This is a genomic window from Phyllobacterium sp. T2-21 (assembly GCF_055378485.1).
The window spans coordinates 113672-171342 of sequence record NZ_AP027915.1 but is presented as its reverse complement, the minus strand read 5'-3'; the positions used below and the strand labels follow the sequence as shown (position 1 = coordinate 171342).

General features: G+C 59.2%; 49 protein-coding genes and 1 riboswitch (1 of these 50 cut by a window edge). Of the genes, 33 read left to right on the top strand and 16 right to left on the bottom strand.

What is annotated here, in order from left to right; translation table 11 throughout:
- Positions 1-87 precede the first annotated feature (87 nt).
- Positions 88-777 (top strand): nitroreductase family protein, encoded by a 690-nt coding sequence (locus ACZ5FP_RS22925; RefSeq protein WP_464664772.1) that lies wholly within the window; start codon positions 88-90, stop codon positions 775-777.
- 16 nt (positions 778-793) lie between these two features.
- Here the strand turns inward: ACZ5FP_RS22925 and ACZ5FP_RS22920 are convergent, their stop codons facing one another.
- Complete coding sequence (locus tag ACZ5FP_RS22920; protein WP_223614676.1) at positions 794-1060, bottom strand: HigA family addiction module antitoxin; 267 nt, start codon at positions 1058-1060, stop codon at positions 794-796.
- A 259-nt stretch (positions 1061-1319) separates the two neighbouring features.
- Here ACZ5FP_RS22920 and ACZ5FP_RS22915 point away from each other — a divergent pair, with 259 nt between their 5' ends.
- From ACZ5FP_RS22915 to ACZ5FP_RS22885, 7 genes are all read left to right on the top strand, one after another.
- Entirely contained in the window at positions 1320-2042 is a 723-nt protein-coding gene (locus ACZ5FP_RS22915; protein ID WP_464664771.1) for a FadR/GntR family transcriptional regulator, read from the top strand.
- A 108-nt stretch (positions 2043-2150) separates the two neighbouring features.
- The gene (locus ACZ5FP_RS22910; protein ID WP_464664770.1) at positions 2151-3656 is read left to right on the top strand and encodes an ABC transporter substrate-binding protein; all 1506 of its coding nucleotides are present in this window, start codon (positions 2151-2153) and stop codon (positions 3654-3656) included.
- A gap of 72 nt (positions 3657-3728) precedes the next feature.
- The gene (locus ACZ5FP_RS22905) at positions 3729-4676 is read left to right on the top strand and encodes an ABC transporter permease (RefSeq protein ID WP_464664769.1); all 948 of its coding nucleotides are present in this window, start codon (positions 3729-3731) and stop codon (positions 4674-4676) included.
- Positions 4677-4678: 2 nt separating this feature from the next.
- Entirely contained in the window at positions 4679-5548 is an 870-nt protein-coding gene (locus ACZ5FP_RS22900) for an ABC transporter permease (RefSeq protein ID WP_464664849.1), read from the top strand.
- 19 nt (positions 5549-5567) lie between these two features.
- On the top strand, positions 5568-7349 hold the full coding sequence (locus tag ACZ5FP_RS22895) for a gamma-glutamyltransferase family protein (protein ID WP_464664768.1): 1782 nt from the start codon (positions 5568-5570) through the stop codon (positions 7347-7349).
- Positions 7350-7353: 4 nt separating this feature from the next.
- The gene (locus ACZ5FP_RS22890; protein WP_464664767.1) at positions 7354-9210 is read left to right on the top strand and encodes an ABC transporter ATP-binding protein; all 1857 of its coding nucleotides are present in this window, start codon (positions 7354-7356) and stop codon (positions 9208-9210) included.
- Between the two features lie 529 nt (positions 9211-9739).
- Positions 9740-10639, top strand: coding sequence for a recombinase family protein (locus ACZ5FP_RS22885; protein ID WP_464664766.1), 900 nt, complete (start codon positions 9740-9742; stop codon positions 10637-10639).
- A gap of 97 nt (positions 10640-10736) precedes the next feature.
- Here the strand turns inward: ACZ5FP_RS22885 and ACZ5FP_RS22880 are convergent, their stop codons facing one another.
- On the bottom strand, positions 10737-11441 hold the full coding sequence (locus tag ACZ5FP_RS22880) for a L,D-transpeptidase (RefSeq protein ID WP_223614934.1): 705 nt from the start codon (positions 11439-11441) through the stop codon (positions 10737-10739).
- Positions 11442-11762: 321 nt separating this feature from the next.
- Complete coding sequence (locus ACZ5FP_RS22875) at positions 11763-13130, bottom strand: dicarboxylate/amino acid:cation symporter (protein WP_464664765.1); 1368 nt, start codon at positions 13128-13130, stop codon at positions 11763-11765.
- A gap of 314 nt (positions 13131-13444) precedes the next feature.
- Between ACZ5FP_RS22875 and ACZ5FP_RS22870 the strand changes: the two genes are divergently transcribed.
- Both ACZ5FP_RS22870 and ACZ5FP_RS22865 read left to right on the top strand, forming a co-directional pair.
- Positions 13445-14428, top strand: a complete 984-nt coding sequence (locus ACZ5FP_RS22870) for a helix-turn-helix transcriptional regulator (RefSeq protein ID WP_464664764.1) — start codon at positions 13445-13447, stop codon at positions 14426-14428.
- Entirely contained in the window at positions 14425-15753 is a 1329-nt protein-coding gene (locus tag ACZ5FP_RS22865) for a Hint domain-containing protein (RefSeq protein WP_464664763.1), read from the top strand. Before ACZ5FP_RS22870 ends, ACZ5FP_RS22865 begins: the two co-directional genes overlap by 4 nt.
- A 46-nt stretch (positions 15754-15799) precedes the next feature.
- On the opposite strand, the gene ACZ5FP_RS22860 is transcribed toward ACZ5FP_RS22865, so the two are convergent.
- The 6 genes from ACZ5FP_RS22860 to ACZ5FP_RS22835 all read right to left on the bottom strand — a co-directional run bounded on the left by ACZ5FP_RS22860 (position 15800) and on the right by ACZ5FP_RS22835 (position 21666).
- Positions 15800-16573, bottom strand: a complete 774-nt coding sequence (locus tag ACZ5FP_RS22860) for a phosphodiesterase (protein WP_464664762.1) — start codon at positions 16571-16573, stop codon at positions 15800-15802.
- 17 nt (positions 16574-16590) lie between these two features.
- Positions 16591-17637, bottom strand: a complete 1047-nt coding sequence (locus tag ACZ5FP_RS22855) for a LacI family DNA-binding transcriptional regulator (RefSeq protein WP_464664761.1) — start codon at positions 17635-17637, stop codon at positions 16591-16593.
- Positions 17638-17647: 10 nt separating this feature from the next.
- Positions 17648-18457, bottom strand: coding sequence for an ABC transporter permease (locus tag ACZ5FP_RS22850; protein WP_374042667.1), 810 nt, complete (start codon positions 18455-18457; stop codon positions 17648-17650).
- The gene (locus ACZ5FP_RS22845) at positions 18457-19278 is read right to left on the bottom strand and encodes an ABC transporter permease (protein WP_130272636.1); all 822 of its coding nucleotides are present in this window, start codon (positions 19276-19278) and stop codon (positions 18457-18459) included. Before ACZ5FP_RS22845 ends, ACZ5FP_RS22850 begins: the two co-directional genes overlap by 1 nt.
- A 65-nt stretch (positions 19279-19343) precedes the next feature.
- Positions 19344-20480, bottom strand: a complete 1137-nt coding sequence (locus ACZ5FP_RS22840; protein ID WP_464664760.1) for an ABC transporter substrate-binding protein — start codon at positions 20478-20480, stop codon at positions 19344-19346.
- Positions 20481-20556: 76 nt separating this feature from the next.
- A complete protein-coding gene (locus ACZ5FP_RS22835) occupies positions 20557-21666 on the bottom strand; it encodes an ABC transporter ATP-binding protein (protein WP_464664759.1) in 1110 nt (369 codons plus the stop codon).
- 234 nt (positions 21667-21900) lie between these two features.
- On the opposite strand from ACZ5FP_RS22835, the gene ACZ5FP_RS22830 reads away from it, so the two are divergent.
- A complete protein-coding gene (locus ACZ5FP_RS22830) occupies positions 21901-22875 on the top strand; it encodes an ABC transporter substrate-binding protein (RefSeq protein WP_464664758.1) in 975 nt (324 codons plus the stop codon).
- A 114-nt stretch (positions 22876-22989) separates the two neighbouring features.
- Positions 22990-24633, top strand: a complete 1644-nt coding sequence (locus ACZ5FP_RS22825) for an ABC transporter permease (RefSeq protein ID WP_464664848.1) — start codon at positions 22990-22992, stop codon at positions 24631-24633.
- Between the two features lies 1 nt (position 24634).
- On the opposite strand, the gene ACZ5FP_RS22820 is transcribed toward ACZ5FP_RS22825, so the two are convergent.
- Together ACZ5FP_RS22820 and ACZ5FP_RS22815 are read right to left on the bottom strand one after the other, a co-directional pair.
- Complete coding sequence (locus ACZ5FP_RS22820) at positions 24635-25672, bottom strand: ABC transporter ATP-binding protein (protein WP_464664757.1); 1038 nt, start codon at positions 25670-25672, stop codon at positions 24635-24637.
- Positions 25673-25780: 108 nt separating this feature from the next.
- Positions 25781-26686, bottom strand: a complete 906-nt coding sequence (locus ACZ5FP_RS22815) for a LysR family transcriptional regulator (RefSeq protein WP_464664756.1) — start codon at positions 26684-26686, stop codon at positions 25781-25783.
- Positions 26687-26799: 113 nt separating this feature from the next.
- Between ACZ5FP_RS22815 and ACZ5FP_RS22810 the strand changes: the two genes are divergently transcribed.
- The 7 genes from ACZ5FP_RS22810 (at position 26800) to ACZ5FP_RS22780 (ending at position 34775) form a co-directional block, all read left to right on the top strand.
- Positions 26800-27630 carry an SDR family NAD(P)-dependent oxidoreductase gene (locus ACZ5FP_RS22810; protein WP_464664755.1) on the top strand — a complete coding sequence of 277 codons (831 nt, stop codon included), beginning with the start codon at positions 26800-26802 and terminating at the stop codon, positions 27628-27630.
- A 240-nt stretch (positions 27631-27870) separates the two neighbouring features.
- Positions 27871-28887 carry a LacI family DNA-binding transcriptional regulator gene (locus tag ACZ5FP_RS22805; protein ID WP_464664847.1) on the top strand — a complete coding sequence of 339 codons (1017 nt, stop codon included), beginning with the start codon at positions 27871-27873 and terminating at the stop codon, positions 28885-28887.
- Positions 28888-28944: 57 nt separating this feature from the next.
- On the top strand, positions 28945-30000 hold the full coding sequence (locus ACZ5FP_RS22800) for a sugar phosphate isomerase/epimerase family protein (RefSeq protein WP_464664754.1): 1056 nt from the start codon (positions 28945-28947) through the stop codon (positions 29998-30000).
- Positions 30001-30018: 18 nt separating this feature from the next.
- A complete protein-coding gene (locus ACZ5FP_RS22795) occupies positions 30019-31191 on the top strand; it encodes a Gfo/Idh/MocA family protein (RefSeq protein WP_223614655.1) in 1173 nt (390 codons plus the stop codon).
- The gene (locus ACZ5FP_RS22790) at positions 31191-32741 is read left to right on the top strand and encodes a sugar ABC transporter ATP-binding protein (RefSeq protein WP_464664753.1); all 1551 of its coding nucleotides are present in this window, start codon (positions 31191-31193) and stop codon (positions 32739-32741) included. The genes ACZ5FP_RS22795 and ACZ5FP_RS22790 overlap by 1 nt, the downstream gene beginning before the upstream one ends.
- On the top strand, positions 32738-33748 hold the full coding sequence (locus ACZ5FP_RS22785; protein ID WP_288192149.1) for an ABC transporter permease: 1011 nt from the start codon (positions 32738-32740) through the stop codon (positions 33746-33748). Before ACZ5FP_RS22790 ends, ACZ5FP_RS22785 begins: the two co-directional genes overlap by 4 nt.
- An 82-nt stretch (positions 33749-33830) precedes the next feature.
- A complete protein-coding gene (locus tag ACZ5FP_RS22780; RefSeq protein ID WP_346306407.1) occupies positions 33831-34775 on the top strand; it encodes a substrate-binding domain-containing protein in 945 nt (314 codons plus the stop codon).
- Positions 34776-34795: 20 nt separating this feature from the next.
- Here the strand turns inward: ACZ5FP_RS22780 and ACZ5FP_RS22775 are convergent, their stop codons facing one another.
- Positions 34796-35065 (bottom strand): hypothetical protein, encoded by a 270-nt coding sequence (locus tag ACZ5FP_RS22775; protein WP_464664752.1) that lies wholly within the window; start codon positions 35063-35065, stop codon positions 34796-34798.
- A 188-nt stretch (positions 35066-35253) separates the two neighbouring features.
- On the opposite strand from ACZ5FP_RS22775, the gene hemP reads away from it, so the two are divergent.
- The 8 genes from hemP (at position 35254) to metH (ending at position 47722) form a co-directional block, all read left to right on the top strand.
- A complete protein-coding gene (gene hemP / locus ACZ5FP_RS22770) occupies positions 35254-35394 on the top strand; it encodes a hemin uptake protein HemP (RefSeq protein WP_223614931.1) in 141 nt (46 codons plus the stop codon).
- 24 nt (positions 35395-35418) lie between these two features.
- Positions 35419-36477, top strand: a complete 1059-nt coding sequence (locus tag ACZ5FP_RS22765; protein ID WP_464664751.1) for a hemin-degrading factor — start codon at positions 35419-35421, stop codon at positions 36475-36477.
- A gap of 4 nt (positions 36478-36481) precedes the next feature.
- Positions 36482-37399, top strand: a complete 918-nt coding sequence (locus ACZ5FP_RS22760) for a heme/hemin ABC transporter substrate-binding protein (RefSeq protein ID WP_464664750.1) — start codon at positions 36482-36484, stop codon at positions 37397-37399.
- Positions 37396-38517 carry a FecCD family ABC transporter permease gene (locus tag ACZ5FP_RS22755; RefSeq protein ID WP_464664749.1) on the top strand — a complete coding sequence of 374 codons (1122 nt, stop codon included), beginning with the start codon at positions 37396-37398 and terminating at the stop codon, positions 38515-38517. The genes ACZ5FP_RS22760 and ACZ5FP_RS22755 overlap by 4 nt, the downstream gene beginning before the upstream one ends.
- 2 nt (positions 38518-38519) lie before the next feature.
- Positions 38520-39311, top strand: coding sequence for a heme ABC transporter ATP-binding protein (locus tag ACZ5FP_RS22750; protein ID WP_464664748.1), 792 nt, complete (start codon positions 38520-38522; stop codon positions 39309-39311).
- A gap of 50 nt (positions 39312-39361) precedes the next feature.
- Positions 39362-39572: riboswitch (cobalamin riboswitch) on the top strand.
- 108 nt (positions 39573-39680) lie between these two features.
- Complete coding sequence (locus ACZ5FP_RS22745; RefSeq protein ID WP_464664747.1) at positions 39681-42560, top strand: ribonucleoside-diphosphate reductase subunit alpha; 2880 nt, start codon at positions 39681-39683, stop codon at positions 42558-42560.
- A gap of 53 nt (positions 42561-42613) precedes the next feature.
- Positions 42614-43753, top strand: coding sequence for a ribonucleotide-diphosphate reductase subunit beta (locus tag ACZ5FP_RS22740; RefSeq protein WP_130272649.1), 1140 nt, complete (start codon positions 42614-42616; stop codon positions 43751-43753).
- Positions 43754-43945: 192 nt separating this feature from the next.
- Positions 43946-47722, top strand: a complete 3777-nt coding sequence (metH, locus tag ACZ5FP_RS22735) for a methionine synthase (protein WP_464664746.1) — start codon at positions 43946-43948, stop codon at positions 47720-47722.
- Here metH and ACZ5FP_RS22730 read toward each other — a convergent pair.
- Positions 47707-48534 carry an AraC family transcriptional regulator gene (locus ACZ5FP_RS22730; RefSeq protein WP_464664745.1) on the bottom strand — a complete coding sequence of 276 codons (828 nt, stop codon included), beginning with the start codon at positions 48532-48534 and terminating at the stop codon, positions 47707-47709. The two genes, metH and ACZ5FP_RS22730, sit on opposite strands and share 16 nt — an antisense overlap.
- A gap of 131 nt (positions 48535-48665) precedes the next feature.
- On the opposite strand from ACZ5FP_RS22730, the gene ACZ5FP_RS22725 reads away from it, so the two are divergent.
- From ACZ5FP_RS22725 to ACZ5FP_RS22705, 5 genes are all read left to right on the top strand, one after another.
- Positions 48666-49892 carry an MFS transporter gene (locus ACZ5FP_RS22725; RefSeq protein ID WP_346306194.1) on the top strand — a complete coding sequence of 409 codons (1227 nt, stop codon included), beginning with the start codon at positions 48666-48668 and terminating at the stop codon, positions 49890-49892.
- Between the two features lie 227 nt (positions 49893-50119).
- Entirely contained in the window at positions 50120-51001 is an 882-nt protein-coding gene (locus tag ACZ5FP_RS22720; protein ID WP_464664744.1) for a helix-turn-helix domain-containing protein, read from the top strand.
- Positions 51002-51171: 170 nt separating this feature from the next.
- Positions 51172-53361 carry a TonB-dependent siderophore receptor gene (locus tag ACZ5FP_RS22715; RefSeq protein ID WP_464664743.1) on the top strand — a complete coding sequence of 730 codons (2190 nt, stop codon included), beginning with the start codon at positions 51172-51174 and terminating at the stop codon, positions 53359-53361.
- Between the two features lie 222 nt (positions 53362-53583).
- Positions 53584-54510, top strand: coding sequence for an ABC transporter ATP-binding protein (locus ACZ5FP_RS22710; RefSeq protein WP_346306191.1), 927 nt, complete (start codon positions 53584-53586; stop codon positions 54508-54510).
- Positions 54507-55268, top strand: a complete 762-nt coding sequence (locus ACZ5FP_RS22705; RefSeq protein ID WP_223614639.1) for an ABC transporter permease — start codon at positions 54507-54509, stop codon at positions 55266-55268. The genes ACZ5FP_RS22710 and ACZ5FP_RS22705 overlap by 4 nt, the downstream gene beginning before the upstream one ends.
- Before the next feature lie 2 nt (positions 55269-55270).
- Here the strand turns inward: ACZ5FP_RS22705 and ACZ5FP_RS22700 are convergent, their stop codons facing one another.
- Positions 55271-55465, bottom strand: coding sequence for a hypothetical protein (locus ACZ5FP_RS22700; protein ID WP_464664742.1), 195 nt, complete (start codon positions 55463-55465; stop codon positions 55271-55273).
- A 76-nt stretch (positions 55466-55541) separates the two neighbouring features.
- Positions 55542-55964, bottom strand: a complete 423-nt coding sequence (locus ACZ5FP_RS22695; RefSeq protein ID WP_464664741.1) for a hypothetical protein — start codon at positions 55962-55964, stop codon at positions 55542-55544.
- Between the two features lie 350 nt (positions 55965-56314).
- Here ACZ5FP_RS22695 and ACZ5FP_RS22690 point away from each other — a divergent pair, with 350 nt between their 5' ends.
- Positions 56315-57022, top strand: coding sequence for a DUF3053 family protein (locus ACZ5FP_RS22690; protein ID WP_463012737.1), 708 nt, complete (start codon positions 56315-56317; stop codon positions 57020-57022).
- Here the strand turns inward: ACZ5FP_RS22690 and ACZ5FP_RS22685 are convergent.
- Positions 57019-57671 carry the 3' portion of a D-TA family PLP-dependent enzyme gene (locus tag ACZ5FP_RS22685; protein ID WP_464664740.1) on the bottom strand. Its footprint extends 406 nt past the window's final position, so only the last 653 of its 1059 coding nucleotides appear in the window; its start codon lies off the right edge, out of view; its stop codon occupies positions 57019-57021. The genes ACZ5FP_RS22690 and ACZ5FP_RS22685 overlap by 4 nt on opposite strands.

Genomic DNA, 57671 nt, shown 5'->3' with positions numbered 1-57671 from the left:
AATAAAGGCCAGCCTCCTACACGAAGAGGGATTGCTTCGCGAGAATTGTCTGACAATATAAGCGGACAATATGCGAGGATTTTTACCATGAGCGAAGCCAAGCCCACGGCCTACCAACCCATTCCCCTGCCGGACTATCAGGAATTGCCCGTCGACCTCATGCGCCGCAATGCGCTTGATTTCTACGAGGAAATTCGCCGCCGTCATACCGTGCGGGATTTCGATACAAGGCCAGTGCCCCGGGATATCATCGAAAGCTGCCTGCTTGCGGCGGGAACGGCACCCAATGGTGCCAATCATCAGCCATGGCATTTTGCGGTCATCGGCAATCCCGACATCAAGCGGCAGATTCGCGTTGCTGCGGAAGAAGAGGAGCAGGCCTTCTATGCCGGCCGCGCCGGTGAAGAATGGCTCGAAGCCCTGGCACCGTTGGGAACCGACAGCAGCAAACCCTTTCTCGAAGACGCTCCCTGGCTTATCTGCATATTTGGCGAGCGAAAGAGCCGCTCTGCCGACGGGGTATTGCGCAAAAATTATTACGTGCCGGAATCGGTCAACATCGCAACCGGCTTTCTCATCGCAGCACTGCACAAAGCCGGGTTGGCCATGCTGACCCACACACCCAACCCCATGGGATTCCTGAACGAGATTTGCGGTCGTCCCGCACAGGACAAACCCTATATCATGATGGTTGTAGGTTACCCCAGCCCCGGCGCCACCATTCCGGCGCATGCGACGGAAAAACGGCGGCTGGAGGATATCGCAACTTTTCTATGATCCCATTCGGATCGGGCTAGGACGCCTTCTGCTGGCGATGCCATTTTGACTGCAGAATGAACCAGAGATCCGGCATGATGCCGAGCGAACGCTCGATGCGCACGGCGATGTCGAGCGTGATGGGGTGTTGGCCGGCGATGATCGCGTCGATGGTTTCCACGGGAATGTCCGCGGCCCGGGCGAATCTCTCGCGTGAAAGCCCATGCGATCCGATACAGGCCGCCAGATGCTCGCCGGGATGGACGGCCCAGTGCGGATTCCATTGATCAGTTGTGGCGCGCATTTTCGTCACCGATTCCGTTTCGCTTCGGTGAAGAATTCCTACCAGTGCCTCATGTCAGACCGATGTAAAAAACATGGCTTCAAAGTGGCAAGTTGTGAACAAAAGTTTCAGCCGCAACACGTCTGATTCCAAGGGGTTAGCCCTTACGTACATGCCCACAATTTGAGCAGAAACATAAATGCTCAAAATACCATCTTGACGTCATCGGAAAAATACCGTCGACTGAACCAATATCACAATTGGTCCGGACCAATACCGTATGGCAAGCAACCAGTCCCAGGAAAACTCGAACTACGCGCTTGACCGGTTGCGCCGGCTTCTCGCATCCGACGAATTCGGAAAAGACGGCAAATTGCCAACCGAACGCGCGCTGTCGGAATCACTCGGCGTCAGCCGCCGCTCGGTCCGGCGGGCACTGGAAGTGCTGGAGGCTGAAGGCCGGATATGGCGCAGGCAGGGTCATGGCACATTTGCCGGGCGCGAACCTGATAGCTGGGGCGAGCATGTCGACACCATCATCGCCGGCACGAACTTCATGGAAATCATGGAGGTCCGCTTGAGGATAGAACCGCAGCTGGCACAGCTCGCGGCCATGCGGGCCAAGAAAACCGACATCGACCGCATGCGTGAACTGGCGCTGAAATCGCGCGAAAGCCAGGATGCCGACTCGCATGAGCTGTGGGATGGATCGCTGCATCGGCAAATTGCCCAGAGTGCCGGCAACCAGTTTTTTCTGACCATCTTCGATGTGGTCAACCGGGTGCGCCAGGATGAAGCCTGGCAGATCATCCGTGAGCGCGCGCGCAGCGGCAACAACGCCGCGGTGACATCCTTTGACCACCACTCAGCCATCATCGATGCGATCGAATCCCGCGACCCGCTGAGGGCGGGCGAAGCCATGCGCCAGCACTTGCTGATGCTGCAGGAATGGCTGATCCGCCTGACATCGCTGGACGGATTTGAAACGAAACAGCCCGGATAAGTGCCGCAAGCACAGACCACCATCGCGATAAGGACCGGAAGATAACCGGCCATCAACACGGAACAAACAAGCGGATTTGACCGCTCTGATGAAAAGAGGAGAACTTCAATGCAAAAGACCAGACTTCTTGCAAGCCTGCTAGCCGGTATTCTCATTGCTGTGCCTGCGGGTGCCAGCGAATTGCGTATCGGCCTTCAGGACGATGCCGATGTCCTCGACCCGGCACAGTCGCGCACCTTCGTCGGCCGTATCGTCTATACGGCCCTGTGCGACAAGCTGGTCGATGTCAGCCCGACACTCGAGATCGTGCCGCAGCTGGCGACGGACTGGAAATGGTCGGATGACGGTTCCGAATTGACCATGAACCTGCGCAAGGACGTGGTTTTCCACGACGAGACGCCGTTCAATGCCGCTGCTGTCGTCGCCAATATCCAGCGCTCGCAGACATTGCCGGAATCCCGCCGCAAGAGCGAATTGTCTTCCGTGAAGAATGTTGAGGCAACGGGCGACTATCAGGTCAAATTCACCCTCAAAAGCCCTGATGCATCCCTGCTTGCCCAGCTGTCGGATCGCAGCGGCATGATGGTTTCGCCAAAAGCCGCGGCGGAACTGGGGGCAAACCTCGGCAGCAAACCGGTCTGTTCCGGTCCCTTCAAGTTTGTCGAGCGCGTGCAGCAGGACCGCATCGTGCTCGAAAAATTTCCGCACTACTGGAATGCGGCCAACGTCTTTATCGACAAAGTGACGTTCCTGCCGATCCCGGACTCGACCGTACGTCTCGCCAATCTGCAGTCCGGCGATCTCGATATGCTGGAACGGCTCGCCGCCACGGACGCTGCGGCGGTGAAAGCGGACTCGAAACTCACCTATGCCGATGCGATCGGTGTCGGATATCTGGCCATGATCGCCAATGTGGGCAATGGGCCGCTCGCCGACAATCCGTTCGGCAAGGACAAGCGGCTGCGGCAGGCCTTCTCGCTCGCCATTGACCGCGAAGCTGTCAATCAGGTTGTTTATGAAGGCACGTCGGTTGCCGGCAACCAGCCCTTCCCGCCCAACAGCCCCTGGTATGACAAGGACATTCCTGTACCGGCCCGGGATGTCGAAAAGGCCAAGGCCCTGATGAAAGAGGCTGGGTTTGCAACGCTCGACATAGAATTTGCAACCCCGAACAATCCGGTGACCATGCAGAGAATGCAGGTCATCCAATCGATGGTTGCGGAGGCCGGGTTTAACGTCAAACTGAAGGCAACGGAGTTCGCAACGCTCCAGTCGGAACTACCAGCCGGAAAATTCCAGTTTGGCCATGCCGATTGGTCCGGACGTGTTGATCCCGATGGCAATCTGCGCGAGTTTGTCACCTGCAAGGGTGCCATCAATGATGCCAAGTACTGCAATCCTGAAGTGGACACCCTTCTCAACGCGGCCCGCAGTTCCACGGATAACGCCGCGCGCAAGCAGAAATACGATGCGGCGGCGCGGATTCTCAATGACGATCTGCCCATCATCTATCTTGGTCATCAGGCATGGATCTGGGCTCTCAAGAAGAACGTCACAGGCTTTGTCCCCTCCCCTGATGGCATGATCCGCCTGCAGGGCGTCAAGAAGAGCTAACGAAACGGCTTGAAGCGAAGCTGCAATGTTCTGCAGCTTCGCCGCCAGGCGATGCGTCAGGATTTTCAGCCCATGTATACCTACATCGGAAAGCGGCTTCTGCTGGCCATACCGACACTGATCATCATATCGATCTTTGCATTTTCGCTGCAAAAGCTGCTGCCGGGCGACCCGATCCTGGCCATGGCCGGTGAAGAACGCGATCCGCAGGTGCTTGAACTCCTGCGCGCCAAATACCGCCTGAACGACCCAGTCATCGTCCAGTATTTCTATTGGGTCGGCTCCGCCCTCAGGGGCGATTTCGGCATATCCCTGCGGACCAACCAGCCTGTTCTTTCCCTGATTGCCGAAAAGCTGCCGGTGACCATCCAACTGGCCGTCATGGCCATGACGTTCGCCTTGGCCATCGGCGTGCCCATCGGAATAATAGCGGCGGTCAGGAAGAATACTGCCGTCGACTACATCGCCAATGTCGTCGCGCTCTCCGGCCTGTCCGTACCCAATTTCTGGATGGGCATCATGCTCATCCTGCTCGTGTCGGTGAAACTGGGCTGGCTTCCCGCATCGGGTTACGAACCGTTCTTCAAGGACCCGCTGCGGTCGCTGCAGACAATGATCATGCCGGCCTTCGTTCTCGGGCTGGCACTGGCAGCAACTCTCATGCGCCACACCCGGTCGTCCATGCTGACGGTCCTGAGTGCCGATTACATCCGCACGGCCCGGGCCAAGGGCGTTTCCGAACGATCCGTTATCCTGAGGCACACCTTCCGCAATGCGCTTCTTCCCATCATCACCATGACCGCGCTTCTCTTTGGTGAGCTGCTGGCGGGCGCCGTGCTGACGGAACAGATCTTTACCATTCCCGGTTTCGGCAAACTGATCGTCGATGCGGTTTTCAACCGGGATTACGCGGTTGTCCAGGGCGTTGTCCTGTGTACCGGGGCTGGCTTCATCCTGATGAATCTCGTCGCCGACGTGCTTTCCATCCTGCTCAACCCGAGAATGAGGGCCACGCTATGACGATGCAGCAGGCAATACCGGCAGCGCCCCAGCAAAGCCGTTCAGGCAACCGTGCATGGAAGAAACTGAAGGCGAACAGGAGCGCCCTCGCCGGGCTTCTGATTATCAGCGTTTTCCTGGTCCTCGCCGTCACGGCGCCACTCTTGCCCATAGCGGATCCCGTCGCCACCAGCTGGTCGGCCATCCGCAAGGCTCCCTCCGCCGCACACTGGCTGGGAACCGACGATATCGGCCGGGACATTCTTTCGCGCATGATCTGGGGCGCCCGCGCCTCGCTGATGGCCGGTGTATTCTCCGTGGGCATCGCCGTTGCAGTCGGTGTGCCGCTCGGGCTGATATCCGGTTATTTCGGCGGCTGGATCGACATCATCATTTCGCGCATCACCGAGGCATTCCTTGCCATGCCGTTCCTCATCACGGCCATTGCGCTGGCCGCCTTTCTCGGACCAAGCCTTGGCAATGCGATGATCGCCATCGGATTTTCCGCCATGCCGCTTTTTGTCCGGCTGACCCGCGGACAGGTGCTGACCGTGAAAACCGAAGACTATGTGGAAGGGGCGCGCTCCGTTGGGCTCGGGTACTACCGGATCATCACCCGCTACATCCTGCCAAACGTATTCTCGCCGCTGCTCGTACAGGCGAGCCTGACCATCGCGACCGCCATCATTGCCGAGGCCAGCCTGTCCTTCCTCGGACTTGGGCAGCAGCCCCCCGCGCCCAGCTGGGGTTCGATGCTCAATGTCGCCAAGAACTTCCTCTCCCAGGCACCCTGGATGGCCATGTGGCCGGGTGCCGCTATCTTTCTCGTTGTTATCGGTTTCAATCTTCTTGGCGACGGCCTGCGCGACGCCCTCGATCCGCGCGAAGCATAATATCTGAAAGGACAATGCAATGACCCGTTTCACCACCCGGCCCGAGATTCTTGGAACCTTTGGCGTTGTGACATCGACCCACTGGATCGCCACCGCCGTTGGTATGAGCATTCTGGAAAAGGGGGGCAACGCGTTTGATGCAGCCGTGGCGACAGGCATGGTTCTGCAGGTGGTGGAGCCGCATCTGAACGGCGCAGGCGGTGACATGCCGGCAGTCTTCTACTCAAAGAAGAAGAACAAGGTCGAAGTCATCTGCGCACAGGGACCGGCGCCGGCAGGCGCGACAATCGACCATTACAAGCGTGAAGGTCTGGACCTGATCCCCGGCGATGGCCTGCTGGCCACCGTCATACCCGGCGCATTCGATGGCTGGATGCTGATGCTGCGCGACTATGGCACGATGTCGGTACGGGACGTGCTGGAACCGGCGATCTACTACGCCGAGAATGGTCATCCGGTTCTGCCGCGTGTCGCCGCGACCATCAGCGGTTTGGGCGAATTCTTCCGCAAGGAGTGGCCGACCTCCTTCGCCACATGGCTGCCGGGCGGCACGGCACCGGCGCCGCACGCCAATTTCAGGAACCCCGTTCTTGCAGCAACCTGGAAACGCATCATTGCCGAAGCGGAAAGTAGGAAGGAGCGCGAAAGCCAGATCGAGGCAGCGCGCGATGCGTTTTATCGCGGCTTCGTTGCCGAGCATATTGCAGACTATCTGCACAGCGCCGAAGTCATGGATGCCAGCGGCAGTCGCCACAGGGGAGTCCTGACCGCTGACGATATGGCGAACTGGCACGCAACGATCGAAGCACCGCAAACCTACGATTACCACGGCTGGACCGTTGCCAAGACAGGCCCATGGGGCCAGGGACCCGCCCTGCTGCAATCGCTTGCGCTGCTGAAAGGCTTTGACATTGCGGCCATGGACCCAAATGGCGCGGAGTTCGTCCACACGGTGGTCGAGGTGATGAAACTCGCCTATGCGGACCGGGAGGTCTACTACGGCGATCCAAAGCATGCCGACGTGCCGATAGACCATCTCCTGTCTGATGCCTATACGGATGAGCGCCGCAAGCTGATCACGGGAGAAGCCTCCCGCACGCTTCAACCCGGCAGGATACCCGGCTTTGACGCGCAGTATGACCTGACCATGCATATGTTGAAAGGCATGGGCGGCGGCGTTGTCTATGAGCCGACCATGGCGCACCTGTCGGAAAAGCGCGGGGATACGGTCCATATCGACGTGATCGACCGCGAGGGCAATCTGGTCTCCGTCACGCCGTCCGGCGGCTGGCTGCAATCCTCGCCCATCATTCCCGGTCTCGGCTTCTGTCTCAACTCGCGCGCGCAGATGTTCTGGCTGCGGGAGGGCCTGCCGACATCGCTTGCGCCCGGCAAGCGGCCCCGCACGACGCTTACCCCCACCATCGCCCTTTTCGAAGGACGGCCGGCCATGGCCTTCGGCACCCCCGGCGGCGACCAGCAGGACCAATGGCAGCTGCCGTTCTTCCTGCGCCACATCCATCACGGCCTCAACCTGCAGGAAGCAATCGACCAGCCGCTGTTCCACACGGCGCATTTCCCAAGCTCCTTCTATCCGCGCACGAGCGAGCTTGGAAACATCACCATCGAGACCAGTATCGGAACGGATGCGTTGAACGCACTCAAGCAGAAGGGCCACCTGATCACCCCCGCAGACCCATGGACCGTGGGCCGCCTGACCGCGGCGAAACGCGAAGCGGACGGGCTGTTGCGTGCCGCTGCCACCCCGCGCCTGATGCAGGCCTATGCGGCGGGACGCTGACAGGATGACGGTGAACCCTGTGACGGCTCCTTCAACCAATCACTCTTCCGAAGAGACAGCCAAACCGGTGCTGTCTGTCGAAGGGCTCACCACATCCTTCCTCGTCGACGGCGGCTGGAGAAGCGTGGTGCGCGACGTGTCCTTCGAGGTCATGCCGGGCGAGACCGTCGCCATTGTCGGTGAATCCGGTTCCGGAAAAAGCGTTACATCGCTCTCCGTCATGCGTCTGCTGGCAAAAGCAACCAGCCGCATCGAGGGCAATATCGTTCTCAACGGCAAGAATCTTCTTTCACGCTCCGACCGGCAGATGCGCGATATCCGCGGCAACGATGTTGCGATGATCTTTCAGGAGCCGATGACCAGCCTCAATCCGATTTTCACCATCGGGCGGCAGATCTCGGAAGCCTTGACCTGTCACCGCGCGATGACACCGGCGGAGGCGTGGGCCGAAACGATACGCCTGCTGGAAAAGGTCCGCATTCCCAATGCCGCAGCGCGCTTCGACGAGTATCCGCACCAGTTCTCCGGCGGGATGCGCCAGCGGGTTATGATTGCGATGGCGCTTGCAAGCCGCCCCAAGCTCCTCATTGCCGACGAACCGACGACGGCTCTCGATGTGACGATCCAGGGACAGATCCTCGATCTGATCAAGGTGCTGCAGGAAGAGGAAGGCATGGCGGTCCTCTTCATCACCCATGACATGGGTGTGGTCGCTGAAATCTCGGATCGCACCATTGTGATGTATCGCGGCGAAGCGGTCGAGAGCGGCCTCACCGCCGATATCTTCCATCGCGGCAAGCATCCCTATACGCGGGCGCTGCTTTCAGCCGTGCCTCGCCTCGGTTCAATGAAAGGGCAGCACTGGCCACTGCGCTTCCCTATTGTCGACATTCAAACCGGCGAGACCACCGTTCCGGCCCCGGTGGCCGATACGGTCGACAGGCGCAAAACGCCGATCCTTGAAGTCAGGAACCTGACCACCCGTTTCGATATCCGTTCAGGCTTGTTCTCGCGCAAGACCGGCGCGGTTCACGCGGTCGAGAACGTGTCATTTGACCTGTTCCAGGGCGAGACACTGTCCCTTGTCGGTGAATCCGGTTGCGGGAAGTCGACCACCGGCCGGTCCATCACCCGTCTGGTGCAGCCCAACAGCGGCGAGGTGATCCTCGACGGTACCAATGTCCTCAGCCTTGACCAGATCGCCCTGCGCACCGTGCGCAAGAGCATCCAGATGATCTTTCAGGATCCCTTCGCCAGCCTCAACCCGCGCATGAGCATCGGTGCGACCATCGCAGAGCCATTCATCGTCCATCGGCTGGGAACCCAGAAACAGGCCCGCGAGAAAGCCGTGGATCTGCTTGAGCGCGTTGGCCTGTCCGCCGACATGTTCTCCCGCTATCCGCACGAATTTTCCGGCGGGCAGCGCCAGCGCATCGCCATTGCCCGGGCACTTTCGCTCGACCCCAAAGTCATCGTTGCGGACGAGTCCGTTTCCGCGCTCGACGTGTCGATCAAGGCGCAGGTGGTCAATCTGCTCCTCGACCTGCAGCAGGATTTCAACCTGTCATTCCTGTTTATTTCGCATGACATGGCGGTCGTCGAACGGGTGAGCCACCGCGTGGCCGTCATGTATCTCGGCGAGATTGTCGAGATCGGGCCGCGCGCGGCGGTTTTCGATAATCCTCAACACGCCTATACGAAGACACTGATGAATGCCGTCCCCGTGCCTGATCCGGCGCGGCGGGCCATCAAACGCAACACCGTAATCAGTGAGTTGAAAAGTCCAGTGCGCCCGGTCGGCTACAAAGTACCGCAGCGTGACTATGTGGAAGTGACGAAAGGCCATTTTGTTCAGCAGTGAGCGGATGCCTTGCCTCGCTGCCGCTGGTCGTCTTGCTGTACTCACGTCAAAATCGGTGCAACGACCCAAACTGGCTCATCTATCTTTCAAGAAGGCCTCTGCAGGGACTCGATTTCAGTATCGGGCCAACCTTGTCGAAAAACTGTTTGAAGACGCGTCAAACCATGAGAATATGGGGGTCAAAGCGAGAGCTGTCATGCTCCGGAATGCGCATGATACTATAGATGCGATTTGAACGAATATCATTGTATTTATTGAATAATATTATCAAAAACGCAGGCAAAGCAGATTTAATTTCTGCATGATGGACTAGCACGGCGCTCCCGGCAGCCTGTCCATCAGGAATTATAGCAGATCCGGACTGTACGTGGATAAGTTATTTGCCTTTTCCACCCCCTCCCCTTCCATGGATGGTATGCCCCGGCGCCCATCATGAGGGCCTTCCGGCACTCCCATTTGCGGATGGGATTACCGCCCAATCCCCACGTCTGGCATTGCAAGTTGCAGGACGATTGCTAGGATCGCGGCCATGACCGCAGCATCCAGACCCATCTTGATTGGCTACGCCCGCGTCTCGACGGAAGAACAGGCCAATGATGCCCAGCTTTTGGAACTGAGGGCCGCGGGCTGCGGCACCATCTTCGAAGAGCATGGCTCGGGTGCATCGCGCGCCCGTCCCGTCCTCGCCCGCCTCCTGCGGGAGATCAACCGCGGTGACGTGCTGGTCGTGGTACGCCTCGACCGGCTGGCCCGGTCCGTCAGTCATCTCCTGACCGTCATCGAACAGCTGGAGGAAAAGGGTGCGCATTTCCGGTCGCTGCATGACCCCATCGATACCTCGACGCCGCAAGGCATGTTTTCCCTGCAGGTTCTCGGCGCCGTGGCCCAGCTGGAACGCGCCCTGATTTCCGAACGTACCAAGGCGGGGATCAATGCCGCCCGTGCGCGGGGCAGGCTTCCCGGCAATCCCGGCCTGCGTGAGAAGCAGCCCGAGGCATTGGCAAAGCTCTCCGCGGCGCGCAGGCGTGGCCATCTGGCGGACCTGACGGCTGGGATGTCATCCTGGCTGCCCATCGTGCGGCGCATGCGTCCCGAATACCCCTGGGACGAGGTGGCTCGCAGCCTGCGCCATCAGACCGGACAAATCTGGAATGCCGACCGCTTGCGCCGCTCGGTACGACTGCTGGTCAATGAGGGGCTTGCGGATGCGCGCCTGATAGCCCCCTCCCCTCGCCGCACGCCGGAGGATCGGCTGATGATGCTGGTGACCGGCATTGCCAATGCCAACCCGGATTTGACCTTGCGCGACATCGCCGGTCAGCTTGAAGCCATGCACGAGCGGACGCCGCGCGGCGCAGCCCGCTGGGCGGCATCATCGGTCAAGAACCTCATGGACAGAGCACGCAAGCTCGGGCTCATCCGCGTCTGAACCCCACGCGCACGGGCATGCCCATGAAAGCAATCAGGCCGGAGACGATAGGTCCCGGCCCGATATCCAACCCTGCAATGATTCCTGGAGCACTTCCCTACCCCACGACAACCGTGGCTTTGCCAGGCACGCGACTATAGAGATCGATAATATCCTGATTGATGAGACGCACGCAGCCGGATGACATGGACTTTCCGATCGACCACCATTCCGGCGACCCATGGATGCGATAGCCTGTATCGACACCATCCTTGTAGATATAGAGCGCGCGCGCGCCCAACGGATTCTGCGGTCCGGGTTCCATGCCGTTTTCGAATTTCACCAGTTCAGGCTTGCGCTGGATCATCTCGCGCGGCGGCGTCCACCGCGGCCATTCCTTCTTGTACTGGATGTTGGCGCGGCCGCTCCACAGGAACCCGGCCTTGCCGATGCCAACACCATAGCGGATGGCATCACCACCCGGCTGCACCAGATAGAGGAAACGCTCCTGCAAGCGCACGACGATTGTCCCCGGCTGTTCGCCTGTCGGATCAACGACGATCTGCCGCCGGAACTCGGCTGGAACCTTCTGATAGGGAATCGCCGGGAGCGAATATGGCCCCTCCTGCACGGCGGCGTACATAACGTCGGGAACCGTGATGGATTTATCCACGCTGATCTGCGGCCGAATACTGCCGGTCGACATGGTGTCAACGCTCATGTCGGGAAGCTCGAATGTCTGCGAGCATCCGGATACGCCGAGAACTGCGAGGGAGCCTGCGCCCAGCAAGAGATGGCGCCGGGAGATGGCGGGAGTGTGCAGACTATGGTTGACTGCCTGATTACGCTTGGACAACTCGGTACTCGCTTACAACTGTGGCAATTGCGTAAAACTCTATGGAAGTGTGGTTTACAAAGAGTGAATCGCCCGCGATGTATTTTAACCATACGGCGCGCGTGTAGGGATTCAACGGGTTGACAGCTGTCAACTGATTCCAGAATCACCCTGCAACTGGCATGGTCGGTGCGCGTTCATAACCATGCGCTGTCCAACCGTTACCGCCGAATCGGGAGGCAGTTGACAGCTGTCAACGCCAAAAAAAGCGCGGCATCGCTGCCGCGCTTTATCAAATTGCAGATATCCTCAGACTGCAGCGGGCACGGCAGCCGGATCAATGACGTCAATCGTCGTCGTGCTGTCATAACGGTCCTGATCGAGAATTCCCTGTCGCTTGGCGACGATCGTCGGAATCAGTGCCTGCCCCGCAACATTCACCGCCGTGCGGCCCATATCCAAAATCGGATCGACCGCCAGCAAAAGCCCGACACCCTGCAAAGGCAAACCAAGCGTGGAGAGCGTCAATGTCAGCATGACAATCGCGCCGGTCAGCCCGGCGGTCGCCGCGGAACCGATCACCGATACAAAGGCGATCAGAAGATATTCCTGAACACCCAGCGGTACGTTGTAGAATTGCGCGACGAAGATCGCGGCGACGGCCGGATAGATGGCGGCGCAGCCATCCATTTTCGTCGTCGCTCCCAGCGGCACGGCAAACGCCGCATATTCCCGCGGCACCCCGAGATTGCCTTCCGTCACGGCTTCGGTGACCGGCAGGGTTCCGATCGATGAGCGGGAGACAAAACCAAGCTGGATCGCCGGCCAGGCTCCCGCGAAAAACCGCGCCGGATTGAGACCATTGGCCAGAAGCACGATCGGATAGACCACAAAAAGCACCAGTCCAAGACCGATGTAGACCGCAGCGGAAAACCAGCCCAACTGTGCCAGCGTTTCCCAGCCATACTGCGCCACCGCCGTGCCGAGAAGCCCGATCGTTCCGATTGGCGTCAAGCGGATTACCCACCAGAGAATCTTCCGCACCACAGCCAGCAGCGCGCGATTGAAATCAAGGAATGGCTCCGCCACCGATCCGACGCGCAGCGCCGCGACCCCAACCACAATGGAGATGATGACGATCTGCAGCACGTTGAACGACAGATACGTGCTCGCCGAACCGCCGGTTACTTTGGTCGACGCCTGCAAACCGAGCATGTTGGCAGGAACGAGCCCTTTCAGGAAATCGAGCCACGAGCCGGTCGACGACGGAACGGATGCGGCAGAGGCAAGGACGCTGGAATTGATTCCGGGCTGGATAACAAGTCCAAGCGCAATACCGATCACCACCGACACCAGCGCCGTAATGGCGAACCACAGCAGCGTTTGCCAGACAAGAGCGGCTGCATTGTTGAGGGCGCGCAGGTTGCTGATGCTCGCCACGATCGCGGTGAAAATCAGCGCCGGAACCAGTGCCCGCAGGAGTTGCACGAAGATTGATCCGACGGTCTGCAGCGTTACGCTGAGCCAATTCGGATTGCCGGCCGCATCGGGGCCAAGATTACGGGCGACGAGGCCGAGCAGGAGCCCGACGATCATCGCGGCAATAACCTGAAAACCAAATGAACGGTAAAAGGGCTTTGGACCGGCCGGTATAGGACCAGAAGATGGCTTGCTCATTTCAACTATCTCGCTAAGGGGAACACAAGGAATTGGGTCGCCTCGGCGACTCCTGCAAAGGGCGCCAACCTATCACCAATCAACGCCCCCGCAGAACAATCAGTTCCTGAATTCAGGTGCTCTTCAACTGTTTCTTTCCAGAAACAGTGCGATTCGTGGCAAATAATTCCCTTGTACTAAAGTTGCATTTACGCGACAGCGATCCCTAGCTAACAATACAACCTCAAATTACGTATAAAATATATTCTATTTAAAATTGTATTTTGTCTGGCGCATCGATTTCAATCACCATCTGTTTTTCAAGGATTGAAGCAATGATCGATACAATTCGGAATGACAATCCTGCTCGCGACCGCCTGTCCCATCCTCCGGCACAAATGCCCGCCACGGGAACACCGGTTGCCGAGAGACCCGCAATATTTCCTCGTTTACCCCTGGACGAGATCTACCGCCTCAATGAGACACAGGTCCTGAAAGGTTCGGCCTCCCATCCGATGGAAATCGTTTCGGACGGAAAGGCAGACCACCTCCTTTATGTCTTTGTGCTCAGCGGTGTGATCGAATGCGGCAACACCAGATCGCGCCTCGCATCGCTCATCCCGGACGGCTGCACCGGAGCTATCATCAACGACCCTGCCGCTTCGCTCAAAATGACCAAGGGGTGTCGTTGGCTCGCATTCCAGATTCCACTTTCCCTGTTGCGCAATCAGTTTGGCCTGTGGTCGGGACAATTCTGCTTTCATGAGCCCCGGTTTGCGGCTGTCGCCGATTTCCGCAGGCACGCCGTGTCCAGCCTGTACCGCACACTCAATCTTCTGCTTTTCAGGAAAGGGGAGGGGGAGACGCCGCCGCTGGTCATGAGCTACGAGCAATTGCTGATCGCGCAGCTCTACGCGTCAGCGCCGCACAATCTTTGCCATGGCGATCCTTCCACACGGCAGCCATGCCCAAGACAGCTTCGCCGTGCCGAAGAATTCATCCGCAACAATCTCTACGTTCCGGTAACGGTCGATCATATCGCGGGTGCCGCAGGGTGCAGTACACGGACACTGCAGCGAATATTCCGGCATTTCCGTGACGCAACGCCAATCCAAATTCTGTCGCATTACCGCATCGCAGAGGCGCATGACCTGATCAAGATGGGCAAGGCCAGAACCGTCACCGATGTCGCGAGCAGTCTGCAGTTTTCAAACCCGGCGCGCTTCGCCGCCACCTATCGCGAAATTTACGGACAGAAGCCGTCCATCGACCTCCGCGCTTATCTCCGCGCCGGAGCGGAAGGAGCCACGCCCGTTTGATTTTCATCACCAATCCATTTTCAGAAGGAAACAGAAGCATGGCCAAAACATCCGTCAAAGACCCGCCCGCCGGACTGGAGAAACGAGGCGATGGCCACTATCTCGTCACTGGCAGGGAGGTCACCCTGGACAGCAAATCGGTCGACCTCAGCGTACTCAACATTGCAAGAATTGACCTCGTCAATGGCGCCCATCTGACGGTGAACCCTGCGGGACTTGATATAAAAGCGCTCGGGCACATCACCTATGGAGTAGGAAAGGATTGTACACTCACCCTCAGTGCGCCGCCTGCCGCCGTTAACATTGCAAATTCGACGACCATCGATTTTGGCAACTCAGACGGCACTGGCACATTCGAATACCAGCCCGGCAATCTCGGTATCAACGTGGCCAGCCCCATCAAGATCATCAATCTTCACGGAGGCGACAAGATCAAAGTGGATGGCGCAACCTCCGCCGAACTGAAGGATGACACACTTCTCTTCAAGACTGGAAAGACCACCGAGCCTGAGCCTGCTGAAAAACCCGGTCTTTTGACTGGCCTTCTAAATCCCATTGCAACGACAATCAAAGGCGCCACCAACACAGTCAAAGATGTGCTCAGTACGGGCGCAAAGTTCACAATCGATCCCGCTGCCAAATTCGACTTTGCCCGGGTGGATAATGACGGTCAGATCACTATCACAACACCCTGTTTTGTCGCGGGAACGCTGATCTCCACACCGGCAGGGGAGATAGCCGTCGAGAGGCTCCGGATCGGCAATCTGGTCTATACGATGAACGGCGAAGCCGTACCCATCATCTGGATCGGAAGCCGCAGGATCGATCCCATAACCATCGACAAGCTGCGCGATCATGCACCTATCCGCATCCGTCCGGGCGCGCTTAATCACGGCGCACCGAACCGCGACCTCCATGTGTCGCCGGATCATTGCCTGTTTCTGAATGGGTCACTTGTCCCGGCAAAGCTCCTCATCAACGGCACGTCCATCACGCAGAACGCAACGCTCGAACCATTCATTTATTACCATATTGAATTGGAGCAGCATGGCGTGCTCATCGCGGAAGGTGCCTATGCGGAAAGCTACCTCGATCTTGGCAACAGGGTCACGTTCCTGGAACCCGGAACCCTCATGTTCACATCACCGGAACGTGCGGTAAATTCGTCTCACTGCCATCCTCCGGTCTATTGCGGCCCGATCCTCGACTGGATCAGAGAAGAACTCGACCAGCGCGCGCAAGCATTGGGCTACTGCTTCGGCAAGAAACCGGAACCTGCCGAAAATATATCCAATATATTTCCTTTTTACAAACGAATACAATAACATAGGAGAAATCCTCCTACGCGGCGGGCAACCGTTCGGCGAGCCCCTAGCGATAGGCAGCCGTGCGATCGAGAAAATCGTGGAAATGGGCGATCACGGTATCCTGGTCGATAAACACGACGGCATAGGCCGGCGGTTCGAGCGTCGTCATGATCCTGTCGGGTGAAAAATCCAGTGCCGTCTGGTGGTTGGTGCCGCGTATGACGCTCACGGGAATGCCGCGCCAGCTGCCCGCCACCGGCCTGTGCGCATGGCCGACAAAAATATGCCTGACATTGCCATGCTCGCGCAGCATGGCATGAAGCGCTTCCGATTCGACAAGTCCGAGCCCATCGAGGAGCGGCAGGAAAATAGGGAAGGGGGGATGGTGCAGGAAGAGGAAAACCGGCCGGCCGGCCGCTTCGGCCAGACGCTGTTTCAGCCAGGCTTGCCGGGTTTCATCCAGACGCCCTTCGACAAAACCTTCCGATAGGGTGTCGAGCAGTATCAGGCGCCCCTCCGCCGTATCAACCACGCTTTGGACGAAACCGCCCTCCGGCGTAACGGAAGCGAAAACCCGCAGAAATGCGCTGCGGTTGTCGTGATTGCCGAGAAGCAGTTTATACGACGGAATGAGCTTCTCCAGTTCACCCGCCAATGCCTGGTAGCTGTCCTCATGACCGTTATCGCTGAGATCGCCGGTGAAAATCACCAGTTCTGCATCCGCATGGTTCTCGTTGATGTCGGCGATACAGGCCTGAAGATTCTTCAGCGGATCGCGCTCACACAGAATATCGCCCGGCGTGACGAGATGCAGATCGGTAACCTGGATAATTTTCATGGAATGTCTCGGACGTATCAGGGCTTGAATGAATGGGGGATGCGTGCACTGCCACGCACAACAATGTGCGTGTTCAGCCGGTCGTGCATGGGCGGGCAATCCGGCTCGGCCTGCCGCTGGTCGAGCAGGGCCACGGCGTGTGCAGCCATGACAGCCGGGTCCTGGCGGAAGGTCGTGAGATTGTAGGTTTCCCACGCCGCTTCCGGTATGTCGTCAAACCCGATGACGGACAGGTCCTCCGGAATCCTCAGGCTTGTGTGCCGCCGCACGTGATCGATAAGACCAAAGGCAACCAGATCGTTGACGCAGAATACGGCCTGCGGGTGTTCGCTGCCGGCAAAAAGCTGCCGCGCGGCTTCCTGCCCGCCCGCATAATCGGAATTGCCGCCATGCCCCATGATGACGGTCGCGCCATGCGCAGCCGCTTCCTGGCAGAAGCCGTTCTCGCGTTCGATGGTCGTCGGCGTACGGGACACGGTTCCAGCAAAGCCCAATGCCGTCAATCCATTGGCAAGGAAAACCCGGGCAGCCTCGCGGCCTGCGCCTTCATTGTCGATATTGACGTCATCGGCCCCGGTTTCAGACCGCCCGAGCACGATGAGCGGCTGACCGTTGCGCCGTGCCAGCTCGACGAAAGAGGAGGGGGGAGAACCGGACAGAATGATCGTTGCCTCGGCGCGGTAGCCGAACAGCGTTTTTTGCGCCGCGACAAGTTCCTCTTCCGTGCGGCCTGTATTGATGACGATGGGTACGCTGCCGCGATGGATCAGCGCCTTGGTCAAGGCTGCGACGAGATGCGAGCGGTAGCCCAGTTCCGGATTGGTAACGACAAGGCCGACCAGCCGGCTTGTTCTTGCCAAAAGACCCCGCGCCAGATCGTTGACCTGATAGCCGAGCTCCTCGGCGGCAGCCATGATCTTTTCGCGTTTCTTGGCAGAAACACTGGCACCGGGTGTGAACGCCCGCGACACCGCAGAGCGGGACACGCCAGCCTTTCTTGCCACCTCGACGGCACTGACATAGTGCTGGGTCTTCTTCGGTAGATCGTCGCCGTTCGAATCCATGCTTCTTCCTCTAGTGTCCGACCTTGGACAGCACATCGGCGCGCAAGAATCGCTCCACCACCAGCATAAAGCCGATAGACGGGATGAGTAGCAGCAGCGCGGTGATCGATGCAATCTGATAGTTGCCGCCGGACCCTGCCGTATAGAGCAAGAGCGGCAGCGTGTTCACATCGGGCGCGCCGACGAAATAGCTGCCGGTAAACTCATCCAGAGACTCCAGAAACACAAAGATAGCACTGGCGAGAAGCCCGGGCGCCGCAAGCGGCAGGGTCACGTCACGAAAGGCGCGCAGGGGACCGGCACCAATGGACCGGGCGGCTTCCTCCAGATCGATCTGCACGGCGGAGAACGCTGCCGTGGCAATCCACACCGCATAGACGAGACCATGGGTGACGTGCACCAGCACCACGCCCATGATCGTGCCGTTCAGGCCAATCTGGTAGAAGAACCGCGCGATGTTCACATAGACGGGCAGATTGGGGAAAGCCTGCGGAATGAGGAAGGCAAGCAGGATCAGGCTGCGGAACGGCAGTTTCAGCCGCGACAGCGCGTAACCGGCGGGAACGGCCAGCGCGAGGGCCACCACTACGGTCAGGCTGGCCACGACAATGCTCGTCACCAGCGATTCCATGGCATTGCCGCGCGGCGAGAACACCCGCTGCCAGAAGCTGAAACCATATTCCAGCGGCAGCATATGCGGAAAATACCATTTCTCCGCGACGGTCCACAGCAGGAGGTTGGTCAGCGGCCCGAAAATCACAAAGGCAAGCAGGCCAAGGACGAGCGCGCGGGGAACCCACCAAAAATCGATCCGGGTCATCACGAACGCTCCTTCACTGACTGGCGCAGATAGACCAGGGCGACACCGGCCGTCAGCAGCAGCGATATCATGCCGAGCGCATTGGCAACGCCATAGTCGCCATGGGCATTGATGCGGAACGCAATATCGGCGGTCAGCATGGTGGGGGACTGTGCATTGATCATTAACGGCACCGAAAGCACCGACATCATGGTGACAAAGGAGAGGATAAGGCCGACCAGCAGGGTTCCCGCGATTTGCGGGACAATGATTTCGATGAGGATGCGCAGCCGCGAGGCGCCAAGATTGCGCGCGGCTTCAATGGTGCTGCGGTCGAGCGAGGCCATCGCGCCCGCAACCAGCAGCGTCACGAATGGTGTCTGCTTCCAGACGAAGGCGATGACAATGCCGCGCCAGTCAAGAAAGCCAACCGTTTGAAGCGGTGTCAGCACGCCCAGGCTGACAAGGATATTGTTCATCAGGCCGTTCTTGGCCAGGAATGTGCGCAGGATCTGACCCACGACGATAAACGGAATGAACATGGGCCAGCGGTAGAGCCAGCGCAGTACGGCGACAGCACGCGGATTCTCGCCCAGCGTGAGATAACCGCCGATGGCAATCGAGAAAAAGCCGATCAGCAGGGTGGACACGCCGACGATCAGCAGCGTGAAGATCATGTCGCTGGAGTAAAGCTCGAAGGACTTGGAAAAATTCCCGATGCCGTAGCTATCGCCGACAACGAAGGCACCGACAATCGACGCGCCAAGCGGCACGATGAAAAACAGCACGATCATGACCAGTGCCGGGATCACGAGAAGAATGGCGAGAAGGCGTTTCTGCATCGGCATATTCCAGAAGAGGGGAGGGGACCACCGGCATGCGCCGGTGGTCCGAAGGGCACGCGCTATTAGTTGGCTACGTTGCGCTCATATGCTTCGAGAATTGCCGAATTGTACTTGGCAATCGGGAAGGGCTTTGCCTTGGTGGCAAGATCTTCCGGGGAAATATCGACGAAGAGCTTGTCCCAGCTGGCTTTGTCGAGTTCCGGCTGCACATATTTCGCATCGATGCCAGGGTACCAGTTGAAGCGCTTGACGATGCCTTCAGCCTGAACCTTCGGGCTGGTGGCAAGGGCAACAAACTTTTCAGCCAGCGCTGTGTTCGGGCTCTTGGCAGGGATGACATAGTGCATCGGCTGACCGGGCATGCCGGGAGCAGGCAGGAACAGCTTCATTTCCGGCGGTAGCTTGCCGTCTGCCTTCCAGGAATAGAACATATCAACCCAGACCGGGCCCATGGCGATTTCGCCGCGGCTCAGCATGTCGAGCGTTCCGGCATTGCCCGGCGTCAGGGTCGCATTGGTGGTGAAATCTTTCAGACCGGCAAATGCCTTGTCCCACTTCTTGGTTTCCGCTTCTTCGAACGGGCCATTCATCAGCTTCTTGGCATCGCCATCGCCGAAGGCATAAATCCAGCCCATGACGAAGCTGACGCCCGAGGCGCCGCCCTTGATGCCGTTGTAACCGAACTGCTTCGGGTTCTTTTTGGCCCAGGCAACCAGGTCTTCATAGCTCTTCGGCGGGTTGGGGATGAGCGCAGGGTTGTAGGCGATTGCCGTCTGGCTGGAGAACATCGGCATGACATAACCATCGACATTGGCGCCAAGCGCCATTTTTGCCTTGTCGCTTGTCACCATGACGCCGGAAGGAATCTTTGCACGGTAGGATTCCAGATAGCCTTCCTTGACCATGGGACCGGCAAACTTCTCGTGGACGACGGCCACGTCGGCATCCCATTTTTCCGTGTTGGCCTTGGCCTGCGCGTCGAACCGCTCGACGATCTTCTGCGAACCGGCATCGCCGGGGCCCGTGCCGACAACGCGCACCTTGGTGCCCGGATTTTCCTTTTCGAAGATCGGGGCGAGGTAATCATTGACGTAATCGACCATGTTCTGGTCACCCGCCGTCAACACGGTGAGGTCACCGGCAGCCGCAGGTGTGGCCGCCAGTCCGAGGATAAGTGAAGCCTGTAGTAACGTTTTCATCGTGAACTCCCGTTGAGCATGGATGTTTTGTTTTGGCAGTCTATGGGGCAGGGGCCGGCGGACCGGCCACCTGTCCTCAATGGGCATGTGCGGCCGCAGCAACCTGCGGTGCGTTGAAAATGAAAAGCGAATGCGCGGGGATATGCACCTTGACGGTTTCTCCCTCCGCAAAGGCGGTATCCGCATCGACTAGGATTTCGTCATTGCCCAGCCGCACGGCATGGCGCCAATGACCACCGGGATAGCTGACGCTGGCAATCCGGCCGCGCAATTCGAGTGCACCCGGCTCGGCGGCAACCGCATCGCGGCTGCCGGCAAGGCGCGCGGCTTCCGCCCGAAAACGCAGCTGCACCGGCCCGCTTGCCAGCGCGCGGCCCGACAATGCCGTGACCGTCGAAGGATTGAAGGCGCCTTCCGCCAGCTCGATTTGCTCGCCACTGACACGCGCCTGCATGGACAGAACATTTTCCGCGCCCATGAACGCAGCAACGAACAGCGATGCGGGCTTGTTGTAGACGTCTTCAGGCGTTCCCTGTTGCTCGATCCGCCCGGCATTCATGATGACGATACGGTCAGCCATCACCATGGCTTCCTCGCGGTCATGCGTGACGTGAATGGCGGTGATGCCAAGCCGCTTTTGCAGCGACCGGATCTCGTGGCGTACCGTCAGGCGGATACGGGCATCGAGATTGGAAAGCGGCTCATCCAGCAGCAGAATTTCCGGATCGATGGCCAGCGCCCGGCCGAGCGCCACGCGCTGGCGCTGCCCGCCAGAAAGCTGAGCCGGCTTGCGTGCGCCGAGACCGCCAAGGCCCAGCAGGCTCTGCATCTCGTTGACCCGCGCGTCGATGACATCCTTGGAGCGCTTCTGCAACTTCAGCCCATAGCCGATATTCTGGGCAACGGTCATGTGCGGCCACAGCGCATAGGACTGGAACACCAGCGCCATGCCGCGCTTGTCCGGCGGCATCTGGGTGACATCGCGGTTCGCAACCTGGATGGAACCACTGAACGGCTTGGAGAAGCCGGCAATCGTCCGCAGAAGCGTTGTCTTGCCGCAACCGGACGAGCCGAGAAGCGCCACGAATTCACCCTTGTGAATGTCGAGGTCTAGATTGTCGAGTACTGTCGTCGGGCCATACCCCACGCTCATTCGCTCGACTTTGAGGAAAGCAGTTTCAGTCATTTTCCATCCCATTGCGCAGCTGTGCAATTTTTTCTTTGTACTGTCTGTTTATAACAGCGGGATGACAAGTAAAAAATTTTGACGGGGTCTTCCGGGCCAATTCGCTCGATGAAAACCTTACAACTTTTGTCTAGATGTCATAGAACCGTTATCCGGCTTGTATAGGGGTGACCGATCATTATGAGCCTGCAAAAATCAAAGCGGGTTCGTCTCGTCCTGACAAAAGGGGTTATCATGCGCCGCATTCTCATCGCTTCAGTTTTGCTTGCCGCCGGTCTTCAGCCGGTGTTTGCCGCAGATGGCAAACTTGTCCTCTATACCAGCCAGCCCAACACCGATGCGCAGCAAACCGCCGATGCATTCATGGCAAAGAACCCCGGTATCAAGGTTGAATGGGTGCGCGACGGAACGCCCAAGATCATGGCCAAGCTGCGCGCCGAAATCGAAGCCGGCCAGCCGCAGCCCGACGTTCTGCTGATTGCCGATGTGGTGACGATGGAAGGCTTGAAGAAGGAAGGCCGCCTGCTGCCCTTCAAGGACGCAAAGACTTCGGGTATCGACGCGGGACTCATTGACAAGGACGGCACCTACTTCTCTACCAAGCTGATCACGACAGGCATTGTCTACAACACCAAGGCACCGTTTGTGCCGACGAGCTGGGCCGATCTCGCCAAGCCGGAAGCCAAAGGTCTTGTCACCATGCCAAGTCCGCTGACATCGGGTGCCGCCCTGATTCACACCGTTACACTCACCGAAAATCTCAAGCAGGGTTGGGACTATTATGCCGAGCTGGCCAAGAACGGTGCGCAGGCTGCGGGCGGCAATGGCGATATCCTCAAAGCCGTCAGCGGCGGCGACAAGCTCTATGGCATGATCGTCGACTACATGCCGATCCGCGAAAAGGCCAAGGGCGCTCCGGTCGAGTTCGTGTTCCCGAAGGAAGGCGTTTCGGCTGTCACCGAGCCGGCCGGCATTCTTTCGACGGCGAAAAATCCCGAAGCGGCAAAAGCCTTCATCAACTTCCTCCTGTCGAAGGACGGTCAGGAGCTCGCAGCCAAGATGGGCTATATCCCCGCGAGTGCCGACGTTGCCTTGCCAGCGGGCTATCCGGACCGCGCCTCGATCAAGGTCATGAAGTTCGATGCCGCCGGCGCGCTCGCCAACGAGACCAAGAACAAGGAAAAGTTCAGCGAAGTGATGGGGCAGTAAACGCCTTTGGCCATTACACATTCCATAGACAATGCCGGACCCGCATCCACACATGCGGGTTCCCCGGCATACAGGTTGTGGCGTTATTTCCGGCGGGATGGCGGATTGTCCGCCGTGCTGGTTCTCGCCATCATCTTTGCCTTGAGCTTTTTGCCGATGCTGCGACTGCTGGTGACAGCCGTCGCGCCCGGCGGCGAGGTTGATCTTGCCGCCATGGCCGGGCGGCTTTCCAGTGCCTCGGTCATGCGGGCCACGCTCAACACCCTGGATACGGCCTTCTTCGGCGCGCTGCTTGCCCTCGTGGTCGGCGCGCCTTTTGCCATCGGCATCGCCATGACCGACCTGCCGGGGCGCAAGACACTCGGCTTCCTGCTGCTGCTGCCATTGATGATTGCGCCACAGGTGATGGCCCTGTCATGGCTGCACCTGTTCGGGCCATCCAGCACGCTGCTTGGTGCTTTCGGTCTTGCACCGCCGCCGGGCACGTCCAATCCGCTGCTCGGCCGCAATGGCATCATCCTGCTCTATGCCATCCAGCATGCACCCATTGTTTTCATCACGTTGCGGGCAGGGCTCACCCGCGTTCCCCGCGATCTCGTCGAGGCCGCGCATTCTTCCGGATCATCGCCGCTGCGCGTGCTGCTGACGATCATCCTGCCGATGGTACGGCCCTATCTCGTTGCTGCCACGGCGCTTGCCTTCGTGTCGGGTGTTGGCAATTTCGGCATTCCGGCTCTGCTCGGCATGCCGGTCAATTATCTCACTCTGACGACGATGATCTACCAGCGCATCGCCAGTTTTGGTCCCAGCGTGCTGCCGCAGGTTGCTGCGCTCTCGGTCCTCATTGCTATGCTTGCCTTGCTTGGTGTCGTCCTGCAGGCCCTGGCACTGAAGAAGGTCAACCACCGATTTACGGCGGGAACACCCGCGCGCTTTGCTCTTGGCCGCTACCGCTGGCTGTTCGCCGCCCTTGGCTGGGTCGCCATCCTGTTCATGCTGATCCTGCCGGTGCTTGCCCTGATAACCACGGCATTGATCCCGTCTTTCGGTGTCCCGCTCAACTGGTCCACCCTGACATTCTCCAATTTCGAGGAAGTTCTGTTCCGGCAGGCTTCCACCAGCCGCGCCTTCTGGAACTCGGCCATTCTCACCGGAAGTGCTGCTCTTATCCTCGCCATTGGCTCCGTTCCGGTCGCCGTGGGCCTGGAGCGCTTCTCGCGCCTGTCGCAACGCGTCCTGCATGGCGCAATCGAACTGCCCTATGCCTTGCCGGGCATCGTGCTTGCCATTGCCTGCATCCTGTTGTTCCTGCGGCCGCTGCCATTGATCGGCAGCCTCTACGGCACCGCGTGGATTATCCTGGTCGCCTATCTCATGCGCTTCTTCGCCCTGGCCATGAAACCCGTCACAACGGCAATCGGGCAGCTGTCGCGCGATCTCAATGAAGCGGCCGCTGTGTCCGGTGCAGGTCCGCTGCGCCGTCTCATGACCATCACCGGTCCATTGACGGCACCCGCGGCGGTTGCAGGCGCCTTGCTTGTCTTCATGAGCGCATTCAACGAATTGACGGTCTCGGCACTGCTTTGGTCAAGCGGGCATGAAACACTCGGCGTCGTGTTGTTCAGCCTCGAAGAGGCTGGGCTTGGTACCCATGCGGCGGCCATTGCCGTGACGACAATCCTGATTGTCGTGGTACTTTTGGCGGTTCTCGACCGTCTCGGCAAAAAGCTCCCGCCTGGTGTATTGCCCTGGCGGTAGATCAGCCGGGAATAATCCAGGCGTCGGCAACGGCGACATGCACGGTTTCACCAATGCGCAGCGCCGATGGGCTGTCGAGCGTCAGACGCTCGCCGTTGGCCAGTTCAAGCCGGGTTTCGTAGACGGCACCGCGATAGGTGCTTTCCTGTACTGTGGCAGCAAGCCCGTCATCGGCGAGACGGAGAGCTTCGGGACGCAGCAGCAGCTTGATCGTGTCGGAGCCATCGGCAACGCCGCGCGCTGCAAGACGATACCCCGCCACATCAACGAGAGCCGATGACGCCTGCCTCTCGACAACCGTGCCGGAAACCGGCGTGCCGCGGCCGATAAATCCGGCCACGCGCTGATCGGCAGGGGAGTGATAGACCTCCACCGGTGCAGCGATCTGCAGGATGTTGCCTGCATTCATCACCGCAATGCGGTCGGAGAGCGCCAGCGCTTCCGACTGGTCATGCGTGACATAAACGATCGTCGCACGGGTGCGCCGATGGATATCCCGAAAAGCCTCGATCATCGAAGCACGCAAATGCATGTCGAGATTGGCAAGCGGTTCATCGAAAAGGATGATTTTTGCGTCGGCAACCAGACAGCGGGCGAGGGCGACGCGTTGCCGCTGGCCGCCCGAAAGTTCCTCGATCCGCCGATCGGCGAAACTGCCGAGACTGACGCTTTCCAGCACCGTTTTGACGCGCTGCGCGATCTCGTCCTTGGCAACCTTCCGGGTCTTCAGCGGGTAGGCGACGTTCTCGGCCACATTCATGTGCGGCCACAGGGCATAGGACTGGAAGACCACGCCGACACCGCGCTCCTCCGGCATTTTCTGGCGGCGCACATCGGCGATCCGCTCGTCGCCAAAATCGATGGCGCCATCGTCGGGTGCCTCGAACCCGGCAATCAGACGCAGGAGAGTGGTCTTGCCGCAACCGGAGGGTCCCAGCAGCGAGGTAAACGACCCTGCGGGGAAATCGATGGAGATATTTCTGAGAGCAACCGTCTCGCCGAAGCGCTTGGTCAGATTCTGGATGTGAATGTCGGTCATGCGCCGCTTTTACAATGCTTTTCGATCTTTGGCACCGCCTATGCGCCAATCGCGTTACAACCATGTGACGGGGCGGTGGTCTGCGGACCGCTGGCAGAAACCGAGCATTTAGGCGCCAGCACGCACGGCATCGATGAAAACCCGCAGCGCAGGTGCCATATGACGCTGCCTGGGATAGCACAGGAATAGCCCCGGAAACGGAGCGCACCATGGATCGAGCAGGCTGACGAGCCTGCCTTCGGCAATGTGATCGGCAACGGTGTCTTCGATCGGAAAACCGATCCCGATTCCCTTGAGCATGGCACCCAGTGCCATTTCCTTGTCACTGAAGATCAATGGACCTTCGACCGAGACACTGAACCAGCTCTCATTCTCGAAAAACTCCCAGGCGTAAGGTGTGGCCCGGCCCGGCCAGCGCCAACGTATGCAACGATGACTGACGAGATCGCGCGGATGCTCCGGATGTCCATGACGCGCCAGGTAATCAGGCGTCGCCACCACCACCTGCCGAAGCTCGGATCCCAGACGAACGGCGATCATGTCGCGTTCGATTACCTCCCCTATGCGCAAGCCCACGTCGAAACCGCCTGCGACGATGTCAGTGACCTCGTCATCCACCGTGATGTCGAGCAGCACTTCTGGATAGCGCTGGGCAAAGCTGGCAAGAATCGGTTCGATGTGTTTTCGGGCTGCGGATCGGAACGAATGCACCTTTACCGTGCCGGCAGGGTGCTCGCCTGAGCGGCGAGCCTGTGCGACGGCGCTTCCAAGCTCGAATGCCGCAGGCCTGACCCGCTGGAGCAGATTCTCACCAGCCTCCGTCAGTGACACATTTCGCGTCGTCCGGTGGAGGAGGCGCATCTCCACCCGTTCCTCGAAACTGCGTACCATCTGGCTCAGCGCTGAAGGGGAGACGCCAAGGCTGTCGGCGGCCCGGGAGAAGCTCAGAAATTCGGCGACGGCAATGAAGGCGCGAAGCTGATTGTAGTCATGTCCGGCGAGCAGGATATCCATTTCAGCATCATACATTACTTAGCTGAGCTAACAAGCACTGTAATTTCTTAGCGCATTATAAAGGCGCAGCCTTTCTGCCATTTTCTCTTTGGTTCATTGAAAAGGATAAAGAAATGACAACTTGGTTCATCACAGGAATTTCGCGCGGCCTGGGCAAGGCACTTGCCGCAGCAGCGCTGGCAGAGGGAGACACTGTGATTGGGACAGTTCGTACGGGGTCGTTCGAACTTGATCATGATCGCGGCACGTTGCATGTGCTGAATGTTGATCTGGTCGACGGCCAGGCCGCAGCTGCCAGCATAGCAAAAGCTTTTGGAATTGCGGGCGAGATCGACGTCATCGTAAACAATGCCGGATACGGGCTGCTGGGTGCATTGGAGAAGGCATCGGATGCGGATGTCGAGAGACTGTTTGCCGTCGATGTTTTTGCACCGTTCCGGATCATTCGGACGGCATTGCCTTACCTCCGCGCGCAGCGCCGCGGTCACATCATCAACATCACCTCGATTGCCGGGCGCGCGCCAACCACCGGATCGGCCGTTTATGCTGCCGCCAAATATGCGCTTGAAGGCCTTTCATCAGCATTGGCTTTGGAGATCGCACCGCTTGGTATCAAAGTAACGGCCATCGCCCCTGGCGCATTCAGGACGGACTTCCTTTCGTCTCATTCAATCCGCAAAAGCGACGCCGAAGACGCTGCCTATGCCGAGACGATCGGACGGAGTTCCGCCGCCTTCGATTCCGTCGCGGGTCGACAGCTGGGCAATCCAGATCTCGCAGCACAGGTGATCATCAGCCTGGTTCGTGCCGACAATCCACCTCTTCATCTGCTGCTCGGCAGTGACGCACTGCGCCGTGCCCGCAGCAAACTGGATCAGATTGTCGATGAGATCGATGCCTGGGAAAGGATCACCCGCAGCACCGATTTCGAGAAAGGCGAATAATTTAGACAGTCAAACTCCGCATCAATCGGACAATTCGGGCAAGGTCACGGTCGTAAGACGGTGACCTTGCTCAAGGCATGCGTTGCTCACATCGTCGCCAGCGATCAACACCACGACACGCAAGTTGCAGCAGGACAACATTGCGCCCATCAAAATTCCCATCAAAACCCGTCAAAAAGAGTTGCACACCTCATTTCGCCGAACTAGTATATCAAGCGGAGGAGAATTCTCGTGGTAAAGATGACGCTTGAAGACGTCGCCCGAGAAGCCGGTGTCAGTCTTGCAACGGTTGATCGTGTTGTGAACGGGCGGAATGGTGTGCATGCGCGCACCATCGAACGCGTCAACGCGGCCATCAAACTGCTTGGCTTTCATCCGGATCAGCACGCATCGCGGCTTGCACGCGGACGGGACTATGATTTCCGGATTATCCTGCCGACCGGCGAAAACGAATTCATGCAAGCGCTGGATGCGGAGTTTCGTGCAACCCGCGAACGCCAGCTGCAGGAACGCGTGCGGCTTTCCATTCAATATGTCGATACTTTCGACGGCGAGGCTTTGGCGGCGGCACTCGAACGGCTGCCCTCCAGCATCGACGGCGTCGCTGTCGTCGCGCTCGACCATCCCGCCGTGACAGAAGCCATCAACGCCCTTGCCGACAGGGGTGTGGTTGTCCTGACACTGGTTTCCGATGTGCCGAACTCACGCCGCGCCCATTTTGTCGGCATCGACAATTACGCCGCCGGGCGCACCGCGGCTTCCCTGATTGGCCGCTTTGTCGGACCGCGCAAGGGCAAGGTCGGCATGATTGCCGGCTCGCTGGCCCTGCGCGACCACGTGGAGCGACAGTTCGGTTTCGAACAGGTCATTTCCCGCGAATACGCCAATCTTGACGTTCTGCCCGTGCGGGAAGCACGGGACGAGAATGCGCGGGTTGAGACGGTCGCCCGCGCGCTGCTGCGCGATCATCCCGATCTGGTCGCCATCTACAACGCCGGCGGTGGCCAGGCGGGTGTCGTCGCTGCGCTCGAAGCAACCGGCCGTGTCTCCGACGTGATTTTCGTGGCGCATGAACTCACCGCCTCGACCCGCCGCCATCTGGTGCGCGGCACCGTTGATGCGCTCATCAATCAGGATGTCGGGCATATGGCGCGCAGCACCGCGCGCATTCTCACTGCCCTGCGTGAAGGCCGTCCCATCGTACCGGGGCAGGAACATATCCGCATCGATATTTTTCTCAGGGACAACATGCCCTGAACAGAGACCGGAGGGGTGCCTGCCCGAGGCGCCCGCATGAATTGGAGGAGACGAGACATGAAGACGATCAAGGGACCAGCCATTTTCCTCGCGCAGTTTGCGGGCGATGCGGCACCGTTCAACTCATTCGACGCGATCTGCCAATGGGCAGCATCCCTCGGCTACAAGGGTGTTCAAATTCCCACCTGGGATGCCCGGCTGTTCGATCTCAAGAAGGCCTCGGACTCCAAGACCTATTGCGATGAAGTCGCCGGCATTGCCCATGCGCATGGCCTCACCATCACCGAGCTTTCAACCCATCTGCAAGGCCAGCTCGTCGCCGTTCATCCGGTCTACGATGAACTGATGGACGGTTTTGCCGTGCCTGAAGTGCATGGCAACCCCAAGGCCCGGCAGGAATGGGCGGTCGATCAGGTCAAGCGCGCCGCACGTGCCTCCAAACACCTTGGCCTCAAGGTGATGCCGACATTCTCGGGCGCATTGGCCTGGCCATTCCTCTATCCCTTTCCGCAGCGGCCTGCCGGTCTCGTCGAAGCGGCATTCGACGAACTGGCCAAGCGCTGGACACCGATCCTCAATTACCTCGATGAACAGGGTGTCGATGCGGCCTATGAAATCCATCCGGGTGAAGACCTGCATGACGGGATCACCTACGAGATGTTCCTGGAGCGCGTGAACAATCATCCGCGCGCCAACCTGCTCTATGATCCCTCGCATTTCGTGCTGCAGCAGCTCGACTATCTCGACTACATCGACATCTATCACGAGCGCATCAAGGCGTTCCACGTCAAGGATGCCGAATTCAACCCGACGGGCCGTCAGGGCGTCTATGGCGGTTTCCAGTCCTGGGTGAATCGTGCCGGACGCTTCCGTTCGCTCGGTGACGGACAGGTGGATTTTGGCGCCGTCTTTTCCAAGCTGACGGCTTATGACTTCGATGGCTGGGCGGTGCTGGAATGGGAATGCGCACTCAAGCATCCGGAAGACGGTGCACGTGAAGGCGCTGAATTCATCAACGCACATCTGATCCGCGTGACCGAAAGGGCATTCGATGATTTCGCTGGCGCAGGAACCGACGACGCGGCCAACCGCCGTATCCTTGGTCTGGTATAAGAACGGAAGGAAGCGGCAATGGCTATTGAAGCAAGCAGAGAAAAAGCGGCAACCCGGCGCATTCGCATCGGCATGGTCGGAGGAGGGCAGGGCGCCTTCATCGGCGCCGTGCATCGCATCGCCATGCGCATCGACGACCAGTACGAGCTCGTCGCCGGAGCCCTGTCTTCCGATCCGGCGCGCGCCAAGGCCTCGGCGAAGGAGCTCGGCATTGCGGAAGACCGTGCCTATGGTTCTTTCGAAGAGATGGCGAAAGCGGAAGCCAAGCGTCCGGACGGGATCGAGGCGGTGGCGATCGTTACCCCGAACCATATGCATGCACCCGCCGCAAAAGCGTTTCTGAAAGCGGGCATCCATGTGATCTGCGACAAGCCGCTGACGACAACGGTGAAGGACGCGAAGGAACTCGTGGCACTGGTGAAGAAGACCGGCAAGATTTTTGCCGTGACTCACAATTACACCGGTTACCCCATGATCCGGCAGGCCCGCGCCATGGTCGAAAAGGGTGTCCTTGGCAAGATCCGTCTGGTGCAGGCCGAATACCCGCAGGACTGGCTGACCGAAAAAGCGGAGGACTCAGGATCGAAGCAGGCGGAATGGCGCACCGATCCGGCGCGTTCGGGCGCAGGCGGCGCCATCGGCGATATCGGCACGCACGCCTATAACCTTGCCTGTTTTGTTTCCGGCTTGACGCTGAAGCAGCTGTGCGCCGAACTCACCAGCTTCGTCGAAGGCCGCAAGCTCGATGACGATGTGCAGATCCTGATGCGCTTCGATGGCGGCGCCAAAGGCATGCTGTGGGCAAGCCAGGTGGCGCCCGGACACGAGAACGGCCTGAAACTGCGTGTCTACGGCACCAAGGGCGGGCTGGAATGGACCCAGGCCGATCCGAACTATCTCTGGTACACGCCGTTCGGCAAGCCCAAGCAATTGCTGACCCGCGGCGGAGCGGGCGCATCGCCGGAAGCCGCCCGTGTCACACGCGTTCCCGGCGGTCATCCGGAAGGCTATCTTGAAGGTTTTGCCAATATCTATACGGAAGCCGCACAGGCGATCATTGCCGCCCGGACGGGCAAGAAGACACCGAAGGATGTGATATATCCGACGGTCGAGGATGGACTTGCCGGCATGGAGTTCATCGATGCGGCGGTGAAGTCGTCCAAAGCCGGCGGCGTGTGGACGAAGGTGTGATGAACAGCGACCAAACCCATCGCAACGACGGAGCGCCCGTGCTTGAAGCCCGGGGCATCGCCAAGGCGTTCGGGCCGGTGGAGGTGCTGACCGATATCAGCCTCACCATCCAGCCCGGCGAGGTGCATGCAATCATCGGCGAGAACGGTGCTGGCAAGTCGACGCTGATGAAGCTTCTGAGCGGCCATCTGCAGCCGACCCGCGGCTCGGTTGCGATGGATGGGGAGGACGTGACCCTCGCCGGTCCCGTCGATGCGGAACATCGCGGCCTTGTGCTGGTACACCAGGAAATCCTGCTCGCACCGCATTTGACGGTCGCGCAGAATATTTTCATGGGCCGCGAGTTGAAACGCGGTCTCATGGTCAATGACCGTGAGATGAACCGGCTGGCTGCCGAAGCCGTGCGCAAGCTCGGTGCCGATATTGATCCGACAACACCGGTGTCGCGGCTATCCATTGCGCGGCGCCAGCTCGTTCAGATTGCCCGCGCGCTGCAGGTGCCGCACCGCGTCGTGATTTTCGATGAGCCCACGGCATCCCTCACGCCCTATGAGACGGAGGCGCTGCTCAAGGTGATCCGCAACCTGCGCGACCAGAACGTGGCGGTTCTCTATATTTCCCACCGCCTGCCGGAAGTCGCCGCCATTGCCGACCGCATCACCGTACTGCGCGACGGCAAACTCATCGCGACGCGCAATGCCTCGGAATTGCAGCCCGTTGACATGGCCAAGCTGATGGTCGGACGCGATATGTCAAAACTCTATCCCGAAAGGGAAGAGACCGCGACGCGCGAGACGATCCTTGATGTGAGCAATTTCGACGTTCCGGGTTATGCCCGCAGCGCCTCGTTCGCCTTGCGCAAAGGTGAAATTCTCGGCTTTGCCGGGCTGATCGGCGCCGGACGGACTGAACTGTTCGAAGGCATTGTCGGGCTGCGTGCCGGACATGGGCAGGTCAAATTGAACGGCAAGCCGGTGCGGTTTCACAGCGTGCGCGACAGCATGGCCGCCGGGATTGTCTACCTGAGCGAAGACCGCAAGGGCAAGGGACTGCTTCTGGCACAGAACCTGCGGACGAACCTCACGCTGGCCTCATTGGAAAAATTCACCAAAGGCCCGCTCATCGAGCGCAAGCAGGAAGAACAGGGGCTGGACAAGGCGATTGCCGAATTCGACATCCGGGCCCGGCGGCGCGATCTGCTGGCGGGCCAGTTGTCCGGTGGCAATCAGCAAAAGCTGTTGCTCGCCAAGATGATGCTGCTTGATCCGAGCATCGTCATCATCGATGAGCCGACCCGCGGCATCGATATCGGCACCAAGGAACAGATCTACAGGTTCATCGCCGATCTCGCCAAGTCAGGAAAATCGGTCATCGTCATCTCGTCCGAGATGCAGGAGCTGATCGGCATCTGTCACCGCATCCTTGTCATGCGCTCCGCGCGCATTGTCGGCGAGGTCTCGGGTGACGCGATGACGGAAGATGAAATCGTCGTCTACGCCACCGGCGTCAAAACAAACGAAGCAGAACTATACGCAACGGGGTCCGCATGAGCGATACGCAAGCAAACACCGACACGCGCGGCCTTGGCCGCAAGCTGGCGGATATCGACAAGACGGCGGTTGCGCCATTCCTGGCGCTTGCCGCGCTTTTCGTTCTGGGCGCCCTGGTCAATCCAAGCTTCATCGGCATCGACAATATATTGAACGTGCTGACCCGCTCGTCCTTCATCGCCATCATCGCGGTTGGAGCGACCTTCGTGATTTCGGCCGGCGGGCTTGATCTGTCGGTGGGATCGATGGCTGCGCTTGTCGCCGGCATCATGATCCTGTTCCTGAATTCTGCCGCCATCGACGGCAATTTCGCCATGCTGGCCGCCGGTGTCGTCATCGCCATCGGCGTCGGCGCAGGCGCCGGACTGGTGAACGGCGCAGTCACCACGCTGGGGCGGATCGAACCGTTTATCGTGACGCTTGGAACAATGGCCATCTACCGCTCCGTCACGGTCTGGCTGGCCAATGGCGGATCGATTGCCATGAAATCCAGTGAAATGCGCAATCTGTTCCGGCCGGTCTATACCGGCACGTTTCTCGGCTTGCCAATACCGGTCTGGATCATCATTGCCGTCGGTTTGCTCGGTGCCTTCATCCTCTACAAGACCTCCTTTGGCCGGCACGTCATCGCGGTCGGCTCCAACGAAGACGTCGCGCGTTATTCCGGCATCCACGTCAATCGTGTCCGCGCCATGACCTATGTCATTCAGGGCATCTGTGTCGCCATAGCCGTTGTGGTCTACGTCCCGCGACTTGGGGCGGCAACCACGACCACCGGCATGTTGTGGGAATTGCAGGCCATCACGGCGGTCGTCATTGGCGGCACGGCGCTGAAAGGCGGCGTCGGGCGCATCTGGGGAACCATTTGCGGCGCCTTCATGCTGGAGATCGTCGGCAACATCATGGTCCTGTCCAACTTCGTCAGTGAATATCTGATCGGTGCGGTTCAGGGCGTCATCATCATCATCGCCATGCTGGTGCAGCGGACACTGCAGCGCAAGGGATAACGGCGATAAAAGTTTGGGAGGGGGAGAATGGGCCACCCGCCGACCTCGACACAAAGGCCCGTAGAATATTTGGGAGAGAGATATGCGTAAACTCATCGTGGGACTTGCCGGCGCGCTGCTCGCGTCAAGCATGGTCCTGGCTCACGCCGCGGACAAGAAAGTCAATATCGCCGTTTCCATTCCGGCTGCCGATCACGGCTGGACCGGCGGCGTCGTCTATCACGCCGAACGGGCGGCCAAGATTCTCGAGGCCAACCATCCCGGCCTCAAGATCACCATCAAGACATCACCCGATGGTGCTTCCCAGGCCAACGCGCTGGAAGACCTGACCACGCAGGGGATCGATGCCCTCGTCACCCTGCCGCATAATTCCGACGAACTGACCGACCCGATCCGTCAGGTCAAAGCAAAGGGCGTATTCGTCACGGTTGTCGACCGCGCCCTATCCGATCAGAGCATTCAGGATCTTTATGTCGCCGGTAACAATCCGGAACTCGGCCGTGTCGCAGGCAAATATCTGAAGGACAAGCTTGGCACCGGTGACGTCGTGGTCATTCGCGGCCTGCCGATCGTCATTGACGAAGAACGCCAGAAGGGTTTTGACGAAGCCATTGCCGGAAGCGGTATCAAGGTGCTCGACAAGCAGTTCGGCAACTGGTCACGCGATGACGCCTTCAAGGTCATGCAGGACTATCTGACCAAGTTCCCGAAGATCGATGCCGTCTGGTGCCAGGATGACGACATGGCCGTCGGCGTGCTCGAGGCCATCAGCCAGGCCAAGCGCACCGACATCAAGATGGTCATCGGCGGTGCCGGCATGAAGGACATGATCAAGCGTGTCAGCGATGGCGATGCCATGACACCGATCAATGTTCTCTATCCGCCGTCCATGATCGCAACGGCACTCGAACTGACGGTTGCCAATTTCTACGATCAGGTTCCTGTACGCGGCAAATACATCCTGGATGCCACCCTGGTCACCAAGGACAATGCCAAGGAATTCTACTTCCCTGATTCGCCGTTCTGATCTCCACGATCAGGACATGATCAGACTGCACATGGAAAAGGCCCGCAAGGGCCTTTTCCTTTTGTCAGGGTTGGCGCCGGGGAGGACTCGTACCCCGACGCCTTCCCTGTTGCAGCAGGCTTCATCATGGCGGGAGCAGCGGTCATGCTCAAACCATTTCCTGCCGCAAATTGCGCGTCGCACGTCGAAATTTCCAGCCGTTGCGCTTGCTGGGATAGCTCGAACTTCAAGAATTTTTGCAGGCTCGCGGTCAGCGCGCTTGCAATTTTGTGATGTTTTTCAAGCACCAACTAACTTGACTCGTTGACTCCTCTTTATGTTGAGTAATAAATATGATCATACGAGTCAAGTTTGAACTATCCGTTGCCGGAGCATTCCGGCAGCGACAGCACGAAAAGGCTGGCCAGCAATGTCACGACGCCAAATCATCGATCTTCAAGTCCGGCTTCCGAGGCTGGCCCCGCTCGCACGCGAAATCATGCCGGTCCGGCAAACGGATATGCGCGTTTACGGCAGCGAAATCCTGTTCGACGGCTCCAACGAAGTCGGCATCGAACATGCCGGCTCGCTTTACCGCCTGAAAATCACCCGCCAGGGCAAACTCATTCTCAACAAGTAACGCATTGATAGGCATCCGAAGACAATGACTGATACGCACAAGCCAGCACCCCAGGACATCCGGCAAGCTCGGGCAGACAACCCCAAAATGCGCGAGCGCGATCTTGCCCAGCAGCTTGGCATCACCGAGGCTGATCTGGTTGCAGCCTTTTGCGGCCTCAATGTCATTCGCATCACCCCGCGCATCGAGACCTTCCTGACCGAGATACAGACCCTCGGCGAGGTGATGGCGCTGACGCGCAACGAAAGCGCCGTGCACGAAAAGATCGGCGTCTACGACAAGCCCATCGTCGGCAAGCACGCCTCCATGCTGCTGGGCGAACAGATCGATCTGCGGCTGTTTCCCGACAGCTGGGCGCACGGTTTCGCGGTGGAAAAGCAGGATGGCGAATTCACCCGCCGCAGTCTCCAGTTCTTCGATGCCGCCGGTGAGGCAATCCACAAAATCCATCTGCGCCCCGCTTCGGACCTCGAAGCCTACCACGCGCTTGTTGCCAAGCTGCGCCTCGACGACCAGTCGCAGAGTATCGAACTGACGGCCTTGCCGAAGCCCGAGGAGAAGATTGCGGAAATTCATGAACTCGATGCGGATGGCCTGCGGGACCGCTGGACCCAGATGAAGGATGTGCATGAGTTCTTCGGCATTCTGCGTTCACTGAAGATGACGCGCCATCAGGCGGTGCAGGTGATCGGGCAGGATTATGCCTGGGCACTGGATCGCGACGCCTTGAGCGCCATGATGCAGCATGCGGCGCAGGAGCAGATACCGATCATGTGCTTTGTCGGCAATCGTGGCTGCATCCAGATTCATTCGGGCCCGATTGCGAACATCAAGGCGATGGGGCCTTGGCTCAATATCCTCGATGAAACCTTTCATATGCATCTGCGCCTTGATCACATTGCCGAGTTGTGGGCCGTGCGCAAACCGACCAAGGACGGTCATGTGACATCGCTCGAAGCCTACGGCGCCGAAGGGGAAATGATCATCCAGTTCTTCGGCAAGCGTCATGAAGGCTCGGGCGAACGGGAAGACTGGCGCCAGCTTGTCGAAAACCTGCCGCGCATCCTGCGTTCGGCCGCGTAAGGAAATGACCATGTTCGCTAAACGCCAGAGCAAGCCGGCAAGGCTGCATCTCGCCGCTTCGCTCGCCGGGCTGATGGCATTGCTTTCCGCACAAAGCATGGCTTCTGCAGAAGAAGTCACCGGGCGTCTTCCCAATGCCAGCCGGGTGGTGTCCATCGGCGACTCCATCACGGAGATCGTCTATGCGCTGGGGGAAGAGGGGCACCTCGTCGGCCGTGACCAGACGAGTACCTACCCGCAAGCAGCGCAGAAGCTGCCCGATGTCGGCTACATGCGCGCACTGTCCCCCGAAGGGGTTCTGTCCATCAACCCGACAGCCATCATTGCCGTGGAAGGCAGCGGCCCGAAGGAAACCATCGATGTCCTGAAGAAAGCCAGCATCCCCTTCGTTTTTGTGCCGGAAGATTACACCGGAAAGAGTATCGCGGCGAAAATACGCGTGGTGGGTACGGCGCTTGGCGTTGGCGACAAGGCGGAAAAACTGGCGTCGCGGGTCGAGAACGATTTGCAGGCGGCTGAAGACGCAACGAAGAACATCAAGAACCGCAAGCGCGTCCTGTTCGTCCTCAGTGCTCAGGGCGGCAAGATCATGGCGTCGGGCACCAAAACGGCAGCCAATGGGATCATTGCACTGGCCGGTGCCGACAATGCGATCACGGAATATCCCGGATACAAGCCATTGACGGACGAAGCGATCATCACGGCCAAACCCGACGTCATTCTGGTCATGGACCGCGGTGGTGACCATGCGTCCGACAATGCCGACCTTCTTGCCAATACGGCGATTGCCGCAACGCCCGCCGGCAAGGACAAGAAGATCATCCGCATGAGTGGTCAGTATCTGCTGGGCTTCGGGCCGCGTGCGCCCAAGGCAATTCACGAGCTGGCAGAAGCCATTTACGGCAACGAACTCGGCAAATGAGTGAGACCGTCTTGAGAAAACCTGCCGTCCTTGCTTCCGCACAGGGCGGCAGCAGACTGCGCCCGGAGGGCGACCGGTCGGCGTTTGCGCGCATGGTCATTGCCTGCCTGTGCGTGGCGCTCGTTGCCACAGTCCTTTTCAGCCTTGCCTTTGGTGCATCCGATGCATCGGTCCTCTCCGTCGTGAAGTCCCTGATTGCTGGATCCGATACCACGGACAATGCGCTCTCCGTCCGTGATCGCATCATCATTTACGATATCCGCTTGCCCCGCGTCATTCTCGGCGCGCTGATCGGCGCGTCGCTCGCCGTATCGGGTGCAGTCATGCAGGGATTGTTCCGCAATCCGCTGGCCGACCCCGGCATCGTCGGCGTCTCGGCGGGCGCCGGGCTTGGCGCGGTCAGCATCATCGTTCTCGGCGGAACCTTCCTCGCCCCGGTGATCGCCCTGTTCAGTCTCTATGCCTTGCCGCTCGCCGCTTTCTTCGGCGCCCTCATCTTCACGCTCGTCCTCTACCACGTCGCGACGCGGCGCGGACAGACATCCATCGCCACCATGCTGCTCGCCGGTATTGCGCTCGGCGCGATGGCCGCCGCCTATATCGGTGTCCTGGTCTATGTCGCCGACGACAAGCAATTGCGCGATCTGACATTCTGGGGGCTGGGATCGCTGGCGGGAGCCAATTGGGTCAAGATCGCCGCATCAGGCCCGCTCATTGCGCTCGCTCTCGTCATTTCACCGTTCCTCGCCCGCGGCCTCAACGGGCTCGCCCTCGGGGAAGCATCGGCCAGCCATCTCGGCATCCCGGTACAGCGGTTCAAACGCATCGCCATTGTCACCGTCGCTGCCGCCACCGGCGCATCGGTTGCGGTCAGCGGCGGCATCGGTTTTCTCGGCGTCGTCGTTCCGCATCTGCTGCGCCTCGTGATCGGCCCCGATCATCGCTATCTCCTGCCGGCCGCCGCTCTCCTTGGCGCCAGCCTGCTGCTGATTGCCGATGCGGTCAGCCGAACGATTGTTGCGCCATCGGAACTGCCGATCGGCATCGTCACGGCAGCCGTCGGCGCACCGTTCTTCCTGTGGATATTGCTGCGCCGCCGCGGCATTCTGGACCTCTGACCATGATCCGTGTTTCCAATGTCTTCGTATCCCTCGGCCGAAACAGAATCGTCGCGGACGTATCCTTTGATGCGGAGGCCGGCGCATTCACAGTTATCGTCGGACCCAATGGATCGGGTAAAACTACCCTGATGCGCGCACTCTCCGGTGATCTGCCGCATGAGGGCGTCATCAGCATCAACGGCACGCCGATCGACCGGCTGAAGCTCTGGCAGATGGCAACCATGCGGGCGATCCTGCCGCAATCCACCTCGCTGTCCTTCCCGTTCACCGTGCGTGAGATCGTCAAGCTGGGCATGACCAGCGGCCGCTCCGGTGTTTCGCGCCACAACGTGGACACACTGCCCGATGAAGCGCTTGAGCGCGTTGACCTCGCGGGTTTCGGCGGGCGGTTCTATCAGGAACTCTCCGGCGGCGAGCAGCAACGGGTGCAACTGGCGCGCGTCCTCTGCCAAGTCTGGCAGCCGGTGCTCGACGGCCAGCCGCGCTTTCTGTTCCTCGATGAGCCGGTGTCGAGCCTCGATATCAAACATCAGCTGATCATCATGCAGATTGCCCGCGACTTTGCCGATCGCGGTGGCGGGGTCATCGCTATCCTGCATGACCTCAACCTCACCTCCATGTTTGCCGACCGGGTCGTGGTCATGCACAGGGGGAGGGCCGATTCTGTGGGCACCCCCACGGAGGTCTTGACCGATGACCGCATCCTGCGCGTCTATGAATGTGCGCTCAAGGTGGGCGGTGTGCCCGGAAAATCCGTGCCGTTCGTCTTGCCGCAATCCGCAGCGTTCTGAGCAAGTGAAGATGCCGCTATCCACCTATTGACTAAAAACGGCGATTTGATACTAAATATAGATGTTATGGTTCTCCCCGAGTCGCAAGACCGGGAGCTAAGAGGGAAGCCGGTGAAATGTCCTGGACATTGATGCCGGCGCTGCCCCCGCAACTGTAAACAGCGAGTTGTTGTCGACAATGCCACTGGAGCCGCGCTTCGGGAAGGCCGACACCAGCGCCGACCTGTGAGCCAGGAGACCTGCCATGACATGATGAACGTCCACGGGCGGGGTGTCCCGGTGTGTCGCTTGCAATGGTCGGCCGCAAGCTGACCGGATTCTTGCACGCGTGCGCTCGACCTTTGCCCCCAACATTTGGGGTATAAGCACATGTCTCTTTCTCTTCAAACCACCCGCGCCGACGGTCAGTCGCCGGTTCGTCCCGCTGAACTGCAGCCATCATCCAGCGAGCCCGGCTATCGCGTCATTCGCCGCAATGGCTCGGTCACACCCTTCGACCCGCTGAAAATCACCGTTGCTCTCACTAAAGCCTTCCTCGCCGTCGAAGGCAACGTCGCTGCCGGTTCGCGCCGTGTGCACGATGTCGTCGAAGGCTTGACCGCCGACATCGTGACAACATTGAAGCGCCGCAGCAGTGAAGCCCGTCTGTTCCACATCGAGGATGTGCAGGATCAGGTCGAACTTGCCCTCATGCGCAGCGAAAACCACAAGGTCGCCCGCGCCTACGTGCTCTACCGGGAAGAACGCGCGCGAGAACGGGCGAAGCTGGTTGAACCCGTGGCCGAAACCGGCCCGTCCCTCAGCGTCACCCTGCTTGATGGGACCAGGGCACCGCTCGATGCGGCGCGCCTCGCCCGCATCATCGATGAAGCCTGTGAAGGACTTGAGGGGGTCAGCGCCGCACCGATCCTCAGCGAAACCCAGCGCAATCTTTACGACGGTATCACGCTCGATGAATTGTCGCTTGCGCCCATTCTGGCTGCACGCACACTCGTTGAAACAGAACCGAACTATTCCTTTGTCACCGCGCGGCTGCTTCTCGACAAACTGCGCCGCGAAGCCTTGAGCTTTGTCTTCGGCAGGCCCGAACAGGCGACCCAGCATGAAATGGCGGAGCGATACGCCGATTATTTCCCCGCCTATGTGAAGGCCGGCATTGAAGCCGAACTGCTCGATCCGGAACTCGCCCGCTTCGACCTGCGGAAAATATCAGCAGCCCTGAAGCCGGAACGCGACCTGCAGTTCCAGTATCTTGGCCTGCAGACATTGTATGATCGTTATCTCCAGCAGACACGCGGTATCCGGTTCGAACTGCCACAGGCCTTCCTGATGCGCGTTGCCATGGGCCTCGCCACCCGTGAGATCGACCGGGAAGCACGCGCCATCGAATTCTACGATCTGCTGTCGTCGTTCGACTTCATGGCTTCCACCCCGACCTTGTTCAATTCGGGCACGTTGCGCCCGCAGCTGTCCTCCTGCTTCCTGACCACCGTCGCCGACGATCTCGATGGCATCTTCAAGGCGGTGAAGGACAATGCGCTCCTGGCAAAATATTCCGGTGGCCTCGGCAATGACTGGACGCCCGTGCGTGGTCTTGGCGCCCATATCAAGGGAACCAACGGCGAAAGCCAAGGCGTTGTACCGTTCCTGAAAGTGGCCAACGATACGGCCATCGCGGTCAATCAGGGCGGCAAGCGCAAGGGCGCGGTCTGCGCCTATCTCGAGACCTGGCATGTCGACATCGAGGAGTTCCTCGATCTGCGCAAGAATACCGGTGACGACCGCCGCCGCACCCACGACATGAACACCGCCAACTGGGTGCCTGACCTGTTCATGAGCCGCGTCGAGGCGGACGAGCAATGGACCCTGTTCTCACCCGACGAGACGCCGGATTTGCACGACCTCTATGGCGCGGCATTCAAATCCGCCTACGAGGCCTATGAAGCCAAGGCCGCACGCGGGAAAATCCGTGTCTTCCGCACCGTGCGGGCACTGGATCTCTGGCGCCGGATTTTGACGATGCTGTTCGAGACGGGCCACCCATGGGTCACGTTCAAGGACCCTTGCAATATTCGCTCGCCGCAGGGTCATGTCGGCGTGGTGCATTCCTCGAACCTGTGCACGGAAATTACCCTCAACACATCGAAGGATGAGGTTGCGGTGTGCAACCTCGGCTCGATCAATCTTGCCAATCACATTGCAGCCGAAGGTCTCGACCTCAAGCGTCTGGCGCGCACTGTGGCAACGGCCATGCGCATGCTCGACAATGTCATCGACATCAACTTCTACACGATCCCGGAAGCGCGCCATTCCAACCTGCGTCACCGTCCGGTCGGCCTCGGGCTGATGGGCTTCCAGGATGCATTGCAGGCTCTGCGTATTCCCTATGCCTCCAACGAGGCCGTGGCTTTCGCCGATCTCAGCATGGAAGCCATTTCGTATCACGCCATTTCGGCATCCGTTGATCTTGCTGGCGAACGCGGCAGCTATCCGAGCTTCAGCGGTTCGCTCTGGTCAAAAGGCATTCTCCCGATCGATTCCATTGAACTGCTCGATCAGGCCCGCACGGCGACTGGTGCCAGGCTTTCGATGGACCGCAGCACTACCCTTGACTGGGAAGCCCTGCGCAAGCGGGTGACGACAACCGGAATGCGCAATTCCAACACCATGGCGATTGCCCCCACCGCAACGATTTCCAACATTTGCGGCGTTGCCCAGTCCATCGAGCCCGCCTATCAGAACCTATTCGTCAAATCCAACATGTCGGGCGACTTCACCGTCGTGAATGCTGCACTGGTGCATGACCTGAAGCAGCGCGGGCTATGGGACGAGGTGATGATTTCGGACCTGAAATATTTCGACGGCTCGGTGGGTGAAATCGACCGCATTCCCGCCGACCTCAAGGCGCTCTATGCCACAGCGTTCGAAATCGACAGCGCATGGCTGATTGCCGCGGCCTCGCGCCGGCAGAAATGGATCGATCAGGCTCAGTCCCTCAACCTCTATATTGCCAACCCGAGCGGCAAGAAGCTGGACGAGCTCTATCGCCTCGCTTGGAACAGCGGCCTGAAGACGACCTACTACCTCCGCTCGCGCTCCGCCTCGCACGTGGAAAAGTCCACGCTGAAAGGTACCGATGGCAAGCTCAACGCTGTCGCCGCCAAGCCGGCTGCCGAACCGATCATCCTGTCGGAACCGGCCGGCAATGCCTGCTTGATCAATGATCCGGACTGTGAAGCCTGCCAGTAAGCGCGCAACCGCGCCTGCCACACATGCTTTGCAATGAATTGAAGGAAAAGACCATGCTTGACTGGACCAACACCGAAGCTGCCGCCAATGCGGCCCGCGCCATCCATCCCGCCCTTGCACCGGATCAGGCACCCGCCGCCGATGCCACGGGTCTTGGCGATATCGTACGCGGCGGTGGCCGTGTGCGCGTCGACGACAAGGCGATGATCAACTCACGTGCCGACGTCAACCAGCTCCTGCCGCTCAAATATCACTGGGCCTGGGAGAAATATCTCAATGGCTGCAACAATCACTGGATGCCAACTGAGGTATCGATGCAGGCGGATATCGCCCTGTGGAAGTCCAGGGACGGGCTGACCGACGACGAACGCCGCATGATCAAGCGCAATCTCGGTTTCTTCGCGGCATCCGAGTCACTTGTTGCCAACAATATTGTCCTTGCCATCTACCGCCACCTGACCAATCCGGAATGCCGCCAGTATCTCTTGCGTCAGGCCTTCGAGGAAGCCGTCCATACCCATACATTCCAGTATATCGTGGAAAGTCTCGGGCTGGACGAGGGCGAACTCTTCAACATGTATCGCGAAGTGCCATCGATCACCGACAAGGCGGCATGGGCGCTCAAGCACACGCAAAATCTCGACAACCCGGATTTCAAGACCGGCACGCCGGAGATGGATCAGCAATTCCTGCGCGATCTCGTGGCCTTCTACGTCATTTTCGAGGGCATGTGGTTCTATACGGGCTTTGCCCAGATCCTGTCGCTTGGCAGGCGCAACAAGATGGTCGGCATTGCCGAACAGTATCAGTACATCCTGCGCGACGAGAGCATCCACATGAATTTCGGCATCGACGTGATCAACCAGATCCGCCATGAGAATCCGCATCTGTGGACGAAAGCCTTCACCGAAGAACTGCGCGGGATGATCAGGGATGCGGCAGAGCTCGAGGCGTCCTATGGCCGCGATACCATGCCGCGCGGGTTCCTCGGGCTGAATGCTGCGCTTTGCGAAAGCTATATGCACTTCATCGCCAACCGCCGCTGCGCCCAGCTCGGTCTCGCACAGGTCTTTCCCGACACGGACAATCCGTTCCCGTGGATGTCGGAAGCCATGGATCTGAAGAAGGAAAAGAACTTCTTTGAAACCCGGGTTATCGAATACCAGAATGGCGGAGCGCTGGCATGGGACTGATGTGTACGATGTCGGCTCTCGAGGACATTTTCGTCGCGTGACCGCGCTTGATGCGAGCATCACGGCTGCGGCGGGACAGGACGCCGCAGCTGCGACAGAATCTGCCGCCAATGGAATTGATTTGTTGACATAAAGATATCTTTATGTGAGTTTACGCCTCTCATCCCAAGATGGCCAAGAGGCGTTTGAGTCATGAATATTGCAGTCGATAATCTGTTCGGTCCCATGGGCGCTCCCCGGGATGGCTCGGAGGTGTTTGAAGCGCTGACCAAGGCGGCGCGCGAACGCATCCTGATTCTCGACGGGGCCATGGGCACGCAGATTCAGGGCCTCAGCCTGAACGAGGACGATTTCCGCGGCGAACGCTTTGCCGACTGCTCCTGTCACCTGCAGGGCAATAACGACCTTCTGATTCTCACGCAGCCCCAGGCCATCGAGGACATCCACTACGCCTATGCCATGGCCGGTGCGGACATTCTCGAAACCAATACGTTCTCTTCTACGACCATCGCCCAGGCTGATTATAGCATGGAAGAGGTTGTGTACGAGCTGAACCGCGACGGCGCCCGCCTTGCCCGCCGGGCCGCGATCAAGGCCGAACAGAAGGACGGCAAGCGCCGCTTCGTGGCCGGGGCGCTCGGACCGACGAACCGCACTGCCTCCATTTCGCCTGACGTGAACAATCCCGGCTATCGCGCCGTCACCTTCGACGATCTGCGTATTGCCTATGCGGACCAGGTGCGCGGCCTGATGGATGGCGGCGCCGATATCATCCTCATCGAAACGATCTTCGACACGCTGAACGCCAAGGCAGCGGTGTTCGCCACACAGGAAGTGTTCGAGGAAAAGGGCATCACCCTGCCCATCATGATTTCGGGCACGATCACCGATCTCTCGGGCCGGACCTTGTCCGGTCAGACACCGACGGCATTCTGGCATTCCGTGCGTCACGCGGAACCCTTCACCATCGGCCTGAACTGCGCGCTTGGCGCCAATGCGATGCGCGCCCATCTGGCTGAAATCTCCGGCGTTGCCGATACATTTGTCTGCGCCTATCCCAATGCCGGTCTGCCCAATGAATTCGGCCAGTATGACGAAAGCCCCGAGGCGATGGCCGAGCAGCTGGAAGGCTTTGCCAGTGAAGGCCTGCTGAACATCGTCGGCGGCTGCTGCGGTTCGACGCCCGATCACATCCGGGCGATTGCCGAGGCGGTCAGCAAATATCCGCCGCGCCAGATCCCGGAAATTTCCACGCATATGCGCCTGTCCGGCCTTGAGCCGTTCACGCTGACCAAGGACATTCCATTTGTGAATGTCGGCGAGCGCACCAATATCACCGGCTCGGCCAAGTTCCGCAAGCTGATCACCACCGGCGACTTTGCCACGGCGCTGGATGTGGCGCGCGATCAGGTTGCCAATGGCGCGCAGATCATCGACATCAATATGGATGAAGGCCTGATCGACAGCGAGAAGGCGATGGTCGAGTTCCTCAACCTGATCGCCGCTGAGCCGGATATTGCCCGCGTGCCCGTCATGATCGACAGTTCCAAGTGGGATGTCATCGAGGCCGGACTGAAATGCGTGCAGGGCAAGCCGCTCGTCAACTCCATCTCCATGAAGGAGGGGGAGGAGGCTTTCCTTCACCATGCCAAACGCGTGCGCGCCTATGGCGCGGCCGTCGTGGTCATGGCGTTCGACACGGAGGGCCAGGCCGATACGCTGGAGCGCAAGGTCGAGATCTGCACCCGCGCCTATGAACTTCTGACCAAGGAAGCCGGGTTCCCACCCGAAGACATCATTTTCGATCCGAATGTGTTCGCGGTTGCCACCGGCATCGAGGAACACAACGGCTATGGTGTGGCCTTTATCGAGGCGACACGCCAGATCACGGAAACGCTGCCGCATGTGCATATCTCCGGCGGCATTTCGAACCTGTCCTTTTCGTTCCGCGGCAACGAGCCTGTGCGCGAAGCCATGCACGCGGTGTTCCTCTACCATGCGATCCAGGTCGGCATGGACATGGGCATCGTCAATGCCGGGCAGCTGGCGGTTTATGAATCCATCGATCCGGAATTGCGCGAGGCCTGCGAAGACGTCGTGCTCAACCGCCGCGACGATGCGACGGAACGGCTGCTGGACCTGGCAGAACGCTACAAGGGATCGGCCGGCAAGGAAGCGCGCGAGCGTGATCTCGCCTGGCGCGAATGGAGCGTGGCGGAGCGCATTTCCCATGCGCTCGTCAATGGCATTACCGAATTCATCGATGTCGACACGGAAGAGGCGCGGCTTGCGGCCGAACGGCCGCTGCATGTGATCGAAGGTCCGCTGATGGCGGGCATGAATGTCGTCGGCGATCTCTTCGGTGCAGGAAAGATGTTCCTGCCGCAGGTGGTGAAATCCGCCCGCGTGATGAAACAGGCCGTGGCCTTGCTCCTGCCGCATATGGAGGCGGAAAAGCTCGCCAATGGCGGCACGGGCGAACGCGAAAGCGCCGGCAAGGTGCTGATGGCAACGGTCAAGGGCGACGTGCACGATATCGGCAAGAACATTGTCGGTGTCGTTCTCGCCTGCAACAATTACGAGATCATCGATCTCGGCGTGATGGTGCCCGCCACCAAGATTCTGCAGACGGCAAAAGAGCTGGATGTCGATATCATTGGCCTCTCCGGCCTGATCACGCCGTCGCTCGACGAAATGGTGCATGTGGCGTCCGAAATGGAGCGCGAAGGGTTCAATATTCCGCTTCTGATCGGAGGGGCAACAACCAGCCGCGTGCACACGGCGGTGAAGATCAATCCGCGCTATCACAAGGGCCAGACGGTTTATGTCACCGATGCAAGCCGTGCGGTCGGCGTCGTCTCCCAACTTCTCTCGCCGGACACCAAGGGCGGCTTTGTCGATAACATCCGCAGCGAATATACTAGGGTTGCCGAAACCCATGCCCGCAATGAGGCAGACAAGCAGCGGTTGTCGCTGGAAAAGGCCCGCGCCAATGCCCACAGGATCGACTGGTCGGGCTATGAACCGCCGAAGCCGTCCTTCCTCGGAACGCGGGTGTTCGAAAATTACGACCTCGCCGAACTGTCGCGCTACATCGACTGGACGCCATTCTTCCAGACATGGGAGCTGAAGGGCCGCTATCCCGCCATTCTCGACGACGAACATCAGGGCGCGGCAGCGCGGCAGTTGTTTGCCGACGCGCAGGCCATGCTGGCCAAGATCATCGATGAAAAATGGTTCAATCCGAAAGCCGTCATCGGCTTCTGGCCGGCGGGAACCGTCGGCGATGATATCCGCCTGTTCACCGACGAGGGGCGCCAGAAAGAGCTAGCCACACTCTATACATTGCGCCAGCAGCTGTCGAAGCGCGATGGCCGGCCGAATGTCGCCCTGTCGGATTTCGTCGCACCTGTTGCCAGTGGCAAAGGGGATTACATCGGCGGTTTCGTCGTGACGGCAGGCATAGAAGAAATCGCCATTGCCGAACGGTTCGAGCGGGCGAATGACGACTATTCATCCATTCTGGTGAAGGCCCTTGCCGACCGGTTTGCCGAAGCCTTTGCAGAATTGATGCATGAACGGGTGCGCAAGGAATACTGGGGCTATGCACCGGATGAAACTTTGAAGCCAGATGAACTGATCGGCGAGCCCTATCGCGGCATCCGCCCGGCACCCGGTTATCCCGCGCAGCCCGATCACACGGAAAAGGATACTCTGTTCAGCCTGCTCGACGCGGAAAGGCAGATCAACGTGCGCCTGACTGAGAGCTACGCCATGTGGCCGGGCTCGTCGGTTTCGGGCGTCTATCTCGCCCACCCGGAATCCTACTACTTTGGCGTCGCCAAGGTGGAGCGCGACCAGGTCGAGGATTATTCGGAGCGCAAGGCAATGCCGGTCGAAGAGGTGGAGCGCTGGCTCGGCCCGATCCTCAACTATGTTCCGGCCCCGCGGGTTCAGGCGGCCGAGTGAAGATAGTTGCGGGGAGGGGCGCCCAGCATGCGTTTGAACATGGTGGTAAAGGCAGGAACGCTGTTGTAACCGAGATCGAGCGCAACGCTGGTCACCGCTTCACCTCCGGACAGACGCGGCAAGGCGGATAGCAGGCAGGCCTGCTGGCGCCATGTCGACAGGCTCAAGCCCGTCTCGCGCCGGAAAAACCGCGTAAAGGTGCGGCGGCTCATGCCGAGGCGATCGGCCCAGTTGTCGATATTGGTGCGGGGCGAAGGGTCTTGCAGAAAACCCCTGCACAGCGCCGCCAGCCTGGTATCATCGGGGAAGGGCAGGCCGAGCGGGCGCTCTTCCAGCTTGGGAATCTCGTGCAGCAGCAATCCCATCATGAATGTGGTGCGCGGGCTCGCCTGCTCGTCCGACGGGGAAGCGACAACCTCACGGATCAGCGTATCCATGAGCGGGGTCAGAGCAACCACATGCAGATGTTTCTTCAATCCTTCAACGGCATCGGGACGGACATAGATCGAATGCATGGCGACATCGCCGTGCATATCCACCGCATGCCGCACGCCCGCTGGTAGCCATAGCGCATGATGCGGCGGCACCATCCAGCGGCCGAACTTGGTGGAGACCATGACAACCCCGGTCATCGCGTGCAGAAGTTGCGACAGGCTGTGCTGATGCTCCGGAACATGGCACCCCGTGGGATAGTGCGCCAATCCGGCAACCACATCGCCCTTCGATTGCTCAAGCCATTCCAGCCGCTGCAGATGCACACGCCCCAGATCCCTGGCGTGGAAACTCATCTCGGGAAACTTCAGATAGAGCATCGGCTTGGCCCACTTGCGAAAGAAATAGACCAAACCACGAAGGCAGGTTTTGTGCAACAGGTATATCAGGAAAGAGAAGGGTGACGCGAAGCACGCAATCAACACCCTCATTTTCCGATGGAACGCCCGATATGACCGATACATCCCTGCCCGCACAGCGCTCTTCTGCTGAAATAACTGCCTTCGGCATCATCTTTGCCGTGAGCTTCTGCCATCTGCTCAACGACATGATGCAGTCCATGCTCTCGGCCATCTATCCGATGCTCAAGACCAACTACGGACTCGACTTCAAGCAGATCGGCCTGCTGACGCTCACCTTTCAGGTCACAGCGTCCCTGCTGCAGCCTGTCGTCGGCACTTATACCGACAAGCGCCCGATGCCCTACTCCCTGCCGGTCGGCATGGGCTTTTCGCTGGTTGGCCTCGGCCTCTTGTCGATCGCCACGCACTATTCGATGCTGCTGATCGGCGCCGCTTTCATCGGCATCGGCTCGTCCATCTTCCATCCGGAGTCTTCGCGCGTCGCGCGCCTGGCATCCGGCGGACGTCATGGCCTTGCCCAGTCGCTGTTCCAGGTCGGCGGCAATTTCGGCACGGCGCTCGGACCTTTGCTTGCAGCGTTCATCATCCTGCCGCACGGCCAGCAGAGCATCGCCTGGTTCTCGGCGGCAGCACTGATCGGCATGATCGTCCTGTATCAGGTCGGCAACTGGTACCAGCGCTATCGCGCCGCCAATGCGAAAAAGCCGCCGGTCAGCCGTACACTGAAACTGCCGCGCCGCAAGGTAACGATGTCGCTGATCATTCTCACGCTGCTGGTGTTCAGCAAGAACATCTATCTCGCCAGCATCTCCAGCTACTACACCTTCTACGTGATCCACAAATTCGGCATCACCGTACAGCAGTCGCAGCTGATGCTGTTCCTGTTCCTCGGCGCCGCTGCTGTCGGCATCATCGGCGGCGGACTGGTTGGCGACAAGATCGGCGTCAAGACCGTCATCTGGTTCTCGATCCTGGGCGTCCTGCCGTTCACACTGCTGATGCCCTATGCGAACCTGTTCTGGACCGGCGTGCTGACCGTGTTCATCGGCCTCATCCTGTCCTCGGCATTCCCGGCCATCGTGGTGTTCGCACAGGAGCTGGTGCCGGGTCGGGTCGGCATGATCGCCGGCATCTTCTTCGGCTTCGCCTTCGGCATGGCCGGAATTGCAGCCGCGGTTCTCGGGGTCGTTGCCGACAACAAGGGGATCGACTTTGTCTATATGGTCTGTTCCTACCTGCCATTCCTCGGCCTGTTGACCATCTTCCTGCCGAGCATGCGCGAGGTGAAGGGCGAGCCCGTGGCAGTCCCGGCATAAACAGGCGGCAGCATTGTTGCTATCCGGCGACAGTCGCTGAAATAACAGCCCTCTGTCATAACGGGTCCGGAACGCGCGTGTTCCGGGCCCGTTTTCAATTGGCTCAACGATTTCAATGGTTAAAGATGATTTCATTACTCATATTTTATAAGCTGATGCAAAACCTTCTGGAATCGTTCCAAATCATTGGCATTGCCTGATATTTCCAATGGTTTTATGCCAATCGAATGACGTTTCAACCGCAGATGAATACCAAGATAAACGGCTTTTCCGTCGTCGGGGGCTTGCAGCAGCGCGCCTGGGACGGTGTTGTCGCCGATCTATTCAGCGTGAATTGCGCGCCCGATGCCAGCGGTCAGTATGAGGCGAGGGATCCCCGGCTCTTCATCGTTCTCGACGGTCTGAACACCGGCACGTTCAACGTGCGGCTGGACCCGCAGAGCAAGGATCTCGGCAGCGATGGCGTTGCCAATCCGATGTGCTATGTCCCGGCGGGAATGCCGCTCTGGTCCCGCCTCCGCGAGGTCAAGCATATCCGCCACATCGATCTGCACTTCAACGTCCAAACACTGGTCAAACGCTTTGGCGACGGGATTGATCTTGGCGCGGTCACGCGGCCGCGCCTGATGTTTTCCGATCCGCGCATTCTGGCGCTGGCCAATCTCATGGCGGGGGAGTGTGCCAATCCCGATCCGCTGCACCCGCTCTATGGCGAGAGCCTGGCAATCTCGGTCTTCACGCTGCTGTTCGACATCAAGGCCAAAGCAGAGCGCAAGCGCAGCAAACTTGCGCCCTGGCAGCTGCGCCGTGTCACCAACTATCTCGGTGACAACTGGATGCGTGCGGTCCGCTTGCAGGAACTGGCTGATCTGACCGGATTGTCGCAATCGCATTTCAGTCATGCCTTCAAAGCTTCGACCGGCATGCCGCCGCACCAGTGGCAGATGCGCGCGCGCGTGCGCCGCATCGAAGAAATGCTGCTGCGGACCGGCCACAGTCTCAACCACATCGCGGAGCTCGCAGGCTTTGCCGATCAGGCGCATTTCACCCGCGTGTTCCGCCAGCACACCGGCCTTACGCCGGCCGCCTGGCAACGCAGCCGGAAATAAGCATTACCGCCAGGCGACTTTAGCCCAAAAACATTCAACGGCCGTGATTTCGGACAAGACCCGCATTTATAGTTGAGTTAAATAGTCATAATATTTCAGGCATACGATGATATTGGCGCGGGCGCAGCGGCGTGCGGTGTCATTGTTCTTTGGGGTTTTTGGGGCGACACATGACAAGACACAACCGGACACGGCGGGCAGGACTTCTGTTTGCCGGCACAACCCTCAGCATTGCGCTTCTGCCAATCGCAGCCATGGCGGAAGAATCCATCGTCCTCAAGGAAATCGTCATCGATGGCGGCAACGGCACGGCGACCGGACCGGTCAACGGCTACGTCGCCAAGAAGACCACCGCCGGTTCGAAATCCGCCCTGCCGATCACCGCCATTCCCCAGTCCGTTTCCGTGGTTGGCCAGCAGGAACTGCAGGATCGCGGTGTCAAGAAAGTCGATGAAGCTCTGCGCTATACCGCAGGCATCACCGCAGCGCCCTTCGGCGAAGACCCCGATACGGACTGGATTTTCATTCGTGGCTTCCAGGCCACGCAAAGCGGCGTTTTCCTCGATGGCCTGCCGCTCTTCGGTTATGGCTTCGGCGGATTCCAGATCGATCCCTTCATGCTTGAGCGGGTTGAAGTCCTCAAGGGCCCCGCTTCGGTTCTCTATGGTGGTGCCAATCCCGGCGGCATCGTCAATATGGTGAGCAAACGTCCGGAAAAGGATCGCTTCGGCCGGATCGAGACGGGTGTCAACCAATATGGCAATGCCTATCTCGGCGTCGATGTCGGCGACAAGCTCGATGAAAACGGCGTCTGGACCTACCGCTTCACCGGTCGGATCGCAGGCGGCGAACAGCAGACGGATTTCGCCAAGGATTTCCGCGGCTCGCTGATGCCGCAGATCACCTATGCGCCATCAGCCGACACAAAAGTCACCGTGTTCGGCCAGTTCTCCGCCCTCGACCAGACCCATGCGGGCGGCGGGTTCCTGCCTTATTATGGCACCGTCAAGGACGCGGCATTCGGCAAGATCAGCCGCAAGGCGAACTTCACCGAACCAGGTATTGATGACGGCCAGAACCGCCAATATCTGTTTGGCTACGAAGCGGAACACACATTCGACAATGGCTGGAAGCTCAGCCAGAATGTGCGCTACGGCCATCAGAACAAGAAGGAAACCAGCCCCTATCCCTATGGCTATGTTGATCCCGCCTTCCCCTATGGCGGCGGTCTGAAGCCGACAACACCGGACAATCTCCTGTACCGGATCGGCTTCAACCACGATACGAAGGTCGACACGTTCCTGATGGACAACCGGGCCGAGAAGCAATTCACCACCGGCGCGCTCGAACACAATTTCCTGTTCGGTGTCGACTACAAATATTTCAAGATCGACCAGGTGCAGGCATCGGGCGGTGCAACGCCGATCAGCGCCAGCAATCCGGTCTATGGTGCCCCGCAGGGCCCGACCAGCGTCTATCTCGATCAGGTTTTGAAGATGAACCAGATTGGCGTCTACACGCAGGATCAGGTGCGGTTCGGCGATGGCTGGCTGGTGACCCTGAACGGCCGCTATGACTACGTCAACATCGCGTCGGATTCCGCCGAAGGCCCGTTCTTCCCGCTTGGCCCGACCTATGACTACAACAAGAGCGCCGTCAGCGGCCGCGTCGGGCTGGGCTATGAATTCTCCAACGGCGTGACGCCCTATGTCAGCGCGGCAACCTTCTTCAATCCGGTGATTGGCGTCACCCTTGGCGAGCCGCTGAAGCCGGAAGAGGGCTATCAGTTCGAAGCGGGTGTCAAATACGCCCCGGATTTCGTTGACGGCTTGCTGACGGCATCCGTGTTCCAGATCACCAAGCAGAATGCGCTTTCACGCATTCCCGGCACCTTTATCGACACGCAGCTGGGCGAGGTCAAATCGACCGGGTTGGAACTGGAAGGCAAGGTCAATATCGACCAGAACTGGAAGGCCCTGGCATCGCTGACCGTGCTCGATATGGAGATCACCAAGGACGAGGACTCGGCATTGATCGGCAACTGGCCGACAATCGTCCCGAAAGTGTCCGCCGCGTTCTGGCTGGATTACACGGTTGACCAGGGACCGCTGCAAGGCGTCAATCTCGGGGCAGGGGTCCGCTATCAGGGTGAGTCCTACGCCAACAAGGCCAACACGCTGAAGGTTCCCGGCGCCGCCTTGTTCGATGCAGCCATCCGCTACGAGAAGGACAGCTGGGGCGTCGCCCTCAATGTCACCAATCTTTTCGACAAGGCCTATGTCAAGGGCTGCGACGGCGAGGCGGTCTGCGGTTATGGCGACGGCCGGACGATCACGCTTTCAGCCCACACCAAATGGTAGTTGCACAGCCCTTGTAGAAAACTGCCCATCCGGACACCCGCCATGCATGTCGCATGGCGGGTGTTTTGTTTGATGGGCCTCCTGACTTGTTTTGTCAGGAGATGGTTTGAAAACCAGTTTGGATCACCATATAAGGAAAACCATTCTTCCAATGACGGTTCAGGCCTCCTGTTTCATTCTACCGGAGACGTCGCAACCGAAAATTCCGTCCGGATAGACCTCATGTCCTCAGCCATATCTGTTTCCAATCTGCATAAAACCTATGATTCCGGGTTTGAAGCACTCAAGAACATCAATCTCGACATTCATCACGGTGAAATCTTTGCCTTGCTCGGGCCCAACGGCGCCGGCAAGACGACGCTGATCAGCACCATCTGCGGCATTGTCAATCCGACATCCGGCACGATCCTTGCCGATGGGCATGACATCCAGAAGGAATATCGTGCGGCGCGCACCAAGATCGGCCTGGTGCCGCAGGAATTGACGACTGATGCCTTCGAGACGGTATGGAACACGGTGAGTTTCAGCCGCGGTCTGTTCGGAAAGCCGTCCAAACCCAGCCATGTCGAGAAGATCCTGAAAGACCTTTCGCTCTGGGACAAGAAAGACAACAAGATCATCACCTTGTCCGGCGGCATGAAGCGCCGCGTCATGATTGCCAAGGCTCTGTCGCACGAACCGGAGATCCTGTTCCTCGATGAACCGACCGCCGGTGTCGACGTCGAGCTGCGCCGCGACATGTGGAATGTGGTCCGTGCGTTGCGCGAGTCCGGCGTGACCATCATCCTGACGACCCATTACATCGAGGAAGCCGAACAGATGGCCGACCGCATCGGCGTCATCAGCAAAGGCGAGATCATCCTGGTCGAAGAAAAGCACGAACTGATGCGCTCGCTGGGAAAGAAGCAGTTGCGCCTGCATTTGCAGGAAGAGCATTCGGCCGTACCCGACACCTTGGCCAAGTACGGGCTCGAACTGGCCGCCAGCGGCAGCGAGCTGATCTACAGCTACGATGCGCATGAGGACAAAACCGGCATTGCCTCCCTGCTCAAGGATCTGGACAAGGCAGGCATCGGGTTCAACGACATTCAGACGAAGCAAAGCTCTCTCGAGGAAATCTTCGTCAATCTGGTGAGGGAACGCAAATGAACCTTTACGCGATCCGTGCGATCTATCTCTTTGAAATGCATCGCACTTGGCGCACGATCATGCAGAGCATCATCTCGCCTGTCATTTCCACCAGCCTGTACTTTGTCGTCTTCGGTTCGGCCATTGGCGGGCGCATTCCCGAGATCAATGGCGTCAGCTACGGTGCGTTCATCGTACCGGGACTGGTCATGCTGTCGCTGCTGACGCAGAGCATTTCCAACGCGTCCTTCGGTATCTACTTTCCCAAATTCACCGGGACGATCTACGAGTTGCTGTCGGCACCGGTGTCCTATTTCGAGATTGTCATCGCCTATGTCGGCGCGGCGGCGTCGAAGTCAATCATTCTCGGCGTGATCATTCTGGCAACAGCCGCCTTGTTCGTGCCGATGCGGATCGAGCATCCCTTTGTCATGGTGCTGTTTCTCGTGCTCACCGCGGTGACATTCAGTCTGTTCGGCTTCATCATCGGCATATGGGCCGACGGCTTTGAAAAGCTGCAGCTGGTGCCGCTGATGATCGTCACGCCGCTGACGTTCCTGGGCGGCAGCTTCTACTCCATCGACATGCTTCCGCCGTTCTGGCGCACGGTCACCCTGTTCAATCCGGTCGTTTATCTCATCAGCGGCTTTCGCTGGAGTTTTTACGGCTTGTCTGACGTGCACATCGGAACCAGTCTTGCCATGACATTGGTGTTCCTCATCGTCTGCATTCTGATTGTGCGCTGGATGTTCAAAACGGGGTACAGGCTGAAAAGCTAGGCCTATTCTTCCCAGCGCTGGAAGGGATCGCGATCATCCGTCGTATGATTGCGCTCCTCGGCGCAAAGGAAGGCCGCCGGGATTTCTTCCGGCTTCAGCACGGCAAGGCGGTCCGGATCAGGCTCGACGACATCTGCCGGGCCGCTTGGCAAAACAGGCTGCTTGAACAACACCTTTACAGTTGGCCCCATACGCATTCCCCGTGTCCCGCACGCATAAGCTCTGGCGAAGGCCTGCATGATGCAGGAAACACCCGCCGGGAGTCGAGTCCCTTCAGTGCCCCCAGAATCCGTAGACAACGAGTGCCACGAACAGGGTGACAAACGCGGCAAAGGCGATGTGCAATTTCACCAGAACGCTCTTGGTCCCCGATATTCTGGCCTGCAACGGCCGCGTCTTTTCCGGACGGGACCGCAGCCGCATCCGCGCCAGCATGTCGTCCAGGGCCTTGCACCCATCCAGTTCATCCTCATGCGAGGCGATGAAGCGAAACAGAGCGGCATCAAACAGGAGGTAGCCGGTAAGCAACAGGGTGATGAGCCCGCCCATCATCATCAGGGGCCACAGGCCGGCAAGCACAGCGCCGCCCTTGTCGGCGATGAGCGACGTTGCCACCATAAGAACGCAGGTCAGGACCCCATAGGTCACTGCGCGATGTCGCAAACGGTGAGCAAATTCCGCAGCATCTTCCTCCATGGCAATTCCTTCCTCCGGCCCTGAACGCATGGCATTCTATGGCCAATCGGGAGCGGCCACAATCGGAGCCTTGATCGATCGGTCCGGCACGCAAGATGGCTTGGCTCCGGCCTCCCGCAGTTTCCATTGCTTCTGGAAAACATGCCTGACGGCGCCCGTCACGGTTGTGCAACATATCTTTCTGCACTAGGCCCTACCCAGCGATCCGATCAATTTTGAGGGAAATGCCACTCTTCCCATGCTGGCGCCCAATTTCTGCAGCACCACAGGGAGCAACAAGGCCGACAGGCCCTATCGTTCAGGCCACTTGCCTGAGCGGACGTCAAGAAGAAGAAAAGGAAAATAACAAAATGCCAGGATTCCGTTTTGCCATTGCGGCTGTGATGACCGTGTTCATGGCCTTCTCGATCTCCGCCTGTTCGGACAACGAGGCCACCCAGCGCAAGGCATTCATCGACTTTCTGCAGACGCGCATTGTCGACAAGAAGGGCGTGAGCGTCCCGCAATTGACCACGGAAGAAACCAAGTCTCTTGGCAGCTATGCAGCACAATACAAGATCATCACCGATTTTCATGCGGCGATGAACGAAAAGATCAGCAAACCCATGGAAGCCCTTGCTGCCAAAGGCGCAATCACTTCCATCGACGATGCCATGAACCGCAAGGATGATATCAAGGCCGCCTATGCCGGCCTCAGCACGCTGCGCACGACCATGGATGAAGAACAGAGCGTCGCCGACAGGGCCCATGCGGCGCTGAAGCAGCCGGAAGACCTCAAGCCCGTCTTTGACAAGGCCTATGAAAAGACCGTGAGCAATCTCGCCAACACCTACAAGGAAATTTTTCCGGCCACGAGCGAGACCTTCGACATCCTCCTGAAGGTTGTCGATTTCGTCGATCAGAACAAGGACAAGATCACCATCTCCGGCTCGATGTTCGAAGTGTCGGATCCCACCATCCAGGCGCAGTTGAACATCCTGCTCGATCAGGTCAATGCCAAGGGGCAGGCGATGTCCGACGCGCAGCGGAAAATGCGCGCGGCCATCTACGGAAACTAGCCGACCCGGCCCCGCGCGGCGACAGGGGTAATGTCGACAACCTCGTCGCCTGATATCAGCACCACCCTGTCGAACAAATTGGAGACCACGCAGGCGTGATTGGGAATGATGCGGACCCGGTCACCGATCTGCGGCTTGGGTTTGCACGCCGACACGTCGATCGTCCCGTGCTCCTCGCTGAGCGAGGTGATCACCGCATCGGGAAATTCGACAATCCGCCCGAACCCTTCCATGCCGAACGTATCGCTCGACAGCGATTTTGAGCCAGCATCGATGACCGCGCGATTGTCCGTCGGGCGGCTGACCACGGTTGCCAGAACGGTGAGGGCGCAATCGTCCCAGGTGCCGGCATTCTTTGCCACCTGAAACCGGTCCATATAGATATATGTGCCGGGCCGATGTTCGGTGGCCGCCGTCACCTCGTGAGCGCGCCACATATCGGGCGAACCGCCGTTGGAGATGATGCGCGGATCAAGTCCCGCATCGGCCGCTTTCTGCTTTGCCGTTGCCAGCCATGCCTGGTTCTCCAGCACGCCACCCGCTTTCGGATAGGTCATGAAACCGGCGAAGCGAAGACCGTCGGCGGCGTCGATCACCTTCGCCAGCGCAACCGCGTCATCGGGTGTCTGCACGCCGCAGCGGCCCATGC

Bases quoted from the DNA above. Each gene is read 5' to 3' on its own strand.
- ACZ5FP_RS22715 (WP_464664743.1), top strand. From the start codon at position 51,172: ATGACAAGACACAACCGGACACGGCGGGCAGGACTTCTGTTTGCCGGC.
- ACZ5FP_RS22915 (WP_464664771.1), top strand. From the start codon at position 1,320: ATGGCAAGCAACCAGTCCCAGGAAAACTCGAACTACGCGCTTGACCGG.
- ACZ5FP_RS22890 (WP_464664767.1), top strand. From the start codon at position 7,354: ATGACGGTGAACCCTGTGACGGCTCCTTCAACCAATCACTCTTCCGAA.
- ACZ5FP_RS22900 (WP_464664849.1), top strand. From the start codon at position 4,679: ATGCAGCAGGCAATACCGGCAGCGCCCCAGCAAAGCCGTTCAGGCAAC.
- ACZ5FP_RS22710 (WP_346306191.1), top strand. From the start codon at position 53,584: ATGTCCTCAGCCATATCTGTTTCCAATCTGCATAAAACCTATGATTCC.
- ACZ5FP_RS22745 (WP_464664747.1), top strand. From the start codon at position 39,681: ATGTCTCTTTCTCTTCAAACCACCCGCGCCGACGGTCAGTCGCCGGTT.
- ACZ5FP_RS22755 (WP_464664749.1), top strand. From the start codon at position 37,396: ATGAGTGAGACCGTCTTGAGAAAACCTGCCGTCCTTGCTTCCGCACAG.
- ACZ5FP_RS22730 (WP_464664745.1), bottom strand. From the start codon at position 48,534: ATGCTCTATCTGAAGTTTCCCGAGATGAGTTTCCACGCCAGGGATCTG.
- ACZ5FP_RS22860 (WP_464664762.1), bottom strand. From the start codon at position 16,573: ATGAAAATTATCCAGGTTACCGATCTGCATCTCGTCACGCCGGGCGAT.
- ACZ5FP_RS22870 (WP_464664764.1), top strand. From the start codon at position 13,445: ATGATCGATACAATTCGGAATGACAATCCTGCTCGCGACCGCCTGTCC.
- ACZ5FP_RS22750 (WP_464664748.1), top strand. From the start codon at position 38,520: ATGATCCGTGTTTCCAATGTCTTCGTATCCCTCGGCCGAAACAGAATC.
- ACZ5FP_RS22925 (WP_464664772.1), top strand. From the start codon at position 88: ATGAGCGAAGCCAAGCCCACGGCCTACCAACCCATTCCCCTGCCGGAC.
- ACZ5FP_RS22885 (WP_464664766.1), top strand. From the start codon at position 9,740: ATGACCGCAGCATCCAGACCCATCTTGATTGGCTACGCCCGCGTCTCG.
- ACZ5FP_RS22695 (WP_464664741.1), bottom strand. From the start codon at position 55,964: ATGGAGGAAGATGCTGCGGAATTTGCTCACCGTTTGCGACATCGCGCA.
- ACZ5FP_RS22815 (WP_464664756.1), bottom strand. From the start codon at position 26,686: ATGGATATCCTGCTCGCCGGACATGACTACAATCAGCTTCGCGCCTTC.
- ACZ5FP_RS22875 (WP_464664765.1), bottom strand. From the start codon at position 13,130: ATGAGCAAGCCATCTTCTGGTCCTATACCGGCCGGTCCAAAGCCCTTT.
- ACZ5FP_RS22690 (WP_463012737.1), top strand. From the start codon at position 56,315: ATGCCAGGATTCCGTTTTGCCATTGCGGCTGTGATGACCGTGTTCATG.
- ACZ5FP_RS22785 (WP_288192149.1), top strand. From the start codon at position 32,738: ATGAGCGATACGCAAGCAAACACCGACACGCGCGGCCTTGGCCGCAAG.
- ACZ5FP_RS22700 (WP_464664742.1), bottom strand. From the start codon at position 55,465: ATGCGTATGGGGCCAACTGTAAAGGTGTTGTTCAAGCAGCCTGTTTTG.
- ACZ5FP_RS22850 (WP_374042667.1), bottom strand. From the start codon at position 18,457: ATGACCCGGATCGATTTTTGGTGGGTTCCCCGCGCGCTCGTCCTTGGC.
- metH (WP_464664746.1), top strand. From the start codon at position 43,946: ATGAATATTGCAGTCGATAATCTGTTCGGTCCCATGGGCGCTCCCCGG.
- ACZ5FP_RS22910 (WP_464664770.1), top strand. From the start codon at position 2,151: ATGCAAAAGACCAGACTTCTTGCAAGCCTGCTAGCCGGTATTCTCATT.
- ACZ5FP_RS22725 (WP_346306194.1), top strand. From the start codon at position 48,666: ATGACCGATACATCCCTGCCCGCACAGCGCTCTTCTGCTGAAATAACT.
- ACZ5FP_RS22805 (WP_464664847.1), top strand. From the start codon at position 27,871: ATGACGCTTGAAGACGTCGCCCGAGAAGCCGGTGTCAGTCTTGCAACG.
- hemP (WP_223614931.1), top strand. From the start codon at position 35,254: ATGCCGGTCCGGCAAACGGATATGCGCGTTTACGGCAGCGAAATCCTG.
- ACZ5FP_RS22740 (WP_130272649.1), top strand. From the start codon at position 42,614: ATGCTTGACTGGACCAACACCGAAGCTGCCGCCAATGCGGCCCGCGCC.
- ACZ5FP_RS22760 (WP_464664750.1), top strand. From the start codon at position 36,482: ATGACCATGTTCGCTAAACGCCAGAGCAAGCCGGCAAGGCTGCATCTC.
- ACZ5FP_RS22905 (WP_464664769.1), top strand. From the start codon at position 3,729: ATGTATACCTACATCGGAAAGCGGCTTCTGCTGGCCATACCGACACTG.
- ACZ5FP_RS22720 (WP_464664744.1), top strand. From the start codon at position 50,120: ATGACGTTTCAACCGCAGATGAATACCAAGATAAACGGCTTTTCCGTC.
- ACZ5FP_RS22830 (WP_464664758.1), top strand. From the start codon at position 21,901: ATGCGCCGCATTCTCATCGCTTCAGTTTTGCTTGCCGCCGGTCTTCAG.
- ACZ5FP_RS22810 (WP_464664755.1), top strand. From the start codon at position 26,800: ATGACAACTTGGTTCATCACAGGAATTTCGCGCGGCCTGGGCAAGGCA.
- ACZ5FP_RS22835 (WP_464664759.1), bottom strand. From the start codon at position 21,666: ATGACTGAAACTGCTTTCCTCAAAGTCGAGCGAATGAGCGTGGGGTAT.
- ACZ5FP_RS22855 (WP_464664761.1), bottom strand. From the start codon at position 17,637: ATGGATTCGAACGGCGACGATCTACCGAAGAAGACCCAGCACTATGTC.
- ACZ5FP_RS22705 (WP_223614639.1), top strand. From the start codon at position 54,507: ATGAACCTTTACGCGATCCGTGCGATCTATCTCTTTGAAATGCATCGC.
- ACZ5FP_RS22920 (WP_223614676.1), bottom strand. From the start codon at position 1,060: ATGCGCGCCACAACTGATCAATGGAATCCGCACTGGGCCGTCCATCCC.
- ACZ5FP_RS22800 (WP_464664754.1), top strand. From the start codon at position 28,945: ATGAAGACGATCAAGGGACCAGCCATTTTCCTCGCGCAGTTTGCGGGC.
- ACZ5FP_RS22840 (WP_464664760.1), bottom strand. From the start codon at position 20,480: ATGAAAACGTTACTACAGGCTTCACTTATCCTCGGACTGGCGGCCACA.
- ACZ5FP_RS22820 (WP_464664757.1), bottom strand. From the start codon at position 25,672: ATGACCGACATTCACATCCAGAATCTGACCAAGCGCTTCGGCGAGACG.
- ACZ5FP_RS22790 (WP_464664753.1), top strand. From the start codon at position 31,191: ATGAACAGCGACCAAACCCATCGCAACGACGGAGCGCCCGTGCTTGAA.
- ACZ5FP_RS22795 (WP_223614655.1), top strand. From the start codon at position 30,019: ATGGCTATTGAAGCAAGCAGAGAAAAAGCGGCAACCCGGCGCATTCGC.
- ACZ5FP_RS22895 (WP_464664768.1), top strand. From the start codon at position 5,568: ATGACCCGTTTCACCACCCGGCCCGAGATTCTTGGAACCTTTGGCGTT.
- ACZ5FP_RS22765 (WP_464664751.1), top strand. From the start codon at position 35,419: ATGACTGATACGCACAAGCCAGCACCCCAGGACATCCGGCAAGCTCGG.
- ACZ5FP_RS22845 (WP_130272636.1), bottom strand. From the start codon at position 19,278: ATGCAGAAACGCCTTCTCGCCATTCTTCTCGTGATCCCGGCACTGGTC.
- ACZ5FP_RS22780 (WP_346306407.1), top strand. From the start codon at position 33,831: ATGCGTAAACTCATCGTGGGACTTGCCGGCGCGCTGCTCGCGTCAAGC.